General features: G+C 71.1%; 46 protein-coding genes, 2 tRNA genes and 1 pseudogene (1 of these 49 only partly in view). 14 read left to right on the forward strand and 35 right to left on the reverse strand.

The genetic code is table 11. The features are described 5' to 3' along the window. The 15 genes and pseudogenes from ACZ6I1_RS22905 to ACZ6I1_RS22975 form a co-directional block, all read right to left on the reverse strand. A pseudogene (locus ACZ6I1_RS22905) lies at positions 1-432 on the reverse strand (ribonuclease E/G); the annotation flags it as partial. A 235-nt stretch (positions 433-667) separates the two neighbouring features. Further along, positions 668-1,447: a TIGR03936 family radical SAM-associated protein gene (locus ACZ6I1_RS22910; RefSeq protein ID WP_469289943.1), complete on the reverse strand. Its 780-nt coding sequence runs from the start codon at positions 1,445-1,447 to the stop codon at positions 668-670. Positions 1,448-1,575: 128 nt separating this feature from the next. Further along, a complete protein-coding gene (locus ACZ6I1_RS22915) occupies positions 1,576-2,556 on the reverse strand; it encodes a hypothetical protein (protein WP_469289945.1) in 981 nt (326 codons plus the stop codon). A 220-nt stretch (positions 2,557-2,776) separates the two neighbouring features. After that, on the reverse strand, positions 2,777-4,702 hold the full coding sequence (locus tag ACZ6I1_RS22920; RefSeq protein WP_469289947.1) for a TIGR03960 family B12-binding radical SAM protein: 1,926 nt from the start codon (positions 4,700-4,702) through the stop codon (positions 2,777-2,779). A 72-nt stretch (positions 4,703-4,774) separates the two neighbouring features. After that, on the reverse strand, positions 4,775-6,292 hold the full coding sequence (locus tag ACZ6I1_RS22925; RefSeq protein ID WP_469289949.1) for a CYTH and CHAD domain-containing protein: 1,518 nt from the start codon (positions 6,290-6,292) through the stop codon (positions 4,775-4,777). A 49-nt stretch (positions 6,293-6,341) separates the two neighbouring features. Further along, entirely contained in the window at positions 6,342-7,541 is a 1,200-nt protein-coding gene (rodA, locus tag ACZ6I1_RS22930) for a rod shape-determining protein RodA (protein ID WP_469289950.1), read from the reverse strand. A gap of 15 nt (positions 7,542-7,556) precedes the next feature. Further along, positions 7,557-9,737 carry a penicillin-binding protein 2 gene (gene mrdA, locus ACZ6I1_RS22935; protein WP_469289952.1) on the reverse strand — a complete coding sequence of 727 codons (2,181 nt, stop codon included), beginning with the start codon at positions 9,735-9,737 and terminating at the stop codon, positions 7,557-7,559. Positions 9,738-9,750: 13 nt separating this feature from the next. Beyond that, complete coding sequence (mreD, locus tag ACZ6I1_RS22940; protein WP_469289954.1) at positions 9,751-10,455, reverse strand: rod shape-determining protein MreD; 705 nt, start codon at positions 10,453-10,455, stop codon at positions 9,751-9,753. Between the two features lie 13 nt (positions 10,456-10,468). Further along, positions 10,469-11,416: a rod shape-determining protein MreC gene (mreC, locus tag ACZ6I1_RS22945; RefSeq protein ID WP_469289956.1), complete on the reverse strand. Its 948-nt coding sequence runs from the start codon at positions 11,414-11,416 to the stop codon at positions 10,469-10,471. A gap of 134 nt (positions 11,417-11,550) precedes the next feature. Further along, positions 11,551-12,570 carry a rod shape-determining protein gene (locus tag ACZ6I1_RS22950; protein WP_008738981.1) on the reverse strand — a complete coding sequence of 340 codons (1,020 nt, stop codon included), beginning with the start codon at positions 12,568-12,570 and terminating at the stop codon, positions 11,551-11,553. Positions 12,571-12,858: 288 nt separating this feature from the next. Then, positions 12,859-13,269, reverse strand: coding sequence for a nucleoside-diphosphate kinase (gene ndk / locus ACZ6I1_RS22955; protein ID WP_469289958.1), 411 nt, complete (start codon positions 13,267-13,269; stop codon positions 12,859-12,861). Between the two features lie 64 nt (positions 13,270-13,333). Then, positions 13,334-13,705 carry a DUF4233 domain-containing protein gene (locus tag ACZ6I1_RS22960; protein WP_469289960.1) on the reverse strand — a complete coding sequence of 124 codons (372 nt, stop codon included), beginning with the start codon at positions 13,703-13,705 and terminating at the stop codon, positions 13,334-13,336. Positions 13,706-13,707: 2 nt separating this feature from the next. Beyond that, entirely contained in the window at positions 13,708-15,234 is a 1,527-nt protein-coding gene (gene folC, locus ACZ6I1_RS22965; RefSeq protein ID WP_469289962.1) for a bifunctional tetrahydrofolate synthase/dihydrofolate synthase, read from the reverse strand. Between the two features lie 85 nt (positions 15,235-15,319). Next, on the reverse strand, positions 15,320-16,471 hold the full coding sequence (locus tag ACZ6I1_RS22970) for a sensor histidine kinase (RefSeq protein ID WP_469289964.1): 1,152 nt from the start codon (positions 16,469-16,471) through the stop codon (positions 15,320-15,322). 200 nt (positions 16,472-16,671) lie between these two features. Continuing rightward, a complete protein-coding gene (locus ACZ6I1_RS22975; RefSeq protein ID WP_469289965.1) occupies positions 16,672-19,293 on the reverse strand; it encodes a valine--tRNA ligase in 2,622 nt (873 codons plus the stop codon). Positions 19,294-19,421: 128 nt separating this feature from the next. Between ACZ6I1_RS22975 and ACZ6I1_RS22980 the strand changes: the two genes are divergently transcribed. After that, positions 19,422-20,330, forward strand: a complete 909-nt coding sequence (locus ACZ6I1_RS22980; protein WP_469289967.1) for a hypothetical protein — start codon at positions 19,422-19,424, stop codon at positions 20,328-20,330. Positions 20,331-20,393: 63 nt separating this feature from the next. Here ACZ6I1_RS22980 and clpX read toward each other — a convergent pair whose 3' ends face one another. From clpX to ACZ6I1_RS23005, 5 genes are all read right to left on the reverse strand, one after another. Next, positions 20,394-21,680, reverse strand: a complete 1,287-nt coding sequence (clpX, locus tag ACZ6I1_RS22985) for an ATP-dependent Clp protease ATP-binding subunit ClpX (RefSeq protein ID WP_469289968.1) — start codon at positions 21,678-21,680, stop codon at positions 20,394-20,396. A 153-nt stretch (positions 21,681-21,833) separates the two neighbouring features. Continuing rightward, the gene (locus tag ACZ6I1_RS22990; RefSeq protein ID WP_469289969.1) at positions 21,834-22,508 is read right to left on the reverse strand and encodes an ATP-dependent Clp protease proteolytic subunit; all 675 of its coding nucleotides are present in this window, start codon (positions 22,506-22,508) and stop codon (positions 21,834-21,836) included. A 55-nt stretch (positions 22,509-22,563) separates the two neighbouring features. Continuing rightward, on the reverse strand, positions 22,564-23,181 hold the full coding sequence (locus tag ACZ6I1_RS22995; RefSeq protein ID WP_069920280.1) for an ATP-dependent Clp protease proteolytic subunit: 618 nt from the start codon (positions 23,179-23,181) through the stop codon (positions 22,564-22,566). 276 nt (positions 23,182-23,457) lie between these two features. Then, complete coding sequence (gene tig, locus ACZ6I1_RS23000; protein WP_469289971.1) at positions 23,458-24,846, reverse strand: trigger factor; 1,389 nt, start codon at positions 24,844-24,846, stop codon at positions 23,458-23,460. 185 nt (positions 24,847-25,031) lie between these two features. Continuing rightward, a tRNA-Pro gene (locus ACZ6I1_RS23005) sits at positions 25,032-25,108 on the reverse strand. A 181-nt stretch (positions 25,109-25,289) separates the two neighbouring features. Between ACZ6I1_RS23005 and ACZ6I1_RS23010 the strand changes: the two genes are divergently transcribed. Then, positions 25,290-25,360, forward strand: a tRNA-Gly gene (locus tag ACZ6I1_RS23010). Between the two features lie 126 nt (positions 25,361-25,486). Here the strand turns inward: ACZ6I1_RS23010 and ACZ6I1_RS23015 are convergent. The 4 genes from ACZ6I1_RS23015 to ACZ6I1_RS23030 form a co-directional block, all read right to left on the reverse strand. Then, positions 25,487-25,681, reverse strand: a complete 195-nt coding sequence (locus ACZ6I1_RS23015) for a hypothetical protein (protein WP_031145493.1) — start codon at positions 25,679-25,681, stop codon at positions 25,487-25,489. 91 nt (positions 25,682-25,772) lie between these two features. Beyond that, entirely contained in the window at positions 25,773-26,282 is a 510-nt protein-coding gene (locus ACZ6I1_RS23020) for an HD domain-containing protein (protein WP_469289973.1), read from the reverse strand. Further along, a complete protein-coding gene (locus ACZ6I1_RS23025) occupies positions 26,279-27,670 on the reverse strand; it encodes a pyridoxal phosphate-dependent decarboxylase family protein (RefSeq protein ID WP_469289975.1) in 1,392 nt (463 codons plus the stop codon). The genes ACZ6I1_RS23020 and ACZ6I1_RS23025 overlap by 4 nt, the downstream gene beginning before the upstream one ends. A 124-nt stretch (positions 27,671-27,794) precedes the next feature. Then, positions 27,795-28,937 (reverse strand): SpoIIE family protein phosphatase, encoded by a 1,143-nt coding sequence (locus tag ACZ6I1_RS23030; RefSeq protein WP_469289977.1) that lies wholly within the window; start codon positions 28,935-28,937, stop codon positions 27,795-27,797. A gap of 118 nt (positions 28,938-29,055) precedes the next feature. On the opposite strand from ACZ6I1_RS23030, the gene ACZ6I1_RS23035 reads away from it, so the two are divergent. Next, entirely contained in the window at positions 29,056-30,291 is a 1,236-nt protein-coding gene (locus tag ACZ6I1_RS23035; RefSeq protein WP_469289979.1) for a GNAT family N-acetyltransferase, read from the forward strand. Positions 30,292-30,333: 42 nt separating this feature from the next. On the opposite strand, the gene ACZ6I1_RS23040 is transcribed toward ACZ6I1_RS23035, so the two are convergent. Both ACZ6I1_RS23040 and ACZ6I1_RS23045 read right to left on the reverse strand, forming a co-directional pair. Beyond that, positions 30,334-31,140: an Fpg/Nei family DNA glycosylase gene (locus ACZ6I1_RS23040; protein ID WP_469289981.1), complete on the reverse strand. Its 807-nt coding sequence runs from the start codon at positions 31,138-31,140 to the stop codon at positions 30,334-30,336. Between the two features lie 71 nt (positions 31,141-31,211). Then, a complete protein-coding gene (locus ACZ6I1_RS23045) occupies positions 31,212-31,697 on the reverse strand; it encodes a ribose-5-phosphate isomerase (RefSeq protein ID WP_469289983.1) in 486 nt (161 codons plus the stop codon). Positions 31,698-31,917: 220 nt separating this feature from the next. Between ACZ6I1_RS23045 and ACZ6I1_RS23050 the strand changes: the two genes are divergently transcribed. Beyond that, a complete protein-coding gene (locus ACZ6I1_RS23050; protein ID WP_469289984.1) occupies positions 31,918-33,354 on the forward strand; it encodes an amino acid permease in 1,437 nt (478 codons plus the stop codon). Positions 33,355-33,425: 71 nt separating this feature from the next. Here ACZ6I1_RS23050 and ACZ6I1_RS23055 read toward each other — a convergent pair whose 3' ends face one another. Then, positions 33,426-34,010 (reverse strand): biotin transporter BioY, encoded by a 585-nt coding sequence (locus tag ACZ6I1_RS23055; protein ID WP_469289985.1) that lies wholly within the window; start codon positions 34,008-34,010, stop codon positions 33,426-33,428. A 283-nt stretch (positions 34,011-34,293) separates the two neighbouring features. Between ACZ6I1_RS23055 and ACZ6I1_RS23060 the strand changes: the two genes are divergently transcribed. The 3 genes from ACZ6I1_RS23060 to ACZ6I1_RS23070 all read left to right on the forward strand — a co-directional run bounded on the left by ACZ6I1_RS23060 (position 34,294) and on the right by ACZ6I1_RS23070 (position 38,075). Then, entirely contained in the window at positions 34,294-35,691 is a 1,398-nt protein-coding gene (locus tag ACZ6I1_RS23060) for an amino acid permease (RefSeq protein ID WP_469289987.1), read from the forward strand. Positions 35,692-35,836: 145 nt separating this feature from the next. Further along, positions 35,837-37,246 (forward strand): amino acid permease, encoded by a 1,410-nt coding sequence (locus ACZ6I1_RS23065; RefSeq protein ID WP_469289989.1) that lies wholly within the window; start codon positions 35,837-35,839, stop codon positions 37,244-37,246. Between the two features lie 172 nt (positions 37,247-37,418). Continuing rightward, positions 37,419-38,075, forward strand: coding sequence for a superoxide dismutase (locus tag ACZ6I1_RS23070; RefSeq protein WP_469289991.1), 657 nt, complete (start codon positions 37,419-37,421; stop codon positions 38,073-38,075). Between the two features lie 122 nt (positions 38,076-38,197). On the opposite strand, the gene ACZ6I1_RS23075 is transcribed toward ACZ6I1_RS23070, so the two are convergent. Continuing rightward, positions 38,198-38,845, reverse strand: a complete 648-nt coding sequence (locus ACZ6I1_RS23075; RefSeq protein WP_469289992.1) for a mycothiol-dependent nitroreductase Rv2466c family protein — start codon at positions 38,843-38,845, stop codon at positions 38,198-38,200. Between the two features lie 126 nt (positions 38,846-38,971). Here ACZ6I1_RS23075 and pepN (ACZ6I1_RS23080) point away from each other — a divergent pair, with 126 nt between their 5' ends. Then, entirely contained in the window at positions 38,972-41,530 is a 2,559-nt protein-coding gene (pepN, locus tag ACZ6I1_RS23080; RefSeq protein ID WP_469289995.1) for an aminopeptidase N, read from the forward strand. Between the two features lie 262 nt (positions 41,531-41,792). Beyond that, the gene (locus ACZ6I1_RS23085; RefSeq protein WP_469289997.1) at positions 41,793-42,755 is read left to right on the forward strand and encodes a hypothetical protein; all 963 of its coding nucleotides are present in this window, start codon (positions 41,793-41,795) and stop codon (positions 42,753-42,755) included. Here the strand turns inward: ACZ6I1_RS23085 and ACZ6I1_RS23090 are convergent. After that, entirely contained in the window at positions 42,731-43,621 is an 891-nt protein-coding gene (locus ACZ6I1_RS23090; RefSeq protein WP_469289999.1) for a pyridoxamine 5'-phosphate oxidase family protein, read from the reverse strand. The two genes, ACZ6I1_RS23085 and ACZ6I1_RS23090, sit on opposite strands and share 25 nt — an antisense overlap. Continuing rightward, positions 43,621-44,079, reverse strand: a complete 459-nt coding sequence (locus tag ACZ6I1_RS23095) for a VOC family protein (protein WP_469290001.1) — start codon at positions 44,077-44,079, stop codon at positions 43,621-43,623. Before ACZ6I1_RS23095 ends, ACZ6I1_RS23090 begins: the two co-directional genes overlap by 1 nt. Positions 44,080-44,204: 125 nt before the next feature. On the opposite strand from ACZ6I1_RS23095, the gene ACZ6I1_RS23100 reads away from it, so the two are divergent. The 3 genes from ACZ6I1_RS23100 (at position 44,205) to ACZ6I1_RS23110 (ending at position 49,604) form a co-directional block, all read left to right on the forward strand. Continuing rightward, positions 44,205-44,765 carry a CGNR zinc finger domain-containing protein gene (locus tag ACZ6I1_RS23100; RefSeq protein ID WP_469290003.1) on the forward strand — a complete coding sequence of 187 codons (561 nt, stop codon included), beginning with the start codon at positions 44,205-44,207 and terminating at the stop codon, positions 44,763-44,765. 273 nt (positions 44,766-45,038) lie between these two features. Next, entirely contained in the window at positions 45,039-48,362 is a 3,324-nt protein-coding gene (locus tag ACZ6I1_RS23105) for a S8 family serine peptidase (RefSeq protein ID WP_469290005.1), read from the forward strand. Positions 48,363-48,572: 210 nt separating this feature from the next. Further along, positions 48,573-49,604 (forward strand): aspartate-semialdehyde dehydrogenase, encoded by a 1,032-nt coding sequence (locus tag ACZ6I1_RS23110; RefSeq protein ID WP_469290006.1) that lies wholly within the window; start codon positions 48,573-48,575, stop codon positions 49,602-49,604. A 56-nt stretch (positions 49,605-49,660) separates the two neighbouring features. On the opposite strand, the gene ACZ6I1_RS23115 is transcribed toward ACZ6I1_RS23110, so the two are convergent. Continuing rightward, positions 49,661-50,008, reverse strand: a complete 348-nt coding sequence (locus ACZ6I1_RS23115) for a type II toxin-antitoxin system PemK/MazF family toxin (RefSeq protein ID WP_469290008.1) — start codon at positions 50,006-50,008, stop codon at positions 49,661-49,663. 248 nt (positions 50,009-50,256) lie between these two features. Here ACZ6I1_RS23115 and pepN (ACZ6I1_RS23120) point away from each other — a divergent pair, with 248 nt between their 5' ends. Continuing rightward, the gene (gene pepN / locus ACZ6I1_RS23120) at positions 50,257-52,836 is read left to right on the forward strand and encodes an aminopeptidase N (protein WP_469290010.1); all 2,580 of its coding nucleotides are present in this window, start codon (positions 50,257-50,259) and stop codon (positions 52,834-52,836) included. A gap of 98 nt (positions 52,837-52,934) precedes the next feature. Here pepN (ACZ6I1_RS23120) and ACZ6I1_RS23125 read toward each other — a convergent pair whose 3' ends face one another. The 4 genes from ACZ6I1_RS23125 to ACZ6I1_RS23140 are packed head-to-tail and all read right to left on the reverse strand — an operon-like array spanning position 52,935 to position 57,054. After that, on the reverse strand, positions 52,935-53,837 hold the full coding sequence (locus tag ACZ6I1_RS23125) for a LysR family transcriptional regulator (RefSeq protein WP_469290012.1): 903 nt from the start codon (positions 53,835-53,837) through the stop codon (positions 52,935-52,937). A gap of 10 nt (positions 53,838-53,847) precedes the next feature. Then, on the reverse strand, positions 53,848-54,765 hold the full coding sequence (locus ACZ6I1_RS23130; RefSeq protein ID WP_469290014.1) for a DMT family transporter: 918 nt from the start codon (positions 54,763-54,765) through the stop codon (positions 53,848-53,850). Positions 54,766-54,816: 51 nt separating this feature from the next. Continuing rightward, on the reverse strand, positions 54,817-55,749 hold the full coding sequence (locus ACZ6I1_RS23135) for an EamA family transporter (RefSeq protein ID WP_469290016.1): 933 nt from the start codon (positions 55,747-55,749) through the stop codon (positions 54,817-54,819). 30 nt (positions 55,750-55,779) lie between these two features. Then, positions 55,780-57,054: an MFS transporter gene (locus tag ACZ6I1_RS23140; RefSeq protein ID WP_469290018.1), complete on the reverse strand. Its 1,275-nt coding sequence runs from the start codon at positions 57,052-57,054 to the stop codon at positions 55,780-55,782. A 107-nt stretch (positions 57,055-57,161) separates the two neighbouring features. Here ACZ6I1_RS23140 and ACZ6I1_RS23145 point away from each other — a divergent pair, with 107 nt between their 5' ends. Continuing rightward, positions 57,162-57,671, forward strand: partial view of a MarR family winged helix-turn-helix transcriptional regulator gene (locus ACZ6I1_RS23145; RefSeq protein ID WP_469290020.1) — the 5' portion only. It continues 12 nt past the right edge of the window; 510 of the gene's 522 nt are visible here — the first part of the coding sequence; it begins with the start codon at positions 57,162-57,164; its stop codon lies beyond the right edge, outside the window.

The raw sequence follows: 57,671 nt of genomic DNA on the forward strand, positions 1-57,671 counted from the left end.
CACGGCGCGGGTCGCACGGCGGCGGGCACGCGGGGCCGGAGCGGCCGGAGCCTCCTCCTCCACCACGGCCGCGACCTCGGCGGCCGGAGCCTCCGGGGCGGCCACGGCGCGGGTCGCACGGCGGCGGGCGCGCGGGGCCGGAGCGGCGGGCTCCTCGGCCACGGGGGCGGGGGTCTCGACGACGACCTCGGCGGCCGGAGCCTCGGGGGCGGCCACGGCGCGGGTGGCGCGGCGGCGGGTACGGGCGGGGGCGGCGGCCGGAGCGGCCTCCGCCTCGGGGGCGGCCGGGGCGGCCTCGGTCACCGGGGTCGCCTCTGCGGCGGCGCCACCGGGCGGGCCCGCGGGCCGGGAAGCGGCGCGGCGGCGCCTGCGCGGGGGCAGGCTGTCACTCGGGCTGTTGTTTTCGGCGGTGTCGTTTTCGTTGTTGAGCATTGCGGGCGGTTCTCCCGTCACGCTCCCGGGCGCCGCGGCTGACTTCCGGTCCGGCACGGCTCCGCGCAATGAGCGCGGAACCGGCCTCCGGGGCGCGTTCGCCACACGGGAGCTGTAGTCCATGGCCGCCGGTTCCGTACGTGTTGTCCGTACGGCCTGGCGGAAGTCTTCAGGTCAGTGCGCGGCCCGACCCAGGTGGCTCCCGAGTGCCAGGGCTGCGCGACGACGACGATCCCTACGCGGCGGGACCTTCCGGCGCCTTCGCGTCGGCGGCTACGGCGGCCGTGGGTGGGGCGGCCGTGTCAGCCTCGCGGTCGGGCGCGAGCGGGTCGGTCACCGTGCCGGACTCCTCGTCGAAGAGCCCCTGCGCCAGCCTGGTCACCGCTGAGGGGACCGGCGGCGCCAGGTCGGCCACAGCTCGGAGACCGGACAGGACGTCGTCGGGTCGCACGGCAGGTGTCAGATGCCGAACAACCAGGCGCAGTATCGCACAGGCATTGTCCGGGGTCCTATCAGCCGGGGCAGGAACTGCCTCGAGGCTGACTACAGCGCCGCGCGTGTCGAAGGTTCGCATGCCGTTCTTGGTCCGTCGCTGCACCTCCACGGTCTCGGCGGCCAGGAAGGCCGTCACCGCGCGCTCGGCCTCGGCCAGTTCCACGCCGTCCAGGCGCAGCTCCCAGACGGAGGCCGTGAGCCGGTCCGCGAGGCCCGAGGTGCGGGCCTCCACGGCGTCGATGATGTCGAGCCCGGCCGGCATCGACTCGTCGAGCAGCTCGCGGAGCTTCTCGGGGTCGCGGGGCTCGGCGAGGGCGATCTCCAGGTACTCGGCCTCGCTGCCAGTCCCGGTCGGGGCGGCGTTCGCGTACGAGACGCGGGGGTGCGGGGTGAAGCCGGCCGAGTACGCCATCGGCACCTCGGCGCGGCGCAGGGCCCGCTCGAAGGCGCGCTGGAAGTCGCGGTGGCTGGTGAACCGGAGGCGGCCGCGCTTGGTGTAGCGCAGTCGGATGCGCTGCACCACCGGTGCGGGAGGCGGGCCTTCGGGCTGTCGCTTGCCCAGTGGTTCTTCTCCTTGTGCGGGGCTCCGCGGCTCGCGCGTCGCCCTGAGCGTCTGGGGGCCTGCGGGCCACGCCCTGCGCCTTCGGCTCACCCCTGCCGTTTGTGCAGGGGACTCGCCGGAATCGGGGCAGCGGGCGCGTTGCCTGCGGCTGTCGTACTACCCAGAGTACGCGCCCGTGACCTCGCCGGTTCCCGGGGAGGAGTACCGAAGAGCGCCTGTCGTACGGAGGCCCGCGCCTCCCGGACCGCTGCGCGGGCGCCGCGCCAGACCTCGCGGACGACATGCCCGGCGGGCGTGAGCACCTGCCGGCCGACCCAGGCGGCGGGCCGGGCCACGAGCCCCCTCCACAGCCACAGCAGCCCGCGCCCGAGGGCCCGGCTGACGCGCCCGGCGAGGTGCCAGACGGCGGCGATGAAGTGCCCGAGGGGGGTGAGGAGGTGGCGGTACGCCCCGCGCGCCAGCCATGCGGCGCCGTGCCCGAGCGGGGTCAGCAGGTAGCGGTACGTCCCGGCGGCGACGGGCACGACGAGGTGGCGCCACAGTGCGACCCACGGCCACACCAGGAGCGCCTTGGCCAGCAGGACGAGGCCCTTCCCGACGGGCACGAGCACGTACGCGTACAGGGCGCGGGCCAGCCAGGCGGCGGCGAGGGCCGGGGGCACCAGCAGGTAGCGGTACGCGGCGGCGCCCACCCACCCGAGCGCGGCGGCGGCCGGCAGCAGCACGTACCGGCCGAAGGCGAGCACCACCCAGGCGATCCCCGCGAAGACCGGCCGCAGCAGGTACCGGTACAGCGCGGCGGCGCAGGGCACGAGCACGTACCGCCACAGCGCGGCCCACGGCCAGTAGAGGAGGGCGCGGGCCAGCCAGGCCAGGGCGGTTCCGAGGGGCGCGAGGACGTACCGGTAGAGGCGGGCGCACAGCCAGGCCGCGGCGTCGCCTGCGGGGCGCAGGACGTGCCGGTGCGCGCCGCGCGCGGTGAGGACCAGCAGGTCCCAGACCACCCGCAGGGGCAGCACGATCAGGACGGCCACGATCCGCACCGGGATCCGGACCACCGCGAACACGCATCCCTGCCCTTCGGCTCGGGTTTCCCGCGGTTCGTGCGCCACTCGTTTTTCCAGGTCCATGCGGTGAACGACGCATTCGGGGCCCCCGCCGTTGCACGCGGGCCGCGCGTTCAGCCGATCGACCCGGCTCGGCCGCCCCCGCCCGCCTCGGCCCGTTCCATGGGCGTGCCCCCCACCCTTGCGGTGGGGGGCACGTCACAGCGGGTTCAGCGCGGGGTCACTTCACGACCGACAGGGGCAGCAGCTTCTTGCCCGTCGGGCCGATCTGGATGTGCGTGTCCATCTGCGGGCAGACGCCGCAGTCGAAGCACGGGGTCCAGCGGCAGTCCTCGACCTCGGTCTCGTCGAGGGCGTCCTGCCAGTCCTCCCAGAGCCAGTCCTTGTCGAGACCGGAGTCCAGGTGGTCCCAGGGCAGTACTTCCTCGTACGTGCGCTCGCGCGTCGTGTACCAGGCCACGTCCACGCCGTACGCGGGCAGCGTCTTCTCCGCCGCCTCCATCCAGCGGTCGTACGAGAAGTACTCGCGCCAGCCGTCGAAGCGGCCGCCCGACTCGTACACGGCGCGGATGACGTCGCCGATGCGGCGGTCACCGCGCGAGAGCAGGCCCTCGACGATGCCCGGCTTGCCGTCGTGGTAGCGGAAGCCGATGGAGCGGCCGTACTTCTTGTCGCCGCGGATCTTGTCCCGGAGCTTGCCCAGGCGGGCGTCGGTCTCCTCGGCCGACAGCTGCGGCGCCCACTGGAACGGGGTGTGCGGCTTCGGCACGAAACCGCCGATGGACACCGTGCAGCGGATGTCGTTCTGGCCGGAGACCTCGCGGCCCTTGGCGATGACGTTGACCGCCATGTCGCCGATCTGCAGGACGTCCTCGTCGGTCTCGGTCGGCAGGCCGCACATGAAGTACAGCTTCACCTGGCGCCAGCCGTTGCCGTACGCGGTGGCGACGGTCCGGATCAGGTCCTCTTCCGAGACCATCTTGTTGATGACCTTGCGCATGCGCTCGGAGCCGCCCTCGGGGGCGAAGGTGAGGCCGGACCGGCGGCCGTTGCGCGTCAGCTCGTTGGCCAGGTCCACGTTGAAGGCGTCCACGCGGGTCGACGGCAGGGACAGGCCCACCTTGTCGTCCGTGTAGCGGTCCGCGAGGCCCTTGGCGATGTCGGCGATCTCGCTGTGGTCCGCGGAGGACAGCGACAGGAGGCCGACCTCCTCGAAACCGGTCGCCTTGAGACCCTTCTCCACCATCTCGCCGATGCCGGTGATGCTTCGCTCCCGCACGGGGCGCGTGATCATGCCGGCCTGGCAGAAACGGCAGCCGCGGGTGCAGCCGCGGAAGATCTCGACGGACATCCGCTCGTGGACGGTCTCGGCGAGCGGGACCAGCGGCTGCTTGGGGTACGGCCACTCGTCGAGGTCCATGACCGTGTGCTTGGAGACCCGCCACGGCACGCCGGAGCGGTTGGGCACGACACGGCCGATGCGGCCGTCCGGCAGGTACTCGACGTCGTAGAAGCCCGGTACGTAGACGTTGCCGGTCTTCGCCAGGCGCAGCAGGACTTCCTCGCGCCCGCCCGGCCGCCCCTCGGCCTTCCAGGTGCGGATGATCTCGGTCATGTCGAGGACGGCCTGCTCGCCGTCGCCGATGACCGCGCAGTCGATGAACTCCGCGATCGGCTCGGGGTTGAAGGCCGCGTGGCCGCCCGCGAGGACGATCGGGTGGTCGACCGTGCGGTTCCTGGCCTCCAGCGGGATGCCCGCGAGGTCCAGGGCCGTGAGCATGTTCGTGTATCCCAGCTCCGTGGAGAAGGACAGGCCGAACACGTCGAAGGCCGAGACGGGGCGGTGGCTGTCCACGGTGAACTGGGGGACCTGGTGCTCGCGCATCAGGGCCTCGAGGTCCGGCCACACGCTGTACGTGCGCTCCGCGAGCACGCCCTCGCGCTCGTTGAGCACCTCGTACAGGATCATGACGCCCTGGTTGGGCAGCCCGACTTCGTACGCGTCCGGGTACATGAGCGCCCAGCGGACGTCGCAGCTCTCCCACTCCTTGACCGTGGAGTTGAGCTCACCGCCGACGTACTGGATGGGCTTCTGCACATGCGGAAGCAGGGCCTCAAGCTGAGGGAAGACCGACTCGGTCATCACGCGACTTTCGTGAAGCGGGCAGGGGGCAGCTCTCAAGCGTACCTCCAGGCCCGGCCGCCCCCACCCACATGATCATTTCAGTCCGGCCCGCAGCGCGGGGTCGGAGGCTTTCTTCCAGATGCCCGGAAGTTCCCGTTCGTGCCGTTCGGCCAGGGCTTCCTCGCGGCCGTGGAGCACGCCCCAGGTGAAGGCCGGCTCCCCCGCGTCCGTCGCCTGGACGGCGATGCCGCGCAGGGCGGTGCGGGCCACCACGCTGTCCTGGTGGTCGCCGAGCAGGGACTGCACCTTCTTGACCTTCTTGGCCAGGCGCTTGGCCGGCTTGCCGAGCGCCGGTGTCGCCGCCTCCGCCGCGTACCGGGCGCGCTTGGCCGCCTTGCGGGCCTCGTGGAGGGCCACGTCGCGCTCGTGGCCCTCTTCGAGGCCGAGTGCCGTGTCGATCCGGCCGGCGAGGCGCTCGTAGTCGTGCAGCACGGCCTTCGGCAGGACGCTCTCGGCGGGCCGGGCGGCCGCCTTGCGCAGCGGGGGGTCGGCCAGCAGGGCGTCGAGGGCGTCCAGGAGGGCGAGGTGGCGCTCGCTGTCGAGCGCGGCCAGGGCCTGCTCCCGCGCCGCGGTGCGGCGGGCGGTGTCCCAGCTGTGCAGACGGCCGGAGAGCGGGCCCAGGAGCAGGGTCTCGGGGAGTTCGCCGAGATGCTCCCCGATCCGTTCCCGCAGGACCTCCTGGTCGCGGTACACCCCGAGTTCGCCGGCCAGCCAGCGCAGCTCCTCGCCGAGCGGGTCGGTGGCCTCCCGGTCGAGCACCTTGCGGTACGTCTTGAGGGCGCTGCGCAGCCGGCGGCCGGCGACCCGCATCTGGTGGACGGAGTCGGGCAGGTCCCGTCGTACGGCCGGGTCCTGGGCGACGAGGGCGTCACGCTGTTCGCGCAGGTACGCCAGGACGTAGGCGCCGGCCGTGCCCTCGGGGGCGCCGAGCGGGCGGGGCTCGGGCTCCGCGCCGGTCTCGGCCAGGGCCCGGGCGAGCTTGGAGGGGGCGTCGCAGACGCGGAGCCCGGCCTTGCGGAAGGTCTTCTCGACGGCGTCCAGCAGTTCGGGGTCGGTGCCGTCGGCGAGTTCCACCTCGACCTCGGTCCATCCGACGGTGGCCTCGCCGCGTTCGGCCAGGACCTCGTCGGTGCTCAGTTCTGCGAGCAGGACCCCTTCGGCGTCGAGCAGGTGGCCGACCCGGCGCGAGGAGACAAGCCGGACCTGCGGCCGGAGCTCGGCGTCGCGCACGCGCGAGCGGACGAGGGCCGCGAGGGCGGGCGGGACGGTGTCGCTGAGCGCGGCTCCGACCTCGTCGCGGACCCCGGGGGCGATCGGCAGCTTGAGGTGCCAGCCGGCGTCCGCGCCGCCGGTTCTGCGCCGCAGGGTGAGACCGCCGGCGGCGAGCCGCTGGTCGGGGGTGTCGTAGTAGACGGCGTCCAGGTCGACGGTGCCCTGGTCGGAGACGGCCGCGATCGCGGCCGTCCCGGTCAGGTCCGGCACCCCTCGCCGGGCAGCCGATGCCTCAGTGAACTCGAATTTCCGCTCGATCTCGCGCTTCGTGTCCGCCATAGACCGAACTTAGTCCCGTACGGAGCGCGTCGGCACGGCGAACGGAACATCAGGCTGACAAGGGCCGCTGCACCTTGATCGACTGGAGGAGTCCGATGGCCACCCACACCGCGAACATCGACGATCCGCCGTACGAGACGAAGGGCAGCGGGAGCCCGGCCACCGGCATGATCCCGAGGGTCATCCCGATGTTCTCGAAGGACTGGAAGGCGAACCAGGCGATGATCCCGGCGCAGACGATCGTCCCGTAGAGCTCGGTGGTCTCACGGGCGATCATGCAGGCCCGCCACAGCACCACGCCGAGGAGCAGCAGGATCAGCCCGGCTCCGACGAAGCCGAGCTCCTCCCCCGCCACCGTGAACACGAAGTCGGTCTGCTGCTCCGGCACGAACTGGCCGGTGGTCTGCGAGCCCTTGAAGAGACCGGAGCCGGTCAGCCCGCCGGAGCCGATCGCGATGCGTGCCTGGTTGGTGTTGTAGCCGACGCCTGCGGGGTCGAGTTCGGGGTTGGCGAAGGCCGCGAAGCGGTTGATCTGGTACTCGTCGAGGACGCCGAGCTGCCAGACCAGGACGGCTCCGGCCGCGCCCGAGCCGATCAGGCCCAGCACCCAGCGGTTGGAGGCGCCGGAGGCCAGCAGCACGCCGAGCACGATGACGACCATGACCATGACGGAGCCGAGGTCGGGCATCAGCATGACGATGCCCATGGGGGCGGCGGCCAGGCACAGCGCCTTGACGACCGTGCGGTGGTCGGGATGGGTGAGGTCGCCCGCGTCCACCCGGGCCGCCAGCAGCATCGCCATGACCAGGATGATCGTGACCTTCACGAACTCCGAGGGCTGGAGGGAGAATCCGCCGCCGAGCACGATCCACGCGTGGGCGCCGTTGATGGTGGCGCCGAGCGGGGTGAGGACGGCGAGGATCATCAGGAGCGAGATCCCGTAGAGGACCGGCACCGCGCCGCGCAGGGTGCGGTGGCCGAGCCAGATGGTGCCGATCATCAGCACGAGCCCGATGCCGGTGTTCAGGGCGTGCCGGGCGAGGAAGTAGTACGGGTCGCCCTGGTTGAGCGAGGTCCGGTTGCGCGTCGCCGACCACACCAGCAGGGCGCCGATGAAGGACAGCGCCAGCGAGGAGAGGAGTATCGGCCAGTCGAGCCGGCGCACCACCGAGTCGCGGGCGGTGAGCCTGGCCATCGCCCCGCGCTGGGGCGCGTACCGGGAGACGGAGAACTTGTTGGCGGTCTGCATGTCTGTTTTCGGTCCTCAGTCGTGCCACACGGGGCGCGCGGCGGGCGGGCCGGCGAGCGCGGGCGGCACCAGCTCCTCCGGGGACGGCGGCACGTACGGCCGGATGTCCGGGGAGTCGATGGAGCCGTCGGGGCGGATCCTGGGCAGTTTCGTCTCGGGCCCCAGCAGCAGGGCCTTCTTGACGTCCTGCTTGCCGGCCATGTCGAGGCCGTAGATGGCGTTGTAGATGTTGCGGACCGCGGGACCGGAGGCCCCGGAGCCGGTGCCGCCCTGGGAGATCGTCATGACGATGGTGAAGTCGTCGGTGTAGGTCGCCAGCCAGGAGGTGGTCTGCTTGCCGTAGACCTGGGCGGTGCCGGTCTTGGCCCGCATCGGGATCTTGTCCAGCGGCCAGCCGCCGAACCGCCAGGCGGCGGTGCCGCCGGGCTCGACGACCATGCGCAGGCCCTTGTCGAGGTCCCGGACCGTCTGGGCGTCGATGGGCAGCCTGCCGTGCGCCCTCGGCTTGATCATCTGGACGTGCTTGCCGTCGGGGCTGATCACGGCCTTGCCGACCGTGGGGTCGAAGAGGGTGCCGCCGTTGCTGATGGCGGAATAGGCCGTGGCCATCTGGATGGGGGTGACCAGTACGTCGCCCTGCCCGATGGCGAAGTTGATGCTGTCGAACGCCTTCAGCTGATTGCCCTCGAGGCAGCTCTCGTAGGCGATCTGCTCGACGTAGGTGCCGCCCTTCTTGCCCTGCTTGCACCAGGAGTCCTTGTTGGCCGTCCAGAAGCTCTTCTTCCACCCGCGGTCGGGGATGCGCCCGGTGACCTCGTTCGGCAGGTCGATCCCGGTCTCCGAGCCGAGTCCGAACTCACGGGCGGTCCGGTAGAACCAGTCGTGGGCGTCCTTCTTGGGCTTGAGGCCGCCGTCGCGCTGCCACTCCTTGTGCCCGAGGGCGTAGAAGACGGTGTTGCAGGAGAACTTGAGGGCCTCGCCGAGGGTGATGGGGCCGTGCCCCTTGGACTCGAAGTTCGCGAAGCTCCGGCCGCCCATGTTGTAGGAGGCGCTGCAGTTGTACTTGTCGTCGAAGGCGTAGCCGGCCCGGACGGCCGCGCTCGCCGACACCACCTTGAAGATGGACCCTGCGGGGGCCTGGCCCTGGATGGCCCGGTTGAGCAGCGGGTAGTTGGAGTTCTTGCTGGTGAGCCGGGCGTAGTCCTTGGCGGAGATGCCGCCGACCCAGGCGTTGGGGTCGTAGTCGGGCTGGGAGGCCATCGCGACGATGCGGCCGGTCTTGGTCTCCATGACGACGACGGCGCCCGAGTCGGCCTCGTACTTGCGGCCGGTGATCTTGTCGGTCTCCTGGCGGACCGTCTTCATCGCCTGCTGGAGCTCGTACTCGGCAACAGCCTGGACCCGGGCGTCGATGCTGGTGACGAGGGTGGAGCCGGGCACGCCCGGGTCGGACTCGGTCTGGTGCATGACCCGGCCGAGGTTGTCGACCTCGTAGGAGGTGACCATGGCCTTGCCGCGCAGCTGCTTGTCGTAGGTGCGCTCGATGCCGGAGCGGCCGACCTGGTCGGAGCGCAGGTGCGGCGAGTCGGTGTCCTTGGCCTTCTGGATCTCCTCGTCCGTGACGGGCGAGAGGTAGCCGAGCACCTGCGCGGTACGGGCCCCGCCGGGGGCCGGGTAGCGGCGGACGGCCGTGGGCTCCGCGGTGATGCCGGGGAACTCCTCGGGGCGTTCGCGCAGCTGCAGCGCCTGCTGCGTGCTCGCTTCGAGGGTGATCGGGATCGGCTGGTACGGGGAGCCGTTCCAGCAGGGCTTGGGGGTCTGGGAGTCGCAGAGCCGGACCTTGTCCATGACCTCCTTGGGGGTCATGCCCAGGACGTCGGCGAGGCGGGTCATGACGCCCTTGCCCCGGTCCTTCATCTTCATCAGCGCCGTGCGGCTGGCGGAGACGACCAGCCGGGTCTCGTTGTCGGCGAGCGGGACGCCGCGGGCGTCGAGGACCGACCCGCGCACGGCCGGCCGGACGACCCGCTGCACGTGGTTGCTCTTCGCCTCGTGGTAGTACTCCTGCCCGTTGCGGATCTGGAGGTACCACAGGCGGCCCCCGAGGGTCACCAGCATCGAGAGGACCAGCACCTGCATGATGACGAGCCGGATCTGCACCCGGGAGGTGCGGCCGGTCTCCGGAACGTTGGTCACGTCGGCTCCTCCCTCACAGCTTTTTGACGCTCTTCACGCCCTTGACGGCCTTGACGCCCTTTATGCGGACGGCCTTGTTGGCGCGGGAGCGCGCGGTCTTCAGGCGCAGGCCGCCGCGCTGGCTGCCGATGCTCAGGCCGGTGCCGCCGGCCAGCCAGCCGGAGGACACGTCCTTGCCCTGCGGCGGCCCGCCGCCCGCCTCGACGGCCATCGGGTCGTTCTCGGCGCGGCGGGCCAGCGCCATGATGAACGGCACGGTGAACGGCGCGAGCAGCAGGTCGTAGAGGGTGGCCGTGAACAGCAGCCCCGTCAGGCCCACATGGCGCGCGGCCGTGTCGCCGACGAGGGCGCCCACGCTCGCGTAGAGCAGGGTGGAGCCGATCGCGGCGGCGACGACGGTGAGCATCGGGCCCCAGGCCGAGCGGAACCGGCCGTTGTCGGGGCGGACCAGGCCCGCCACGTAGCCGATGACGCACAGGACGAGCGCGTACCGGCCGGCGGCGTGGTCGGCGGGCGGCGCCAGGTCGGCGAGGAGGCCCGCGGCGAAGCCGATGAGGGCGCCGCTGACGTGCCCGTACACGAGTGCGAGGGCGACGACGGTGAGCAGCAGCAGGTCCGGTACGGCGCCGGGCAGTTGGAGCCGGCCCAGGATGGTGACCTGCACGACGAGGGCGACCACGACGAGCGTGGACGAGAGCAGGATCCGGTTGAAGCGCATGGTCGGTCTGCTCCTACTCGTCGGCCGGCGTGCCGGGCACGCTGGCGGACCCGGACGGGGTGACCGTGACGGTGACCGTCGGGGTGGGCTTGGGGGCCTCGGGCTTGGGCGGCAGGACCATGTCGCGCGGGTCCTCGCGCGGCGGCATCACCACGACACCGACGATGTCCAGACGCGAGAAGCCGACGAACGGCTGCACCCAGACGGTGCGGGTCAGGTCGCCGCGGGCCGGGTCCACCTTGACGACCTCGCCGATCGGCACGCCGGGCACGAAGGGCTTGTTGCCGTGCGAGCCGAAGGTGACGAGGCGGTCCCCGGGGCTGATCTTGGCCTTGCCGTTGAGCATCTGGACGGACAGGGCGCGGTCGCCCTGGCCGGTGGCGAAACCGAGCTCGCCCGTCTTCTCCAGGCGGGTGCCGACGGTGAAATCGGGGTCGTTGGCCAGCACCACGGTGGCGGTGTCGGGGCCGACGGTGGTGACGCGGCCGACGAGTCCGTCCCCGTTGAGGACGGTCATGTCGCGCTCGATGCCGTCCTTGCTGCCGGCGTCGATGGTGACGGTCCAGGAGAAGCCCTGGGCCGCTCCTATGGCGATGACCTCCGCGCCCTTGATGCCGTACTGTCCGGCGCCGGCCCGCTTGAGCATCTCGTCGAGCTCGCGGATGCGGCTGCGGGTCTGGTCCTCGCTGCCCAGCTTGGCCTTCAGGGCAGCGTTCTGCTGCTCCAGCACGGCGATGCGGTTGTGGCGCTCACCGGAGTCCCGCACCGCCCCTATGGCGTTGGCGACCGGGTCGACGGCGGTGGCCACGCCCTTCTCGACCGGGCCGAAGACCGCTGCGGCGGCCTGCCGGGCACCGTCGACCGGCGACTCCTCGCCTGCCCTGATGTCCACCGTGATCAATGCGAACGCGATGGCGATCAGAAGCACCAGGAGCAGCCGGCTTTCTCGTGTGTCCCTCACGTGCGGCGGCCGTGCCTTCCTCGTCGGAATGTTGTTTTGCCTGTATATCAACGATCCGCCGCACGGGCTCGGTAGCACCCGTACGGCGGATCCTTGTGTGTTCCGCATGATCCCTCCGGCGCGGAGGGGTGATGTCAGCGACGGGGCTGGGCGTCCAGGACCTGCTGCAGGGCCTCGAACTCCTCGACGCACTTGCCGGATCCGAGCGCGACGGAGTCGAGCGGGTCTTCCGCGATGTGGATCGGCATGCCGGTCTCGCGCCGCAGCCGCTCGTCGAGGCCGCGCAGCAGGGCGCCGCCACCGGTCAGCACGATGCCGCGGTCCATGATGTCGCCGGAGAGCTCCGGCGGGCACTTGTCGAGGGTGGTCTTGACGGCGTCGACGATGGCGTTGACGGGCTCCTCGATGGCCTTGCGGACCTCCGCGGCCGAGATGACGACCGTCTTGGGCAGCCCGGAGACCAGGTCACGGCCGCGGATCTCGGTGTGCTCGTCCTTGTCGAGGTCGTACGCCGACCCGATGGTGATCTTGATCTGCTCGGCGGTGCGCTCGCCGAGGAGGAGCGAGTACTCCTTCTTGATGTGCTGGATGATCGCGTTGTCGAGCTCGTCGCCGGCCACCCTGATGGACTGCGCCGTGACGATTCCGCCGAGGGAGATGACGGCGACCTCGGTGGTCCCGCCGCCGATGTCCACGACCATGTTCCCGGTGGCCTCGTGGACGGGCAGGCCCGAGCCGATGGCGGCGGCCATGGGCTCCTCGATGATGTGCACCTGGCGGGCGCCGGCCTGCGTGGACGCCTCGATGACGGCGCGCCGCTCCACTCCGGTGATGCCGGAGGGCACGCACACCACGACGCGCGGACGGGCCAGGTAACGGCGCTTGTGGATCTTGAGGATGAAGTACCGGAGCATACGCTCGGTGATCTCGAAGTCGGCGATGACGCCGTCCTTGAGGGGCCTTACGGCGACGATGTTGCCGGGCGTGCGCCCGATCATCTTCTTCGCCTCGGAGCCGACCGCCAGAATGCCGCCGGTGTTCGTGTTGATGGCGACCACGGACGGCTCGTTCAGGACGATCCCCCGGCCCCTCACGTACACCAGCGTGTTGGCGGTCCCGAGGTCGATCGCCATGTCACGGCCGATGAACGACATGTTGTTCCCCTTGTTCCCCATGAGGAGCGTCTGGCCTTCCAGTTGATAGCGGCTGCTGTCAGGTCGGCGAGTGGGTGTGTGGGTGGAGGCCCCATCGTAGTGCCGCGAGTGCGGACACCGCGCGACGGGACTCCGGCAATCGCGCCGGAATGGATACCCGCCCCCGTGAGTGGTGACGACGTGTTCTGCCCAGGCGTTCCCGCTCCTGCCCGGAAATACCGAAGGGCGACCGAAATTACTTCGGTCGCCCCAGGTCATGAGCGCTATTTGGCTGATGTCACGTCAGGCTCAGAGCGCCGGGAAGAAGAGCTTCAGCTCGCGCTCCGCGGACTCCTCGGAGTCCGAGGCGTGGATCAGGTTCTCCCGGACGATGGTGCCGAAGTCTCCCCGGATGGAGCCGGGCGCCGCGGCGATCGGGTCGGTGGGACCGGCCAGCTGGCGGACGCCCTCGATCACGCGTTCCCCTTCGACGACCAGCGCCACGATCGGACCACTGGCCATGAAGCCCATCAGCGGCTCGTAGAACGGCTTGCCCTTGTGCTCGCCGTAGTGCGCCTCGAGCGTCTCCTGGTCCAGCGTGCGCATCTCCAGCGCGGGGATGGACCAGCCGGCCTTCCGCTCGATACGGCCGATGATCTCGCCCACCAGACCGCGACGGACGGCGTCGGGCTTCAGCAGGACGAGGGTGCGCTGGGTCATGTTGCGGCTCCTTGCGGCATACGGGTGCGGTAGGACGAATCTACAGGGCCGTTCGGACCGGCTGTCACACAGCGTCAGGCGTTCCGGGGGCCGTCGGCGACGCCTCCGCCGAGGCCGCCCAGCGGGCCTTGATCGTGTCGATCTTGCGGCCGTAGTGCACCGAGCACCACCACAGCCCCGCGAACACCGCGCCGAGGAAGAACATCGTCGGGACGACGAACCCGCTCGCGATCAGGCCGATCTGCAGGGCCCAGCCCAGCTGGACCGCCCCGGGACGCGAGAGCATCCCGCACAGCAGCACCGACAGCAGCATCGTGACCCCGCACACCGTCCACACCTCGGCCTGGGTCAGACCGGGGTTCTTCATGGCCACCAGGCCCGCGAACCCGATCACGAAGAACTCGCCGATCAGCGTGCTCGCACACAGCGTGCGCATCCTCAGCCCCTCTTCAGCAGCAGGCGGGCCTCGCCCACCGTGATCACGGAACCGGTCACCAGCACCCCGGCCCCTCCGTACTCGGCCTCTTCCTCCGCCAGGGTGATCGCCGCCTCCAGGGCGTCGTCCAGCCGCGGCTCCACCTGCACCCGGTCCTGGCCGAAGACCTCGACCGCGACCGCCGCCAGCTCGTCCGCGCCCATCGACCGGTGGCTGGAGTTCTCCGTCACCACCACCTCCGCGAAGATCGGCTCGAAGGCCTCGAGGACCCCGCGCACGTCCTTGCCCTCGCTCGCGGCCACGACGCCGATCAGCCGGCTGAAGCCGAAGGACTCGGTGATCGCCTCCGCGGTGACCGCGGCCCCCGACGGGTTGTGCGCCGCGTCCAGCACCACCGTCGGGCTGCGCCGCACGACCTCCATGCGGCCCGGCGAGGTCACCGAGGCGAAGGCCTTGCGCACGGTGTCCGCGTCCAGCACCCGCGCGTGCTCCTCGCCGCCGGTCCCGACCCCGAAGAACGCCTCGACCGCCGCCAGCGCCACCGCCGCGTTGTGCGCCATGTGCGCCCCGTGCAGCGGCAGGAAGATGCCGTCGTACTCCCCGCCGACCCCGCGCAGCGTCAGCTGCTGCCCGCCGACCGCGACCTCGCGCGAGACCACGCCGAACTCCATGCCCTCACGGGCCACCGTCGCGTCCACCTCGACGGCCTTCTTCAGCAGCGCCTGCGCCGCGTCCACCGGCTGCTGCGCCAGGATCACCGTGGCGCCCTGCTTGATGATGCCGCCCTTCTCCAGGGCGATCTCGCCGGGCGTGGCGCCGAGCCGGTCGGTGTGGTCCAGGCTGATCGGGGTGACCACGGCGACCGAGCCGTCGATGACGTTGGTCGCGTCCCAGGTGCCGCCCATGCCGACCTCGACCACGGCGGCGTCCACCGGGGCGTCCGCGAACGCCGCGTACGCCATCCCGGTGAGCACCTCGAAGAACGACAGCCGGTACTCCTGGGCGGCGTCGACCATCTCCACGTACGGCTTGATGTCGTGGTACGTCTCGACGAACCGCTCGGCGCTGATCGGCGCCCCGTCGAGGCTGATCCGCTCGGTGACCGACTGCACGTGCGGGCTGGTGTAGCGGCCGGTGCGCAGTTCGAAGGCGTTCAGCAGGGCCTCGATCATGCGGGCCGTGCTGGTCTTGCCGTTGGTGCCGGTGACGTGGATGGAGGGGTACGCGCGCTGCGGCTCGCCCAGGACGTCCATCAGCGCGGCGATCCGCGTCACCGACGGCTCCAGCTTGGTCTCGCCCCAGCGGCCGGCCAGCTCCTGCTCCACCTCCAGCAGCGCCTTGGCGACCTCCGGGTCGACGGGCCGTGCGGGCACCGGATCGCCCTGGGGCGGTCCGGCCTGGGCGCGCAGGGTGCGGCTGCCGGCCTCGATCACCGCCAGGTCGGGGTCGCGGTCGGACTCTTCCGCCACGATCTGGTCGAACTCGTCGAAGTCGCTGTCGCGGTCATTCTCGGGCTGCTGGTCACTCACGGAGCCCAGTCTACGGACGAGGATCCCCAGCTCCTGCGACCTGGGGTTCACGAGACCTCCGGCGAACGGGCGCCGAAGAGACGGCCTAGCCGCGCGGCAGGGTGGCCACGACCTCGTAGGCATCCTCCGTGCGCCTCGCCGTCAGGTCACCGCCCAGGCTGCGCACGCGCTCGGACATGCTCGCCGTGCCCGAACCCGCCGAGACGGGCGCCCGGCCCGGGGTCCTGGCCGGCAGCGGGTTGCTGACGGCGATCCGCAGCCGCGGACCGTCCGCCGCGATCGACACCTCGATCGTCTCGCCGTGCGCGTGCTTGGCGGCATTGGTCAGGCACTCCTGGACCACCCGGTAGACCGCCGCCTGCCGCAGCGGCGACAGCGCGTGCGCGTCCGGGTCCATCACGAGCCGTACGGGCGAACCGGCCCGCCCGCTCTCCTGCGCCAGCGCCGCCAGCCCGTCCACCCCCGGCGTCGAGGCGCGCTCCCCGCGCTGCACGATGATGTCGTTGAGCACCAGATGGGCCCTGCGCGCGGTGTCGGCCAGTTCCTCGAAGTCCTTGGCGTACGCGGTCTGGCGGGCCCTCGCCGACAGCACCTCGGAGCGCACCGTCAGCAGGGTCAGCTCCCGCCCGACGAAGTCGTGGACGTCACGGGCGACCGAGGTGCGCTCCTGCTGCACCGCCTGGAGCACGGCGGACTCGGCCCGCCGGGCGGTGAGCTCCGCCACCAGGTCGTGCCGGTAGGCGGCGATGCCGACGGCCGAGGCGAGCACCCCGATGGGCACGACCACGCTGAGGAAGCCGCTGAAGGTCTCGGCCCAGGCCGCGGGCCAGCCCGGCACCCCGTAGAACAGGACCAGCGCGAAGGCCACGTACCCGAGCGTGGCGAGGATCCCGGCCCGGCGCCCGCGGTAGCGGCCGACCGAGTACAGGGCGAACTGGATCAGGGTCAGCTCGTGCAGCCAGCCGAGCAGGAGCAGCGCGGCGAGGTACGGGAGCCAGGGCATCCGGCGCCGCACCAGCAGGCTGGAGCAGCCGGCGGCGAGCACGGCGGCCGCGAGCGGCCCGCTGAGCGAATTGTCGGCGGCGGCGAGGCCGGGGAGGTCCAGGGCCATCAGGGCGAGGCAGCCGAGCGCCGTCAGCACGTCCAGCGCCCGCGGTGAACCGGACCAGCCCTCGGCGAGCCGGCGGCCGGAGGCCGCGACACGGTGGAGCGCCGAGGCGGCGGGCTTGACGTGCATGCCCTCCATCATCCGTCGTCGCCGTCCCGGATCGGGATCCGCCCGGACCGGACGGCGAGTGATATGGGGCACTTCGGACAGGCCGGAGGTCCCTTGGTGACGTCGGCCCCCGCGCGGGGAAGCATGCGGGGAAGGCACAAGGGGAAGGCCCCCGCGCCGACCGACGGCGTGGGGGCCTTCTCCTGCTCTCGCTTACGTGCTCACGCGGCGGGCAGCCCGTCCAGCTGGGCCTGGATCCGGGCGATGTCCGCCTCGGCCTTGGCCAGCCGGCCCTTGATCTTGTCCACGACGTTGTCGGGAGCCTTGGCGAGGAAGGCCTCGTTCCCGAGCTTGCCCTCGGCCTGCTGCTTCTCCTTCTCGGCGGCGGCCAGGTCCTTGCTCAGCCGCTTGCGCTCGGCGGCCACGTCGATGGTGCCCGACAGGTCGAGCGCGACGGTGGCGCCGGCGACCGGGAGGGTCGCGGTGGCGGCGAAGGAGTCGCCCTCCGGCTGCAGGCGCAGCAGCTGCCGGATGGCGCCTTCGTGCGCGGCCAGCGGCGTACCGCTGAGGTCGAGGCGGGCCGGGACCTTCTGGCCCGGCTGCAGGCCCTGGTCGGCGCGGAACCGGCGGACCTCGGTGACCACGGCCTGGAGGTTCTCGATCTCGGCCTCGGCGGCCTCGTCGCGGAAACCGCTGTCCTTGGGCCAGTCGGCGACGACGAGGGACTCCCCGCCGGTCAGCGTGGTCCACAGGGTCTCGGTGACGAACGGGACCACGGGGTGCAGCAGGCGCAGCATCGTGTCCAGGACCTCGCCGAGGACCCGGCCGGAGACCTTGGCGCCTTCGCCGCCCGCGAAGAAGGTCGTCTTCGACAGCTCGACGTACCAGTCGAAGACCTCGTCCCACGCGAAGTGGTAGAGGGCCTCGCTGAGCTTCGCGAACTGGAAGTCCTCGTAGTACGCGTCCACCTGGGCGATGGTCTTGTTCAGGCGGGACAGGATCCAGCGGTCGGTCGCCGACATCTGCTCGACCGGCGGCAGCTCGCCCTCGATCGTCGCGCCGTTCATCAGCGCGAAGCGCGTGGCGTTCCAGATCTTGTTGGCGAAGTTGCGCGACGCCTGGACCCAGTCCTCGCCGATCGGCACGTCGGTGCCGGGGTTGGCGCCCTTGGCCAGGGTGAAGCGGACGGCGTCGGAGCCGTACTTGTCCATCCAGTCCAGCGGGTCGACCACGTTGCCGAAGGACTTCGACATCTTCTTGCCGCGCTCGTCGCGGACCAGGCCGGTCAGCGCGATCGTCTTGAAGGGGGCCTCGCCGTCCATGGCGTACAGGCCAAACATCATCATCCGGGCGACCCAGAAGAAGATGATGTCGTGCCCGGTGACCAGGACGTCCGTGGAGTAGAACTTCTTCAGGTCCGGGGTCTGCTCCGGCCAGCCGAGCGTGGAGAACGGCCACAGGCCGGACGAGAACCAGGTGTCGAGGACGTCGGTGTCCTGGACCCAGCCCTCCCCCGTCGGCGCCTCGTCGTCCGGTCCGACGCAGACGACCTCGCCGTCCGGGCCGTACCAGACCGGGATGCGGTGGCCCCACCACAGCTGGCGCGAGATGCACCAGTCGTTGAGGTTGTCGACCCAGTCGAAGTAGCGCTTCGACATGTCCTCGGGGTGGATCGACACCCGGCCGTCGCGGACCGCGTCACCGGCGGCCTTGGCCAGCGTCTCGACCTTGACCCACCACTGGAGGGACAGGCGGGGCTCGACGGTCGTGCGGCAGCGCGAGCAGTGCCCGACGGAGTGCAGGTACGGGCGCTTCTCGGCGACGATGCGGCCCTGCTCGCGCAGGGCGCCGACGACCGCGGAACGCGCCTCGTAGCGGTCCAGGCCGAGGAACGGGCCGTGGACGGTGATGACACCATGCTCGTCCATGATCGTCAGGTTGGGCAGGCCGTGGCGCTGCCCGATGGCGAAGTCGTTCGGGTCGTGCGCCGGGGTCACCTTGACGGCGCCGGTGCCGAACTCCGGGTCGACGTGCGTGTCGGCGACGACCGGGATGGTCCGGTCGGTCAGCGGCAGCTTGATCTGCTTGCCGACGAGGTGCGCGTACCGCTCGTCGTCCGGGTGGACGGCGACGGCCGTGTCACCGAGCATCGTCTCGGCGCGGGTGGTCGCGACGACCAGGGTGTCCTCACCCTCGCCGTACGTGATCGAGACGAGCTCGCCCGCGTCCTCCTGGTACTCCACCTCGATGTCGGAGATGGCCGTCAGACAGCGGGGGCACCAGTTGATGATGCGCTCGGCCCGGTAGATCAGCCCGTCGTCGAACAGCTTCTTGAAGATCGTCTGGACGGCCTTGGACAGGCCCTCGTCCATGGTGAACCGCTCGCGGCTCCAGTCGACACCGTCACCCAGCCGCCGCATCTGGCCGAGGATCTTGCCGCCGTACTCTTCCTTCCACTGCCAGACGCGCTCGACGAACTCCTCGCGGCCCAGGTCGTGGCGGGACTTGCCCTCCTCGGCGAGCTGCTGCTCGACCTTGTTCTGGGTGGCGATACCGGCGTGGTCCATGCCGGGCAGCCACAGCGACTCGTACCCCTGCATCCGCTTGCGACGGGTCAGCGCGTCCATGAGCGTGTGCTGGAAGGCGTGCCCCAGGTGCAGGGAGCCGGTGACGTTCGGCGGCGGAATGACGATGGTGTACGCGGGCTTCTCGCTCGCGGGATCGGCCGTGAAGTACCCCCGCTCTACCCAGCGCTCGTAGAGCTTCCCCTCTACCTCGGCCGGCGCGTACTGGGTCGGCAGTTGGGAGTTGGGGCTGCTGGGTGTCTGCGTGTTCTCGGTCACGAGCCACAGTTTAGAGGCGTAACAGTCCAGTCATGAAACCGGTAATCAGGGACCCCCGGAGCCCTGCCCGCCCCCGGCTTCCGACAGGATGTGTGGAACGTATAAGCAACCTCATTGGGGGACGCGGGATGAGCTACAACCAGCCGGGACCTTACGGACAGCAGCCGCAGCAGCCCGGACCGTACGGGCAGCAGCCCCCGCCGCCGCCCGGGCCCTACGGCCAGCCCGCGCCCCAGCCTGGTTACGGCTACCCGCAGCAGCCGGGCGTCCCGCCGCAGGGCTACCCGCAGCAGCCCCAGCAGCCGGGCTACGGCTACCAGCAGCCCCCGTACGGCGGGATGCCCCCGCAGCAGCCGAAGAAGTCCAAGGCGGGCGTGATCATCGGCGTGGTCGTCGCGGTCGCGGTCATCGCGGGCGGCGGCTGGTACTTCCTGGGCGGCGGCGCCGGCGGCGCCATTTCCGCCGACACCAAGGGCTACAAGCTGGTGGCCCCGGAGTCGGTGGACGACTTCAAGAAGGACCCGAAGTACAACGAGAAGCCGTTCACCGACAAGGACAAGAAGGAAGCCGAGGGGGTGGGTGTCAAGAACCCCACCCAGGTGGGCATGAACTACCAGTCCGGCGACCCGAAGAACCCGCTGTCGGCCAAGGGCCTCAACTTCCAGGGCGTCTACGGAGACATCGCGGACCCGGAGAAGGCCGTGGACGCGTACTTCGCCATGGCCAAGCTGAACGCCGCCAAGAGTGACAGCAAGACGGAGGTCGAGCTGGTCGGGAGCCCCAAGGCGATGACTCCTGCCGGTTTCAAGGGCGCCGTGATGAAGTGCCAGGAGGCCAAGTTCACCTCCAAGGACACGACCACGAAGGGGCCCAAGGAGTTCACGATCCCCATCTGCATCTGGGGCGACTACAGCACCCTGAGCACGGTCTCCGCCAGCGACGTGGCCTCCCTGCTCGCCGGGAAGCCGGGCTACACCCTGGAGCAGACCGCGGACCTGACCGCGAAGCTCTACAACACCGCCCGCGTCAAGCAGTAGCGGCTCGCAGGGCACGCGAAAGGGGCGCCCCCGTCGGGGGCGCCCCTTTCGCGTGTCGAAGAGCTACGCCGACTTCTCGTGCGGGCCCTGGTCCTTCGGGACGATGCGGGGGACCAGGGTCGGGTTGACGTTGGAGCGGACGACCTCGGCCGTGATGACCACGCGGGCCACGTCCTTGCGGGACGGGACCTCGTACATCACCGACATCAGGACCTCCTCCATGATGGCGCGCAGGCCGCGCGCGCCCGTCTGGCGGAGGATCGCCTGGTCGGCGATCGCCTCGAGGGCCTCGCGCTCGAAGTCCAGTTCCACACCGTCGAGTTCGAACAGCCGCTGGTACTGCTTCACCAGGGCGTTGCGCGGCTCGATGAGGATCTGGAGCAGGGCCTCGCGGTCCAGGTTGTGCACGGAGGTCAGTACGGGGAGGCGGCCGATGAACTCGGGGATCATCCCGAACTTCACCAGGTCCTCCGGCATGACCTCCTGGAACTGGTCACTCGCCTCGATCTCGCGCTTCGAGCGGATCGTCGCCCCGAAGCCGATGCCCTTGGCGCCCGCGCGCGACTCGATGATCTTCTCGAGGCCGGCGAAGGCGCCGCCCACGATGAAGAGCACGTTCGTCGTGTCGATCTGGATGAACTCCTGGTGCGGGTGCTTGCGCCCGCCCTGCGGGGGGACGGACGCCGTCGTGCCCTCGAGGATCTTCAGGAGGGCCTGCTGGACGCCCTCGCCCGAGACGTCGCGCGTGATCGACGGGTTCTCGCTCTTGCGGGCGACCTTGTCGATCTCGTCGATGTAGATGATCCCGGTCTCGGCCTTCTTGACGTCGTAGTCGGCGGCCTGGATCAGCTTGAGCAGGATGTTCTCGACGTCCTCGCCGACGTACCCCGCCTCCGTCAGCGCCGTCGCGTCGGCGATGGCGAACGGGACGTTCAGCATGCGCGCGAGCGTCTGGGCGAGGAGGGTCTTGCCGGAGCCCGTGGGGCCCAGCAGCAGGATGTTCGACTTCGCGAGCTCGATCGCGTCCTCGCGGCCCTGCGCGCCGCCGTTCTCGCCGGCCTGGACCCGCTTGTAGTGGTTGTACACCGCGACGGAGAGCGCCTTCTTCGCCGGCTCCTGGCCGACGACGTAGCTCTCCAGGAACTCGTAGATCTCGCGGGGCTTGGGGAGTTCCTCCCACCGGACCTCGGAGGTCTCCGCGAGCTCCTCTTCGATGATCTCGTTGCAGAGGTCGATGCACTCGTCGCAGATGTACACACCGGGTCCTGCGATGAGCTTCTTCACCTGCTTCTGGCTCTTTCCGCAGAACGAGCACTTGAGCAGATCGCCGCCGTCACCGATGCGTGCCACGAGGTGCTTCCCCTTCGCCTGGGAGACGCCTGGTTCAGCGCTCCTGGTGCCTCATATCCGACGGTACCTTGCCGGGGGCCCCGAACGGGGCCCCCTTGACGTGGTTCACACCGCCGGATCCGGCGGCGTGCACCCGTCAACTGGCGGCAAGGATCAGCTCTTGCTGCTCTTGCGGGTGGAGATGATCTGGTCGATCAGTCCGTACGCGAGAGCGTCCTCGGCAGTGAGGATCTTGTCGCGCTCGATGTCGTCGCGGATCTTCTCGATCGGCGTCGTCGAGTGCTTGGCCAGCATGGTCTCCAGCTGGTCGCGCATGCGCAGGATCTCGTTGGCCGCGATCTCCAGGTCGGAGAGCTGCTCACGGCCGGTGCCGCCGGACGGCTGGTGGATCAGCACGCGGGCGTTCGGCAGGGCCATGCGCTTGCCCGGGGTGCCGGCGGCGAGCAGGACCGCGGCGGCGGAGGCCGCCTGGCCCATGCAGACCGTCTGGATGTCGGGCTTCACGAACTGCATCGTGTCGTAGATCGCCGTCAGCGCGGTGAAGGAGCCGCCGGGGCTGTTGATGTAGATCGAGATGTCCCGGTCGGGGTCCATCGACTCCAGGCACAGCAGCTGCGCCATGACGTCGTTGGCGGAGGCGTCGTCGATCTGCACGCCGAGGAAGATCACGCGCTCCTCGAACAGCTTCGCGTACGGGTCGTACTCGCGCACGCCCTGCGAGGTGCGCTCGACGAAGCGCGGGATGACGTAGCGGTTGTCCACCTGCGGGCCGGTGTAGAGGCCGTTGGCGCTGGCGGAGAAGTTGTTCTGCATCTGGGTGTTCACCATCCTGGTGGCGTTCTGCGGGCTGTCGGCTGCTCGGTACTGGCGCGTGGGGCCGGGATCAGGCCCCGGTGCCGCCGCCGCCCGGCACGTTGGACGCGGCCGAGATGATCTCGTCGATGAGGCCGTACTCCTTGGCCTCCACGGCGGTGAACCAGCGGTCGCGGTCGCCGTCGCGGATGATCGCCTCGACGGTCTGGCCCGAGTGGAACGCGGTGATCTCGGCCATGCGCTGCTTCGTGCGCAGCAGGTACTGGGCCTGGATCTTGATGTCGGACGCGGTGCCGCCGATGCCGGCGGAACCCTGGTGCATCAGGATGTCGGTGTTCGGCAGGGCGAAGCGCTTGCCCTTGGCGCCACCGGTGAGCAGGAACTGGCCCATGGAGGCCGCCATGCCCATGCCGATGGTGACGACGTCGTTCGGGATGTACTGCATGGTGTCGTACACCGCCATGCCCGCCGTCACGGAGCCGCCGGGGCTGTTGATGTACAGGTAGATGTCCTTCTCGGGCTCGGCCGCGAGGAGGAGGAGCTGCGCAGTGATCTTGTTGGCGATCTCGTCGTCGACCTGCTGGCCGAGGAAGATGATGCGCTCGCCGAGCAGCCGGTTGTAGACATGGTCGCCGAGGCCGCCACCGATGGACGGCTCACCCGCGGCGTAAGGCATCAGATTCGTCACGTATCCACCTGCTCGTCTCCGACGGCCATGTGCCGTCTCAGCGTCTCGTTCTGGGGCGCGGTCCGGCCGGTGCGGACGAGTCCGCCGGCATCCGGGTACTCACGTGCCCTCGTATTCATGGACCCTAACGCGCAGGTCGGACAACGCCATCCCGCTTCCCGAACTGTTCGCTCGGAGCGCAAGGTCCCGGGGCCTTCCGGGGCCTGTGCCGAAGGGCCCGGACGCGGCTGCGTCCGGGCCCTTCGGGGCACTGCTCAGCGGGCTTCGCCCGGGGTGTTACTTGGCCTCGTCGGCCTGGACCTCGGTGTCGCCCTCGACGGCCGCCTCGACCGTCTCGACGACCTGCTCCTCGTCCTCGTCGGTGAGGTCGACGACCTCGCCGTTGGTGTCGACGACCTTGGCGGCCTCGACGACGACCGCGAGGGCCTTGCCGCGGGCGACCTCGCCGACCAGCATCGGGACCTGGCCGCCCTCGACGACGGCCTGGGCGAACTGGTCGGGGGACATGCCGGAGGAGGCGGCGCGGCGCATGAGGTGCTCGGTGAGCTCCTCCTGGTTGACGCCCAGCTTCTCCTTGTTGACCAGCGCGTCGAGGACGAACTGGGTCTTGATGCCCTTGATCGCCTGCTCGGAGGTCTCGGCGTCGAACTCCTCGACCGTCTTGCCCTGGAACTCCAGGTACTTCTCGATGGTCAGACCCATCTGGCCGAGCTGGTGGTGCTCCAGGTTGTGCTTGCGGGTCTGGACCTCGTCCGCGAGGAGCTTCTCGGGGATCGGGACCTCGACGAGCTCCAGCAGCTTCTCCAGGACGCGCTCCTGGGCCTGCGTGGCCTGGTCGTACTGCTTCATGTTCTCGAGGCGCTTGCGGCTGTCGGCCTTGAGCTCCTCGAGGGTGTCGAACTCGCTGGCCATCTGGGCGAACTCGTCGTCCAGCTCCGGGAGCTCCTTGGCGGAGACCTTGGTGACCTTGACGGTGACCTCGGCGTCCTTGCCCTCGGCGGAGCCGCCCTTCAGCTGCGAGGTGAAGGTGGCCTCGCCGCCGGCCTCGAGGCCGGTGACGGCCTCGTCGATGCCCTCGAGCAGCTCGCCCGAGCCGATGGTGTACGAGACGTCGGAGGCGACGCCGTCGGGCAGCACCTCGCCGTCGACCTTGGCCTCGAGGTCGATGGTGACGACGTCGCCCTCGGCGGCGGCGCGCTCGACGTCCTTGGTGGACGCGAAGCGGCCGCGCAGCTGCTCGACGGACTTCTCGACGTCCTCGTCGGAGACCTCGATGGCGTCGACCTCGACCTCGATGCCGGAGTAGTCCGGGATCTCGATCTCGGGGCGCACGTCGACCTCGGCGGTGAAGGCCAGCAGCTCGCCGTCCTTCAGCTCCGTGATGTCGACCTCGGGCTGGCCCAGCGGGTTCAGGTCGGCCTCGTTGACCGCCTCGGTGTAGAACTTCGGGAGGGCGTCGTTGACGGCCTCCTCCAGCACCGCACCGCGGCCGAAGCGCTGGTCGATGACGCGGGCCGGGATCTTGCCCTTGCGGAAGCCCTTCACCGTGACCTGCTGGTTGATCTTCTTGTACGCCGCGTCGAGGCTGTCCTTGAGCTCCTCGAAGGGCACCTCAACAGTGAGCCGAACCCGAGTCGGGTTCAGGGTCTCCACGGCGCTCTTCACGGTTCGGTCTCCTTGTGGCTGACTGCTGGGGATTCTGCCGTCACGCTGCGGTTCAGCGGTTCAGCGGACTTCGGCCCGGTACATCAGACACACGGGCACGCAGCTTGCATAGTAACGGCAAGCGGCAATCAGCCCACAACGCGATCTTGTGGTGGCCCCCGATGGCTCGAAGGAGACACTGCTGGTGGTCGGGGTGGCCGGATTCGAACCGACGACCTTCCGCTCCCAAAGCGGACGCGCTACCAAGCTGCGCCACACCCCGTCGGTGCGACACGTAGGGTACATGCCCGGAGACCCTCCGATGCGCGGGGTTTCCGGAGTTTCCGGGCCGGCGTCCCGGCAGGCGCTCGCGGCGGGCTCGAATGTGGTGTGCAAGCCCCCGGCGCGACCCGCTAGGATGCTGTTCGTGCCGCGGTCCCCGGGACCTGTGCGGCGCGCGCGTTGCGGGCGTAGCTCAATGGTAGAGCACTAGTCTTCCAAACTAGCTACGCGGGTTCGATTCCCGTCGCCCGCTCTGAGCACCAGGGCCAGGCCGGAGGGCGTTTCCTCCGCCTGGCCCTGAGTCTTTTCCCGGGCCGTCCCCCAGGTCCGGCCAACGGGCCCTGGTGGACGGCGGGTTGGCTCCGTGGCGGCGGAGCGCCTAGAGCTTGATGTTCGCGATCATCGTCGCGAGGGAGTTGAGGAAACGGTTCACGTCGTCCGCGATCGAGCTGGACGCCAGGAAGAACCCGAACAGGGCCGCGACGATCGCGGGGCCCGCCTTGATGTGGTTGCCGCGGATCAGCACCACCAGGATGACCCCCAACAGAACCACCACTGACAGCGAAATGGCCACAACTGATCACACCTTCGGTCGTCCCCTGGTCGGCCCGGGGCGTGCGGCCGCGCACACCCACATGGACCATCCTCCCACCAACGGGCCCCGCCTATCCGTCCCGTGACGAATCGCCATGGTTCCGCTTGTGCCGGTCTTCCGGGGGGCGGGGCTGGGTGAGGCCGAGGAGCGAGCGGACATACGCGTACTTCGCGGACAGCCGCTCCCGTGTGGGGCCGTCCAGTACGGAGAGGCGCGCGGGGTCGGCGTTGTGCGCGAGGTCGGCCTCCTTGACCAGCAGGGCGCCCGGAGTGGCGAGGATCCGGGCCGCGTACTGCTCGACCGGTTCGCCGGGCCGCTTGGTGACGGCGAGGACCATGTCCTTCACGGACTGGGGCAGGGCGGCGGAATCCAGCCAGGTGAGGCTCAGCGCCTCGTCCTCGATGGCGTCGTGGAGCCAGGCCGCCGCCTGCTGTTCGCAGGAGCCGCCGCGCAGGCGGACGCCTTCGGCGACGGCCGCGAGGTGCTCGGCGTACGGCCGGCCGGCCTTGTCGGTCTGGCCCTCGTGCGCGGCGCGGGCCAGGGCCTCGACCTCGATGAGGGTCAGGGGGCTGCTCGTCATGCGATCTCCCTTGCCGCTGTCCGCAGGGCCCGCGCGGCCCGGTCCACATCCGCCTGCGTGGTACGCCAGTTGGAGAACGCGGCGCGCAGGGCGGGGGTTCCCCGGTAGACGGTCGGGGTGACGAACACCTCGGCGGCGGCCGCCTCGCGCAGGGCGGTCAGGCGGGCCGGGGTGGGGTCGGCGGCGAGGGTGAAGCAGACGACGTTGAGGCGGACCGGGGCGAGCAGGGTGAAGGCGGGGTCCCCGGAGAGCCGCTCGCCCAGCGCGCGGGCGCAGGCGATGTCGCGTTCGACGATCTCCCGGTGGCCCTGGCGGCCGTACGCGCGCAGCGTGAACCAGGCGGCGAGGGCGCGCAGCCGGTGGGAGTTCTCCGGGGTGAGGTGGACCAGGTCGGGGTGGTCGCCGAGGGGGCCGAGGTAGGCGGCGGAGTTTCGGAAGACGCGGGCCTGCAGGTCGGGCCGGCGGGTGAACTGGACGGCGCTGTCGTAGGGGACGTTGAGCCATTTGTGCAGGTCGACGCAGAGGGAGTCGGAGGCGTCGAGTCCGGCGGCGAGGTGGGCGTGGTCCGGGGAGAGGGCGGCGAAGGCGCCGAAGGCGGCGTCGGTGTGCAGCCAGAAGTCGTGGCGTTCCTTGAGTGCGGCAACGGCCCGGAGGTCGTCGAAGTCGACGGTGTTGACGGTGCCGGCGTTGGCGACGACGACGGCGGGGCCCGGGGTGTCGGCCAGGGCCCGGTCCAGGGCGGCCGGGTCCACGGCCTCGCGGCCGGGAAGGGTGGGGACCGGGACGAGGCCGGCCCGTCCCAGGCCGAGGACGGACAGGGCCTTGGCGATGGAGGAGTGGGGGGCGCCGGAGAGCACGCGGACGGCGCCGAGTGCGGCGACGCCGTCCTCGGCCGGGGCGACGCCGAGGCGTTCGCCGAGCCATTCGCGGGCGATGGCGAGACCGGTGGTGTTGGACATGGTGGCGCCGCTGACGAAGGTGCCGCTGTGGGCGTCGGAGAGGTGGAACAGCGCGCGGAGCCAGCCGACGGTTTCGCGTTCGAGGTCCTGGCCGGCGCCGTCGAGGGCGGAGTTGGAGTTCTGGTCGTGGGCGGCGGTGAGCCAGTCCCCGGCGAGGGCGGCGGGGGTGGCGCCGCCGGTGACGAAGCCGAGGTAGCGGGGGCCGGCCGAGGCGGACAGCCGCGGCTCCCAGCGTTCCCGGAAGGCGGCGAGGGCGGCTTCGGCGCCCGCACCGTGTTCCGGGAGCGGCTCGGGCGCGTCGTCGGGCTTCACGGCGGGCGGTACGACGGGACGCGCGTCGAGGGCTGCGAGGGCGTCGGCGGCGGCGCGGCGGGTGGCGTCGAGGAGGACGGGGAGCCGGGCGAGGTCGGCGGCGAGCGTACGGTCCATGGGGGCACGGTAGGCGCCGCCGGTGCGGCGGGGGCGGGCCAATCCGGGGCGAGTGGCCCGCCCCCGCCGGCTGCCGCTTGCCGGCTGCCGGCTGCCGCCTGCCGGGCCGGCGGCCGCTGCCGGGTCAGGGCGAGCGGCGGATGAGGAGCAGGGCGCGGTCGTCGTTGACGTCCTTGGCGACCTTTTCGATGAGGTGCCACGCGGCGCCCTCCCAGCCGGCGGCGACGTAGCGGTCGGCCTCGCCCGTGAGCCGGTCGATGCCCTCGCTGATCTCGCGGTCGGCCGTCTCGACCAGGCCGTCCGTGAAGAGCATCAGGACGTCGCCGCGGCGCAGGTTCCCGCGGGCGGGGGTGAACTCGGCGCCGTCGTAGACGCCGAGCAGCGGGCCCTCGCCGCTCTTCTCCTGCCAGCGTCCGGTGCCCGCGGAGAGCTGGAGGGCGGGGAGGTGGCCGGCGGAGAGGAGTTCGTAGTCGCCGGTCTCCAGGTCCAGGACGAGGTGGATGGAGGTGGCGAAGCCCTCGTCCCAGTCCTGGCGGAGCAGGTAGCCGTTGGCGGCGGGCAGGAAGCCGTGCGGCGGCAGCGCTCCGAGCAGGCCGCCGAAGGCGCCGGAGAGCAGCAGGGCCCGGGAGCCCGCTTCCATGCCCTTGCCGGAGACGTCGGTCAGGACGATCTCCAGGGTCCGGCCGCCGTTGGTGCGGGCGGCGACGACGAAGTCGCCGGAGAAGGACTGTCCGCCGGCCGGGCGCAGGGCCATCTCGCGGTGCCAGCCGCGGGGCAGCGCGGGCAGCTTGCTCTGGACCCGGATCCGTTCGCGGAGGTCGAAGAGCATGGTGCCGCCGCGCCGCCAGGGCACGCCGACGCGGCTGCGGAACTGGGCGATGACCAGTCCGAAGAAGCCGCAGGCCGCGACGACCAGGACGGTGCCGGGGGTGACTCGCGCCGGTCCCTGTGTGTAGGGGCCGAGTACGAGGGCCTCGACGATCAGTGCGCCCGCTGAGGCGGCGTACAGGGCGAGGAGGCTGGCGGGGCGCAGCAGCAGGCCGCCGGCCACGATCGGCAGGACGAGCGCCGAGGGCGAGAACCAGACGGGCAGCATGATCGTCCCGCAGGCGATGGCGGGGATGGTGAGGAGCAGTCCGGCGAAGGCGAGCCAATCGGAGGCGTCCCCGCGGAAGTAGTCGACGGCGGATTTGCGCAGGGAGGTGCGGGCCCGGTGCGACAGCATGCGCATCCGGGCCATGAGCGTTTCCACACGTGCTCCGGCCATTGCTTCGGGACCCTATCCATCCCGGCTGTGGCTGCGCAGGGGTACCCCTCGTCCTGGGGTCGCACGGCACCCGAAAACTCTTCGACGGGGATCGAACGCCCTTGATAGGGATGGCCTTATGGCACTTGAGATGCGCGTGTTGCAGCGGGATGAGTGGGACGTCTGGTTCGATCAGCTGGAACTGGCGTTCGGCGGGGTGTCCGAGTCCGCGCAGGGCCGGGAGCTCTACCGGTCCTTGACCGAACCCGAACGCTCGCTCGGCGTCTGGGACGGCGAGGACTGCGTCGGCTCGGCCTCCGCGTTCAGCTTCCGCGTCTCGGTGCCGGGCGGGGCGCTGGTGCCCGCGGCCGGGGTCACGATGGTGGGCGTGTCCCCCACGCACCGGCGGCGCGGGGTGCTCCGCTCGATGATGCGGCGCCTGCTGGACGACGTACGGGCGGCCGGTGAGCCGCTCGCCGTGCTGACGGCCTCGGATCCGGCGATCTACGGCCGTTTCGGCTACGGCACGGCGACGTACTGCCTGGACCTGGAGATCGACACGACCCGGGTACGGCTCTCCGTGCCGCCGGGGACGGACGGGGTGCGGGTGCGGCGCGTCGACGCGGAGAAGTCGCTGGCCGACTGCGAGCGGGTGTACGCGGAGCTGGTCGCCCGGCGGCCCGGCGTGCCGGCCCGGCAGCCCGGCTGGGAGCGGTATCAGCTCCTGGATCCGCCGGAGGACCGGGGCGGCGCTTCGCCGCTGCAGTGCGTGGTGGCCGAGGGACCGGACGGTGAGGTGGCCGGCTACGTCCGCTACCGGGTCAGGCCCGAGTGGGAGTACTCCGGCTCGAAGGGCACGGTCGAGGTCGTGGCCCTCGACGCGCTCGATCCGGCGGCGACGGCGGCGCTGTGGCGCTACCTGTTCGGGATCGACCTGACCTGGACGGTGCGGGCTGCCAAGCGGCCGGTGGACGATCCGGTGCTGCACCTGGTCAGTGACGTCCGGCGGTCGAAGCCGGGCCTGCGCGACTCGCTGCACGTACGGCTGGTGGACGTGGCGGCGGCGCTCGGGGCGCGGACGTACGGGGCCGCGGTGGACGTGGTGCTGGAGGTCGAGGACGCGTTCTGCCCGTGGAACGCGGGCCGGTGGCGCCTGGTGGCCGACGGGGCGGGCTCCGCCTCCTGCACGCGGACCGGGGAGCCGGCGGACCTGGCGCTGTCGGTCCGGGACCTGGGCTCGGCGTACCTGGGCGGGATCGCGCTGACCTCGCTGGCGGCGGCCGGGCGGGTGCGCGAGCTGCGCCCGGGCACCCTGGCCCGGGCCTCGCGCGCCTTCGCCGGGGATGTGGCGCCCTGGCTGCCGCACGGCTTCTGACGGCGCGCGGGCGTGCGTGCGGGCGCGCGGGCGTGCGGCGGACTAGCGCTGCTGGCAGCCGGGGCACCAGAAGAGGTTGCGGGCGGCGAGGTCGGCGGTGCGGATCTCGCCCCCGCAGATGTGGCAGGGCAGATGGGCCCTCCGGTAGACGTACACCTCACCGCCGTGGTCGTCCACGCGCGGCGGCCGGCCCATCGCCTCGGGCAGGTGCTCGTCGCGGACCGTGTCGATCCGGTTGTTCCGTACGCCTTCGCGCATCAGCGCGGCCAGGTCGGCCCACAGGGCGTCCCACTCGGCTCGGGTGAGGTCCTTGCCCAGCCGGTACGGGTCGATGCCGTGCCGGAAGAGGACCTCGGCCCGGTAGACGTTGCCCACGCCCGCGACGACCTTCTGGTCCATGAGCAGGGCGGCGACGGTGGTGCGGGAGCGTGAGATCCGCTTCCAGGCCCGGTCGGGGTCGTCGTCCGGGCGCAGCGGGTCGGGGCCGAGCCGGTCGTGTATCGCCTTCTTCTCGCCCTCGCCGATCAGCGCGCAGGCGGTGGGCCCGCGCAGGTCGGCGTAGTGCTCCGCGTTCCTCAGCCGCAGCCGGACCGTGTCGGTCGCGGGCGGCGCCGGGGCGGGGCCGAAGCCGAGCTTGCCGAAGAGGCCGAGGTGGATGTGGATCCAGGCGTCGCCGAGCTCCAGGAAGAGGTGCTTGCCGTGCGCCTCGGCGCTCTCCAGCTCGCGCCCGTCGAGCAGGGCGGCGCTCTCCGCGAAGCGGCCCTGGGGGCTGCTGACCCGGACCGGGCGGGCGGCGAACCGCTCGGTGTGGTCCTGGGCGAGGCGGTGGATCGTATGCCCCTCGGGCACGGCGGAACTCCTCGGCAAAGAGAAACCGGCCGTGCCGCCCCCGCACGGGAGCGGCACGGCCGGAAGCGGAATCAGCCCTGGGGGTGGTGGGCCGGGATCGGGGGCAGCTCGCCGGTCTGCTCGTACGCGGAGAGCATCTCGATGCGGCGCGTGTGGCGCTCCTCGTCGGAGTACGGGGTCGCGAGGAAGGCCTCGATGAAGCTGACGGCCTCGTCCTGGGAGTGCATGCGGCCGCCGACGGAGATCACGTTGGCGTTGTTGTGCTCACGGCCGAGCTTCGCGGTCTCCACGCTCCAGGCGAGGATGGCGCGGACGCCCTTGACCTTGTTCGCGGCGATCTGCTCTCCGTTGCCGGAGCCGCCGATCACGATGCCGAGGCTGTCGGCGTCCGCGGCGGTCTTCTCCGCGGCGCGCAGGCAGAACGGCGGGTAGTCGTCCACCGCGTCGTAGATGTGGGGCCCACAGTCGACGGGCTCGTGGCCGTTGTTCTTGAGCCAGTCCACCAGGTGGTTCTTGAGCTCAAAGCCGGCATGGTCGGATCCGAGGTACACGCGCATGGGTCGAGTGTGGCACGAGGGGGCCCGGCAGCCCGCAACGGGGTGTCGCGTAAGTCACTTCTAAAGCTCAAGTAAACCCAAAGAACGCAGATGGGACGGGTCGGGACCAAGGTCCCGGACGTTCGTCCCTGCGCAACGATCCGGATTGGGGTCTTCCGCCCTGCGTTCATCTCAGGTTTGAATGCCGGGGCTCGCAACCCGAGAACCTAAGGATCCGTCCATGAGCTCCACGACGACCCTTCAGAAGGAAGGCAACCCCACCGGAAACCCCGGTGACGGTCAGCCCTCCGACGGTCTGAAGGCCGGTCTCAAGAACCGCCACCTGTCCATGATCGCCATCGGCGGTGTCATCGGCGCCGGTCTCTTCGTCGGCTCCGGTGGCGGCATCGCCAAGGCCGGCCCCGCCATCCTGATCTCCTACGCGCTCGTCGGCGCGATGGTCGTCTTCGTGATGCGGATGCTCGGCGAGATGGCCGCCGCCAGCCCGAACTCGGGCTCTTTCTCCGCTTACGCCGACCGCGCGCTCGGCCGCTGGGCCGGCTTCTCGATCGGCTGGCTGTACTGGTTCTTCTGGGTCGTCGTGCTCGCCGTGGAAGCCACCGCCGGTGCCGCCATCCTGGAGAACTGGATCCCGGCCGTCCCGCAGTGGGCCTGGGCACTGATCGTGATGGCGGTGCTGACCGTCACGAACCTCGGCTCGGTCGCCTCCTACGGTGAGTTCGAGTTCTGGTTCGCGGGCATCAAGGTCGTCGCCATCGGCGCGTTCGTCGTCGTCGGCATGCTGGCCGTCTTCGGCCTGCTGCCGGGCTCGGACAACCCGGGTGCGGGCTTCGCGCACCTGACCGACACCGGAGGCTTCTTCCCCAACGGGTACGGCGCCGTCCTGACCGGTGTGCTGATGGTCGTCTTCTCCTTCATGGGCAGCGAGATCGTCACCCTCGCCGCCGGCGAGTCGGAGAACCCCCGCAAGGCGGTCACCCAGGCCACCAACTCCGTCATCTGGCGGATCGGCGTCTTCTACCTGGGCTCGATCTTCATCGTGCTGACGCTGCTCCCGTGGAACGACAAGTCGATCACCGAGAAGGGCTCGTACGTCGCCGCCCTGGACTCGATCGGCATCGCGCACGCCGGCACGATCATGGAGGTCATCGTCCTGACCGCCGTGCTGTCCTGCCTGAACTCGGGCCTCTACACCGCCTCCCGCATGGCCTTCTCGCTCGGTGAGCGCGGCGACGCCCCGAAGGCGTTCGCCAAGGTCAACGCCAAGGGCGTGCCGGTCGCCGCGATCCTGGGCTCCACGGTCTTCGGTTTCGTCGCCGTCTACTTCAACTACGCCTTCAAGGACACGGTCTTCAACTTCCTGCTGAACTCCTCGGGTGCCATCGCGCTCTTCGTCTGGCTGGTGATCTGCTTCACCCAGCTGAAGATGCGCGGGATCCTGGTCCGCGAGGCCCCGGAGAAGCTGACCGTCAAGATGTGGCTCTTCCCGTGGCTGACCTGGGCCACCGCCGCACTGATCATGTTCGTGATCGGCTACATGTTCGTGGACGACGCGAACCGCGAGGTGGTCACCCTGTCCACCCTGGTCGCCGGCCTCGTCGTGGCCGTCGGCGTGGTGCTGGACTTCCGCCGCAAGCGGGCCGCGCTGCAGGGCTGAGCCCTTCCGCGTACGCACGACAGAGCCCGGCCCGCCGTCACCAGCGGGCCGGGCTCCGGCGTAGCAGGGGCTCAGCCGCGGCGGCCGGCCAGCTTCCACGCGGCCGGCAGGGCGCCCATCGCGAGGGCGGCCTTGAGCGCGTCGCCGAGCAGGAACGGGGTCAGGCCCGCGGCGACGGCGGCGCTCAGGGACATGCCGGTGGCGGCCATCAGGTAGGGCACGCCCACGGCGTAGATCACCGCGGAGCCGAGCACCATCGTGCCCGCCGTCCGCAGGACCGAGCGGTCGGCGCCGCGCTGCGCGAGGGCGCCGGCCACGGTGGCGGCGAGCAGCATGCCCAGTACGTAGCCGAAGGAGGCGCCGCTCGCTCCGGAGGTGCCGTTCGCGAACCAGGGCATCCCGGCCGCGCCGAGGACGGCGTACAGCGCCAGGGCCAGGAACCCGCGGCGGGCGCCGAAGGCGGTGCCGACGAGCAGCGCCGCGAAGGTCTGGCCCGTGACGGGAACCGGGGAGCCGGGCACGGGGACGGCTATCTGCGCGGCCACTCCGGTGAGCGCGGCTCCGCCGACGACGAGCGCGATGTCGCGGACGCGGCTCGCGGGCAGCAGATCGGCGAGGACGGCGCCGGGCCGGAAGGAGACGGAGGCGGTGCTCATGGAGGGCTCCGGAAGGTCGGGGTGACAGGACGATCACCGACGTTAGTCCGCGGCCCGCGGCGCCCCCACCGCCACCCGGCACAAAGGCATACTCCTCGGTTTCGTGGAGACCGCACAAAGACCCTGACCCACACCCGTGTTCGCGTGATCCGCGTCACGGGGAAGATCCGACAACACTTCCGTTTTGCACACCAGGCCGCCGCTCAGTGAGACTGTAGGGTCCCGCCAATCCGGATGCGGAGCCCTACCGCCGCTGGGCCGAACGAGAGTACGAGCACCCCTCATGCGCGACCGCTTGCCCGAAGCTCCTCCGATGACGGGCGACCTGCCCGCGGAACCCCTCAGCCACAGCCTCAAGCAGCGCCACCTGACCATGCTGGGCCTCGGCGGCGTCATCGGCGCCGGGCTCTTCGTCGGATCCGGCGCCGGGATCGGCATCGCCGGACCGGCGATCATCTGCTCCTACCTGCTCGCGGGCGTGCTCGCGATGCTGGTGATGCGGGCGCTCGGCGAGATGTCCGCGGCGATGCCCGCCTCCGGCTCCTTCTCGGTCTACGCGGAGAAGGCCCTGGGCCGCTGGGCCGGCTTCTCGGCGGGCTGGCTGTACTGGTTCCTGCTGGTCGTGGTGCTCGCGGTCGAGGCCACCGGCGCGGCGAAGATCGCCAACGGCTGGGTGCCCTCGATCGACCAGTGGGTCTGGGTGCTGCTCTTCATGGTGGTCTTCACCGTGAGCAACCTGGCCGCCGTACGGAACTTCGGCGAGTTCGAGTTCTGGTTCGCCGCCCTGAAGGTCGGCGCGATCGTGCTGTTCCTGATCCTGGGCACCCTCGCGGTCTTCGGCCTGCTCCCCGACACCGACCCGGTGGGCATGGCCAACCTGACCGGCCAGGGCGGCTTCTTCCCGGCCGGCATGGGCGGGGTCGTCGCGGGCATGCTCGCGGTCGTCTTCGCCTTCGGCGGCCTGGAGGTCGTCACGATCGCGGCCGCAGAATCGGACGACCCGGCCCGTTCCGTGTCCCGTGCGGTGCGCAGCGCGGTGTGGCGCATCCTCTTCTTCTACGTCGGCTCGATGCTGGTCATCGTGACGCTGCTGCCGTGGGACTCGCTGGAGCCGGGCCAGAGCCCGTACGTGGCCGTCCTCGACTCCATCGGCATCCCGGCGGCCGGCCAGATCATGGACATCGTGATCTTCGTGGCGCTGCTGTCGGCGCTGAACGCCAACCTGTACGGGTCCTCGCGCATGGTGTTCTCGCTGGCCGAGCGGGGCGAGGCGCCGAAGGCGCTGCTGAAGGTCTCGGGCGGCGGGGTGCCGCGGCGCGCGGTGTTCGCCTCGGTGGCCTTCGGTTTCGTTTCGGTGGTGCTGAACCTGCTGTGGCCGGACACGATCTTCCTCTACATGCTCAACGCGGTCGGCGCGGTGCTGCTGTTCGTGTGGGTGCTGATCGCGGTCTCGCAGCTGAGGCTGCGCCGGATCATCGAGCGGGACATGCCGGAGCGGCTGACCCTGCCGATGTGGTTCTTCCCGTACGCCACGTGGGCGGCGCTGCTGGGCATGGCGGCGGTGCTCGTCCTGATGCTCTTCGACGACTCGGCCCGGCCGCAGCTGCTGTGGTCCAGCGGGGCCGCCGCCGCCGTGCTGGTGGTGGCGTGGGTGCGGGAGGTCCGGGCCGATCGGCCCTGACACTCCGTGACCTGTGCGTCAGGGCCCGGGACTCAGGTCCCGGGCCCTGCCCGTTCCGCGGGCGGACGATCACGTCCCGTGAGGCAACCGTCCGGATGACGGACACCAAGAGTCCGATTATCGGACGGTCGGCAGACTGCCTCCCATGAGCCAGAGCACCACCGCACCCCCCGCGCAGCAGGCCCCGCCGCAGGCGGACGCCGGATCACCCCTCGGCAACGGACTGAAGCAGCGCCACCTCTCGATGATCGCCCTCGGCGGCGTCATCGGCGCCGGACTCTTCGTCGGATCCGGCGCGGGCATCGCCGCCGCGGGCCCCTCGATCGTGCTCGCGTACGCCGCGTCCGGGATCCTGGTGATGTTCGTGATGCGGATGCTCGGCGAGATGTCCGCCGCGCACCCCGCCTCCGGCTCCTTCTCCGTCCACGCCGAGCGGGCCATCGGCCCCTGGGCCGGATTCACCGCCGGCTGGATGTTCTGGACGCTGCTGTGCGTGGGCGTGGCCATCGAGGCCATCGGCGCGGCGCACATCATGACCGGCTGGTTCCCGGGCACCCCCTCCTGGATGTGGGTGCTGGTGTTCATGGCGGTCTTCTGCGGGTCCAACCTGGCCGCCGTCTCGAACTTCGGCGAGTTCGAGTTCTGGTTCGCCGCCCTCAAGATCGGCGCCATCGGGCTGTTCCTGGGCCTGGGCGTGCTGGCCGTCCTGGGCGTGCTGCCCGGCACGGACTCCCCCGGCGCCGCCAACCTGCTGCACGACGGCGGCTTCCTGCCCAACGGGGTGGAAGGGCTGCTGGTCGGCCTGCTGGCCTCGGTCGTCGCGTACGGCGGGCTGGAGACGGTGACCATCGCGGCCGCCGAGTCCGAGAACCCGGTCGAGGGCGTGGCCAAGGCCGTGAAGACGACCATGTGGCGGATCGCGATCGTCTACGTCGGCTCCATGCTGGTGATCGTGACCCTGCTGCCGTGGAACGACCCGGCGGTCACGGCGGACGGCCCGTACGCCGCGACCCTGGACCACCTGGGCATCCCGGCCGCCGGCCAGATCATGAACGTGGTCATCCTGATCGCCCTGCTGTCGGCGATGAACGCGAACATCTACGGCTCCTCGCGCATGGCGTACTCCCTCGTGGCCCGCGGCCAGGGCCCGAAGGCGCTGGGCAAGGTCGCCGGACGCGTGCCGCGCCGCGCGGTGCTCGCCTCGTCCGGCTTCGGCTTCGTCACCGTGCTGCTGTCGTACTGGTACCCGGACACCCTGTTCGCCTGGCTGCTGAACATGGTCGGCGGGGTCATCCTCATCGTCTGGGGCTTCATCGCCGTCTCGCAGTTCGTGCTGCGCCGCCGGCTGGAGCGGGAGGCGCCGGGGAAGCTCGTCGTGCGGATGTGGGGGTTCCCGTACCTGACCTGGGTGGCCCTGGCGGGCGTGGCCGGGGTGCTGGTCCTGATGGCCATGGGTGAGGACACCCGGGTCCAGGTGATCTTCACCGGTGGCCTGACCGCCGCCCTCGCGGCGACCGGCTGGGTGCTCCAGAAGCGGGCCGCCGCCCGCGCCTGACGGTCCGACGGCCATCCGAGGCGGGCCCCGTGCACCGGCACGGGGCCCGCCTTTTCCGTGCGCCCCGCACTCAGGTAACCCTTACGTGTGAGCTGGAATAGATACTGCTAGCGTGCAGTTGCGCATTGATTGCAATAAGCAGTTGGCACGCTGAGGGGACCGGATAACACGCATGGCCATCTACACGCTTCCTGAGCTTCCGTACGACTACGCGGCGCTGGAGCCGGTGATCAACCCGCAGATCATCGAGCTGCACCACGACAAGCACCACGCGGCCTATGTGACGGGCGCCAACAACACGCTGGAGCAGCTGGCGGAGGCGCGCGACAAGGAGAACTGGGGCGCCCTCAACGGCCTCGAGAAGAACCTCGCGTTCCACCTCTCCGGCCACATCCTGCACAGCATCTACTGGCACAACATGGCCAGCCCGAAGACCGGTGAGGGCGGCGGCGAGCCCACCGCGGCCGACGGCCTGGGCGACCTGGCCGACGCGATCACCGAATCCTTCGGCTCCTTCGCGAAGTTCAAGAAGCAGCTGACCTTCGCCTCCTCCGCCACCCAGGGCTCCGGCTGGGGCGTCCTCGCGTACGAGCCCGTCAGCGGCCGCCTGGTCGTCGAGCAGGTCTACGACCACCAGGGCAACGTGGGCGTGGCCAGCACCCCGATCCTGGTCTTCGACGCCTGGGAGCACGCCTTCTACCTGCAGTACAAGAACCAGAAGGTGGACTTCATCGAGGCGATGTGGAACGTCGTCAACTGGCAGGACGTGTCCAAGCGCTACGCCGACGCCAAGGCGAACACCCCGCTGCTGATCCCCACCAAGGGCTGATCGCACCTCCGAGCCCGTCCGCCTCGTGATCGTCTTCTCACCCTTCACCGGCGGGCGTGTCCAGCGGAAGACCCCCGTGAGAACGTGACTCACGGGGGTCTTCTGTGTGCGCGGGTACGGGCCTACTCGAAGACGGGGCCCTGGGTGCGGGTGCGCTTGATCTCGAAGAAGCCCGGGGTGGAGGCGACGAGCAGGGTGCCGTCCCACAGCCGGGCCGCGGCCTCGCCGCGCGGGGCCGGGGTGACGACCGGGCCGAAGAACGCCACGTCCCGGCCGTCGGCGCCGGGCACCGAGATCACCGGGGTGCCGACCTCCTGGCCGACCCGGTCGATGCCGTCGTTGTGCGAGGCGCGCAGCACCTCGTCGTACTCGTCGGAGTCGGCGTACGCGAGCAGCTCGGCCGGCAGGCCGAGGGCGGCCAGCGCCTCGGCGATCACCTCGCGGGTCGCGCCCTTGTCCTCGTTGTGGATGCGGGTGCCGAGCTCGGTGTACAGCTTGCCGGTGATCTCGTCGCCGAACTTCTGCTGGGCCGCGACGACCACGCGCACCGGCGCCCAGCCCTTGGGGCCGAGCAGCTCGCGGTAGCGCTCGGGCAGTTCGTCGAGCTTGTTCTCGTTCAGGACGGCCAGGCTCATCACGTGCCAGCGGACCTCGACGTCGCGGACCTTCTCGACCTCCAGCATCCAGCGGGAGGTCATCCAGGCCCAGGGGCAGAGCGGGTCGAACCAGAAGTCGACCGGGGTCTTCTCGCGCGCCTGGGTGTCGGTCATGTCTCTCCTCGGATCGCTCACGGCGTCGTTCACGGTGTCCCCCTCCCCAACCGGCACGCGTTCGCACGCATTCCCCCCATGGGAGGATTCGATCGAAGGAACCCGACCACGCACGAAGGAGTGCAGGTGCCCGGAGAGAATCTGTCCCGCGACGAGGCCCGCGAGAGGGCCGAGCTGCTGTCCGTCGACGGGTACGAGGTGGTCCTCGACGTCAGGTCCGCGGTGGACGAGGCCGAACCGGCCGAGGGCCCCCGGACCTTCCGCTCGGTGACCACGATCCGCTTCCGGGCCGCGGCCTCCGGCACCGCCACCTTCGCGGACCTGATCGCCCCCTCCGTGAACTCCGTGACCCTCAACGGGCGCGCGCTGGACGTGGCCGCCGCCTTCGACGGGGCGCGGATCGCCCTGGACGGGCTGGAGACCGAGAACGTCCTGGTGGTGGACGCGAACTGCGCGTACAGCCGCACCGGCGAGGGCCTGCACCGCTTCGTGGACCCGGAGGACGGCGAGGTCTACCTCTACACCCAGTACGAGCCGGCGGACGCCCGGCGGGTGTACGCCAACTTCGAGCAGCCGGACCTCAAGGCCCCGTACCGCTTCGAGGTGACGGCCCCCGAGGGCTGGCAGGTGTGGAGCAACGGCGCGGAGGAGTCCCGCGAGGGCGGGGTCTGGCGGTTCGCCGAGACCGCGCCGATCTCCACGTACATCACCTGTGTGGTCGCGGGCCCCTACCACTACGTGACGGACTCCTACACCCGCGGGGACCTGACGATCCCGCTCGGCGCGATGTGCCGCAAGGGGCTCGCCAAGCACTTCGACGCGGACGACGTCTTCCTGGTCACCAAGCAGGGCTTCGACCTCTTCCACGAGATCTTCGACTACCCGTACCCCTTCGGGAAGTACGACCAGGCCTTCGTGCCGGAGTACAACCTGGGCGCGATGGAGAACCCGGGGATGGTGACGTTCCGCGAGGAGTACATCTACCGCGGCAAGGTCACGCAGGCCTCGTACGAGCGGCGCTCGAACACGATCCTGCACGAGATGGCGCACATGTGGTTCGGCGACCTGGTCACCATGAAGTGGTGGGACGACCTGTGGCTGAAGGAGTCCTTCGCCGACTTCATGGGCTCCTTCGCGCTGGTCGAGGCCACCCGCTTCGACCAGGCGTGGGTCACCTTCGCCAACAGCCGCAAGGCGTGGGCCTACCGCGCCGACCAGCTTCCGTCCACGCACCCGATCACGGCCGACATCCGTGACCTGGAGGACGCGAAGCTGAACTTCGACGGGATCACCTACGCCAAGGGCGCGGCGGTGCTCAAGCAGCTGGTCGCCTACGTGGGGCGCGAGGCGTTCCTGGACGGCGCGCGGCGCTACTTCAAGGCGCACGCGTACGGGAACACCACGCTGGACGACCTGCTGTCGGTGCTCGCGGAGGTCTCCGGCCGGGACATGGCCGAGTGGTCGCGGGCCTGGCTGCAGACGGCCGGGGTGAACGCGCTGACGCCGGTGGTGACCTGCGACGCGGGCGGACGGGTGACCGAGCTGGCGGTGGTGCAGGAGGGCGACGAGCTGCGGCCGCACCGGGTCGCGGTCGGCCTGTACCGGCTGGAGTCCGACGGCACCCTGGTCCGCTACGCGCGGGCCGCGACCGACGTGTCGGGCGCGCGGACCGTGGTCACGGAGCTGGCGGGCCGGGAGCGGCCCGACCTGGTACTGGTCAACGACGAGGACCTCACCTACTGCAAGATCCGCTTCGACGAGCGCTCGCTGGCCACGCTGCGGGCGCACCTGGGCGACCTGACGGACCCCCTCGCCCGGGCGCTGAGCTGGTCGGCGCTGTGGAACCTGACCCGGGACGGGCTGATGCCCGCGCGGGACTTCATCTCGCTCGTCCTGGCGCACGCGGGCCGGGAGACGGACGTCGGCGTGCTGCAGATGCTGCACGCGCAGGCGCTGACCGCGATCACCCACTACACGGCGCCGGGCCGGCGCGAGCAGGGCGGCCGGGAGCTGGCGGCGGGCGCGCTGCACGAACTGCGGCTGGCGGAGCCGGGGTCGGAGCACCAGCTGACCTGGGCCCGCTTCTTCGCGGCGAGCGCGGCGACCGAGGGCGACTTCCAGCTGCTGCTGGGGCTGCTGGAGGGGCACGCGCGGATCGACGGGCTGGAGGTGGACCAGGAGCTGCGCTGGGACTTCCTGCTGCCGCTGGCCGCGCACGGGGCGGTGGACGAGGGCGTGCTCGGCGCGGAGCTTTCGCGGGACGACACGGCGTCGGGCAAGCGGCACCAGGTGCGGTGCCTGGCGGCGCGGCCCTCGGCGGCGGTGAAGGACCAGGCGTGGGCGGCGGTGGTCGAATCCGACACGCTGTCGAACGCGCTGGTGGAGGCGACGATCGCCGGTATGCAGCAGCCCTCGCAGCGGGGCCTGCTGGCGGCCTACGCGGAGCCGTACTTCGAGGTGATCGAGCGGGTGTGGGCGGACCGGTCGATCCAGATCGGCATGGACGTGGTCAGGGGCCTCTACCCGTCGCTCCAGGACCCGGAGCCGACGCTGGCGGCCACGGACGCCTGGCTGTCGTCGCACGAGGCGGCTCCGCCGGCGCTGCGCCGCCTGGTTTTCGAGTCCCGCGACGACCTGTCCCGCGCGTTGGTCGCGCAGCGCTGCGACGAGGCGGCCGGCAACTAGCCCGCGGCTCCGCTGCTGGGGCTCCGCCCCAGACCCCGCGCCTCAAACGCCGGCGGGGCTGGCATTGCCCTTCGGGCAATCCAGCCCCGCCGGCGCAGGGTTGCGCGGCGCGCGTGCAAGCGGGCGGAGGCGCATCCGGCCTGGTCACCGGCGGAGCCCATCGGCAGTCGAACGCCCGTACTTTAGCCCCGGCTTGTCCCGATTTGCCGACGGGCATGTAACAGGGGTTAGCAAGGCCATGGCCTGAGGGAATCACCGCGTCATGAACCACAACGCACCCCTCCCCCTCGCCCACCTCACCGGCAGCCGCCCCCGCGTGCTGACCCTGGCCCAGCTGCGCGAGCACGGCGTCACCGCCTCCGACGCCGCCGCGCGGCCCTGGCAGCAGATCCTGCCCGGGGTGTTCCTGCTGCACTCCGGCCCCGCGACCAGCGAGGAGCGGCTGCACGCCGCGCTGCTGTACGCGGGCCGGCGCGGCAGTGGCGAGGCCATGATCACCGGGCTGGCGGCGCTCGCCCTGTACCGGTTCACCTCCGTGCCCGCGCTGCTCGCCCTCTCCCACATCGACGTGCTCGTCCCCGGCACCCGGCGGCTGCGCTCCACCGGTGACGTGCGGATCGTGCGCTCCCACACCCCGCCCCGCCCCCAGGAGGTGACCGGGCTGCCGGTGGCGCCCGTCGCGCGCGCCGTCGCCGACGCCGTCGGCCTGCTCGACGACGCCGGCACCGTACGCCGCCTGCTCAGCGAGGCCGTCCGCAGCGGGCACTGCGAACCGGCCGCCGTCGTCCGCGAGTTGACGGTGGCCCGGCTGCTGAACCGCCCGCACGTGATCGACGCCGTCGAATCGCTGCTCGCCGAGGGCCGCGCCATCGCCGAGGACCGCCTCTACCACCTCGTACGGGGCTACGACCTGCCCGAGCCCGTGTGGAACGTGGACCTGCGGCTGCCCGGCGGCCCGCACCTCGGCGGGGTCGACGCGTTCTGGCCCGAGCACTCCGTCGCCGTGGAGATCGACACCCGCGCCCCGCGCCAGGGCGAGGACGAGCAGTGGTCCGAGTGCGTCCGCAAGCGCGAGACCCTGGAGCGGCTCGGGGTGACCGTCATCCACATCACTCCGCGCAAGCTCCGCGACTGGCCCGAGCAGCAGGCCGCGGTCGTCCGGACCGCCCTGACGGCGTGCGGCGACCGCGAGCCCGCCTCCTATCTGGTGGTGCTGCCCAGGTGAGGCGAGTACTCCGGGGCGCTCCACCGCAGCCGCCCCGGATGCGCACTCTCCACCACCGATTCCACGTGGAAGCGGACGCGCCGCTCCCCGTCGGCCCCGAACTCGGTTTCCGCCCGGCCGCTGAGCTGGAGCAGCGCCCCGCTCTCCCAGTCCGGGAAGAGCAGCCCGGCCCGCGGATCGGCCGCCAGGTTCCCCAGGGTGAGGAACATGGCGTTGCCCGCGTAGTCCGGCCAGGTCAGCTCTCCCGGCGAGGACACTTCCACGAAGCCCGGCAGCCCGCCCCGGTGGCTGGCGTCGGCCCCGTCCGCCTCCGCCGTGGTGGCGACGAAGAAGGTGTCGGCGGCCCGGACGGCCCGCTCCTGGCCGGGGGTCAGCACGTCGCCGCGCCGCACGACACCGGCTCCCTCGGCGACCGGCTCCAGCGGCTGCCGCTTCTGCAGGTACTTCGGGCAGTTGGAGAACACCTGCTCGGCACGGACGGCGAACCCGCGACCGGTCACCTCGAGGGTTCCGTTCAGCCTCATCCGGCGCCGGGTGCGCGGGTCGAGCGCGAGGGTGCCGACCCGGGTCCCGGCGGTGGCCAGCGCCTCCTCGAGCGGGTCCCCCGCCGGCAGGCCCCCGGCGACCGTGATCCGGTCCGGCCCGGTGGCCCGTACGAAACCGGGCGTCCCGGTGAGCAGCGAGGCCCACATCCGGCCCGCGCCGTCGGCGGCGCCGACGACCAGGTGCGGCTGGAGGGCGAGGAACGCCGCGGCGACGTCCCGGATGCCCGTGCCGATCGAGCGGCCGACGTGCTCGGCCTGCTCGCGTACGCCGACCCGTTCCTGCACGGCCAGCGGGCCCTCGTGGTACGCGCCGCTGCTCATTAGAAGAATCCGCAGGTCGGAGCCCCTGCGACAGGGGCGGACGAGCCTTCGGCTCCGGTCGGTACGGAGATTTCCAGGCGGGTGCCGTCGGGGTCGTGGAAGAAGATGCCACCGGAGGCAGCCCCCTCGCCGTGGGCGACGACGCCCTCGTACGCGAACTCCACGCCCAGCGAGCGCAGTCGCTCCTCGTACTCCCGCACCTCCTCGATCTCGGCGGCCGCGAGCGCCAGGTGGTGCAGTCCCGCCGAGGCCGGCGCGAAGGCACCGTCGGCCTGTTGCCACAGGGTGAGGACCAGCTCGCCGTCCTGGCCGAGCAGGGCGAAGCGGCGGCCCTCCTCCTTGCCCTCGACCAGCGCCTGGAAGCCGAGGGCGTCCCGGTAGAAGGCGAGCGAGCGGTCCAGGTCGGTGACGTTCAAACCGACGTGGCCGGTGCGGAGCTTGCTGATGACGCGCGTCATGGTAGTACCTTCCCCAGAGGAATTCTCTAACCTTCTAAATCGAATTTAGTGGTTAGAGGGGAGGGCGTCAACCGGTCACGTACTCTTGAGGGGTTAGCGGCGCGGCAGCGGGAAGGTGCGGAGACATGACGGCGGCGGACCCTCGACCCCTGACCGGGGAGCCGGTCGCCCTCGACCTGCTGAACACCCGCTGGGTCGGCGACGGCGGACCGCTCGACCTCTTCGCGGGCGCCGCCGGACTGTCCCGGATCGAAGGGCTCGCGGTGTGGCTGGAGAGCACCGGCCTGGCCGGCCGCTTCCGCGCGGACGCCCCGACCCTCGTCCACCTGCTGACCGCCCGCGAGGCCCTGGCCCGGGCGGTGGCCGACCCGGCCGACGAGAGCGCGCGGGCCCTGGTCGACGCGGTGCTGGAGCACGGCCGGATCCGGCCCACCCTGACCGCCGAAGGCATCGGCGAGCGCACCGAGTTCGACGACCGGACCTGGGGTCCGGCCTGGACGGCCGCCCGGAACTACCTGGAACTGCTGGGGTCCGCGCCCGACCGGATCCGCAAGTGCGCCTCCGAGACCTGCGTCCTGCACTTCCACGACGTCTCGCGCAACGGCACCCGGCGCTGGTGCTCGATGGCCGCCTGCGGGAACCGGGCGAAAGCCTCTCGCCATTACGCGCGCACGCGCGAGCGCTGAGCGCGCGGAATCTGTCACACCATCACCGGGACGCGAGCGCGTTCCGGTGCTGACGCATGGCCACCAAGTCGACAAGTCAACTCTTCAGCCCCTGTGGTTCGCACCACTGTGCCCCGGTATGGCCGCGATGGCGTATGTCCCGCGCTGGCGAGTCTCCGCCATGGCAGGTCTCGGTCAATGACAACCGTTCCCAAACAGCTGTCACGTACGACAGGCTGACCGGTCATCCGGCACCGAAATGCGGACCGTTTCTTTCACTTACCAGGGATGCTGATGACCCTCGAATCCCCCAGCTCCATACCCGGGGCCAGACGCGTCGCGCGCGTCGCGGCCGCGGCAGGCCTGGTGGCCGCCCTCGCGGCCACCGGCTCCGCGCCCGTCTTCGCCGCGACCGGAGCCGACGACCCGGGAACCAAGCCGGCCGTCAAGTCGGCTGACCAGAAGCTCGGTTCGGCCGACGTCGAGCTGCTCCAGGAGGCCAAGGCCAAGGGTGACGCGAACGTCACCGTCATGGTCGCGACCGCCCCCGGCCAGACCAAGCAGGTCGCCGACCAGCTGGGCGCCGTCCAGGGCGCCTCCGTGGGCCGGACGTACGACAAGCTCGGCTACGTGCGCGCCACCCTGCCCACCGGCAAGGCGGACGCCGCGCTGAAGGCGGCCGTCAAGCTGTCCTCGGTGCACGGCATCGACCTGCGCCACGAGATCCAGCGCCCCGACCCGCGCCCCGACGCCGACCGCGAGACCGGCACGGTCAAGCGGACCGCGGGCGAGGCCTACGCCGCGCCGGACAAGAACACCCCCGCGAAGAACCCGTACAACCCGTCCTTCGAGACCGGTGCCGTCGACTTCGTGGAGCAGCACCCGCAGGCCGACGGCCGCGGCGTGACCATCGGCATCATGGACTCGGGCGTCGACCTCGGCCACCCGGCCCTGCAGAAGACCACCACCGGCGAGCGCAAGATCGTCGACTGGGTGACGGCGACCGACCCGATCACCGACAGCGACGGCACCTGGCGCGCCCAGATCACCCCGGTCACCGCCGCCGGCGGCACCTTCACCGCGGGCGGCCAGAGCTGGAAGGCCCCGGAGGGCAGCTTCCAGTGGAGCCGCTTCAGCGAGTCGATCACCGCCAACGGTGACATGAAGGGCGACGTCAACCGGGACGGGGACACCACCGACCGGTTCGGCATGCTCTACGACGCCGCCGCCGGCACGGTCCGCGTGGACACCGACCAGGACGGCGACTTCACGAACAACGAGCCGATGAAGCCGTACAAGGACGGCTACCAGATCGGCTACTTCGGCACGGACAACCCGGCGACCGAGGTCGCCGAGCGCATCCCGTTCGTGATCGAGATCCGCAAGGACGTCCCGATGGACCCGCTGGGCGGTGACTGGATCGGCAAGAAGGCCGACTTCGTCAACGTCGGCATCATCGAGTCCGAGCACGGCACGCACGTCGCCGGCATCACCGCCGCCAACAGCCTGTTCGGCGGCAAGATGAACGGTGCGGCGCCCGGCGCCAAGCTCGTCTCCTCGCGCGCCTGCTCCTGGTCCGGCGGCTGCACCAACGTCGCACTGACCGAGGGCATGATCGACCTCGTCGTCAACCGCGGTGTGGACATCGTCAACATGTCCATCGGCGGCCTCCCGGCGCTGAACGACGGCAACAACGCGCGCGCCGAGCTCTACAGGAACCTCATCGACACCTACGGCGTCCAGCTGGTCATCTCGGCCGGCAACTCGGGCCCGGGCGTCAACACCATCGGCGACCCCTCCCTCGCGGACAAGGTCATCTCCGTGGGCGCCGCGGTCTCCAAGGAGACCTGGGCCGCCAACTACGGCTCCGGCGTGGCCGTGAAGTACAACATGTTCCCGTTCTCCTCGCGCGGTCCGCGTGAGGACGGCGGCTTCACGCCGACCATCACCGCCCCCGGCGCGTCGATCAACACCATCCAGACCTGGCTGCCCGGTCAGCCCGTGAAGGAGGCCGGCTACAGCCTGCCGGCCGGTTACGGCATGCTCCAGGGCACCTCGATGTCCTCGCCGCAGGCGGCGGGCACCAGCGCCCTGCTGATCTCGGCGGCGAAGCAGCAGAACATCAAGCTGACGCCGGCCGCCCTGCGCATCGCGCTCACCAGCACCGCGAAGAAGATCGACAACGTCCCGGCGCACGCCCAGGGTGCGGGTCTGATCGACGTCGCCGGCGCCTGGGAGTCCATCCAGCGCGACGCGAAGGCCAACGAGTTCACCGTCAAGGCGCCGGTCGACACCGCGATCGACCAGTTCCTGAAGACCCCGGGCTTCGGCACCGGCCTCTACGACCGCGAGGGCGGCCTCAAGGTCGGCCAGAAGAAGGTCTACAACGTCGTCGTCACCCGCACCACGGGCGTCAAGTACGGCACCCGGCACGACCTGACCTGGCGCAACAACGACGGCACCTTCAAGGTCCTCGGCGGCTACGACTACGTCACCCTGCCGCTGAACAAGCCCGTCACGATCAAGGTCGAGGCCAACGCCAAGACGGCCGGCGTCCACAGCGGCATCCTGCAGCTGGACGACGAGACCACCGAGGGCATCGACAAGCAGATCCTGACGACCGTCGTCGCCGCGGCCCCGCTGGCGTCGCCGTCCTTCACGCTGTCGGAGGCCTCCTCCGTGCAGCGCAACAGCCACAAGTCGTACTTCGTGACCGTCCCGCAGGGCGCGAAGAGCCTCGAGGTCGCCCTCAGCGGTCTCGCGGCGGGCAGCCAGACCCGCTTCATCTCGATCCACCCGTACGGCACGCCGGTCGACCCGACGTCCACGGTCAACTGCTACCCGAACTACGACAACCCGGCCAACACCTGCCGCCCCGACGTGCGCTCGTACCCCGAGCCGCAGCCGGGCGTCTGGGAGATCGAGGTCGAGTCGCGCCGTACGTCGCCGCTGCTCGACAACCCGTTCAAGCTGGACGTCTCCGTGCTCGGCGCGGCCTTCGACCCCGCGGTCAAGGTCCTGCCCGAGGTGAAGCAGGGCACCCCGGCGCCGGTCCAGTGGACCGTCAAGAACGACGCCGCGGCCATCACCGGCGGCAAGCTCCAGGGCGGTCCGCTCGGTTCCGCGAAGGTCGCCAAGCCGACCATCGCGAACGGTGAGACCCACACGACCGAGGTCACCGTCGCCGAGGGCACCTCGCGCCTCGACGTCGCCATCGGCAAGGTGTCCGACACCGCCGCCGACCTCGACCTCGAGGTCTACAAGGACGGCATCAAGGTCGGCTCCGCCGCCGACGGCGACTCCGAGGAGGCCGTGAGCCTGGTGAACCCGGCCGCGGGCACCTACACCGTCAAGGTGATCGGCTACGCGGTCCCGTCCGGCTCCACCACGTACGACTACCGCGACGTGTTCTTCTCGGCCGCCCTGGGCTCCGTCCAGGTCGACGAGGGCGCCGCGGTGAACCTCGCCAACGGCGCCTCCACGACGATCTCCGCGAACGTCCTGGTCAGCGCCGCGGCCCCCGAGGGCCGGCAGTTCTTCGGCCAGGTCCAGCTGCTGAACGCCCGCGGCACCGCCGCCGGCACCGGCAGCGTGCAGATCGAGAAGGTCCTGCCGTAACGGTGTGACCCCTCGCGGAGGGGCCGGTGCTCGGTGCGAGCACCGGCCCCTTCGCGTTGCCCCGACCGCCCCACCCCCTCCGACCAGGCAAAACGTGCTTCGCTCCGAGGACACCGTCCGTTCCTCGGACAATGGATTGGACAAGGCTCGTGGGGTCGAACGCATGATGGCTTCACGCGCGCCCGCGTCGTACGTACTGAAGGAGTCACCGTGAGGGTCGGAATCGTCGGAGCCACCGGACAGGTCGGCGGAGTCATGCGCGGCATCCTCGCCGAGCGGAAGTTCCCGGTGGACGAGCTGCGGCTGTTCGCCTCGGCCCGTTCGGCGGGCACGACCCTCGAGTGGGAGGGCCGGGAGATCACCATCGAGGACGCCTCCACGGCCGACTACTCCGGCCTGGACATCGTGCTCTTCTCCGCCGGCGGCGCCACCTCCAAGGCCCTCGCTGAGAAGGTCGCCTCCCAGGGCGCCGTCGTGATCGACAACTCCTCCGCCTGGCGCAAGGACCCCGAGGTCCCGCTGGTCGTCTCCGAGGTCAACCCGCACGCGATCAAGAACCGCCCCAAGGGCATCATCGCGAACCCGAACTGCACCACCATGGCCGCGATGCCGGTGCTGCGCCCGCTGCACGAAGAGGCCGGCCTGTCCGCGCTGGTCGCCACCACCTACCAGGCCGTGTCCGGCTCGGGCCTGGCCGGTGTCGCCGAGCTCAAGGGCCAGGCCTGCGCGGTCTCCGAGGCCGCCGACCAGCTGACCTTCGACGGCGGCGCGGTGGACTTCCCCGAGCCGGCCGTCTACAAGCGGCCGATCGCGTACAACGTGGTGCCGCTCGCGGGCTCCATCGTGGAGGACGGCTCCTTCGAGACCGACGAGGAGCAGAAGCTCCGCAACGAGTCCCGCAAGATCCTGGAGATCCCGGAGCTCAAGGTCTCCGGCACCTGCGTGCGCGTGCCGGTCTTCTCCGGCCACTCCCTCCAGATCAACGCCCGCTTCGACCGCCCGATCAGCGTCGAGCGCGCGTACGAGCTGCTGAAGGACGCCCCGGGCGTCGAGCTGTCGGAGATCCCGACCCCCCTCCAGGCCGCGGGCCGCGACGCCTCGTACGTGGGCCGCATCCGCGCCGACGAGACCGTCGACAACGGCCTCGCGCTGTTCCTGTCGAGCGACAACCTGCGCAAGGGCGCGGCCCTGAACGCGGTCCAGATCGCCGAGCTCGTCGCCGAAGAGCTGCGCCAGGGCTGACCCGGCGGGCGTACGGCCGGGGGGCGGCACCGTGACGGTGCCGCCCCTCAGGTGTTTCAGAGCGCCAACTGCTGCCGCAGCGCCCGGTCGATCTCCTTGAGCGCCTGTACCGGCACAGTGCCGATCCGCCGCCCGAATCTGGAGAAGTCCAGCGCCCGGATCTGCTCGCACTGAGCCTTGGAGTCCAGGTTCAGGCCACATTCCTCGGCAGACAGAAGCACCTGGAACGTACGGACATGCGTGACGTTCGAGGTCACCGGGACCACGGCCAGAACACCCCGTCCGGCGCGGTCCGCCATCCGGTTCGCGGCGTCGTTCGTCACCAGGACGGCAGGTCGTGCCTTGTTCGCCTCGCTGCCGGCGGTGGGCTCCAGGTCGACCAGGCAGATGTCACCGCGCCTCATCAACCATCCCGTCCCCCGCCGTGCGGTCCCACAGCTCCGCGTCCTCGCTCTCGTACCACTCATCCCAGGCCGCCAGGTATTCCTTCTCCAGAGCGGACTCGCGCAGCAGCTGGATCGCAGCCTGTATGACGGCGGATCTGGGTCGTGCGACCGGCCAACGGTCCGTTCGCCCGTGGATTACTCCGGCCCGGTGGCCCGGCCCGCGTGGAAGGATGGCGGGCAACGTCACCATCGAAGGAGATGACCGCGTGCCAGGCACGAACCTCACCCGTGAAGAGGCTCAGCAGCGGGCAAAGCTGCTCACCGTCGACTCGTACGAGATCGAGCTCGATCTCAGCGGCGCGCAGGAGGGCGGCACCTATCCCTCCGTGACCACCGTGCGCTTCCGGTCGGCCGAGGCCGGGGCCGAGACCTTCATCGACCTGGTCGCCCCGGCCGTGCACGAGGTCGTCCTGAACGGCAAGGCGCTGGACGTCGCCGCCGTATTCCGGGACTCGCGCATCGCCCTGAAGCACCTGGCGGCCGGGGCCAACGAGCTCCGGGTCGTCGCGGACTGCGCGTACACCAACACCGGTGAGGGCCTGCACCGCTTCGTCGACCCGGTCGACCAGCAGGCCTACCTGTACACCCAGTTCGAGGTGCCGGACGCGCGGCGGGTCTTCGCCAGCTTCGAGCAGCCCGATCTGAAGGCGACGTTCCAGTTCACCGTGACGGCCCCCGAGGGCTGGACGGTCATCTCGAACTCCCCGACCCCGGAGCCCAAGGACCGGGTGTGGGTGTTCGAGCCGACCCCGCGCATCTCCTCGTACATCACCGCCCTGATCGTCGGCCCGTACCACGCGGTGCACTCGTCCTACGAGGGCAAGGACGGGCAGTCCGTGCCGCTCGGCATCTACTGCCGGCCCTCGCTGGCCGAGTTCCTCGACGCCGACGCGATCTTCGACGTGACCCGGCAGGGCTTCGACTGGTTCCAGGAGAAGTTCGCCTACGACTACCCCTTCGCCAAGTACGACCAGCTCTTCGTCCCGGAGTTCAACGCGGGCGCCATGGAGAACGCGGGCGCGGTGACCATCCGCGACCAGTACGTCTTCCGCTCGAAGGTGACGGACGCGGCGTACGAGACCCGCGCCGAGACGATCCTGCACGAGCTCGCGCACATGTGGTTCGGCGACCTGGTCACCATGGAGTGGTGGAACGACCTGTGGCTGAACGAGTCGTTCGCCACCTACACCTCGATCGCCTGCCAGGCCTACGCGGAGGGCTCGAAGTGGCCGCACGCGTGGACCACCTTCGCCAACTCCATGAAGACCTGGGCGTACCGGCAGGACCAGCTGCCGTCCACGCACCCGATCATGGCGGACATCCGTGACCTGGACGACGTCCTGGTCAACTTCGACGGGATCACGTACGCCAAGGGCGCCTCGGTGCTCAAGCAGCTCGTCGCCTACGTCGGCATGGACCCCTTCTTCAAGGGCGTGCAGGCCTACTTCAAGGCGCACGCCTTCGGGAACACGCGCCTGTCCGACCTGCTGGGCGCCCTGGAGGAGACCTCGGGCCGCGACCTGACCTCCTGGTCGAAGGCGTGGCTGGAGACCGCGGGCATCAACATCCTGCGTCCGGAGATCGAGACCGGTGCGGACGGCGCGATCACCGCCTTCGCGGTCCGCCAGGAGGCCCCGGCCCTCCCGGCGGGCGCCAAGGGCGAGCCGGTCCTGCGCCCGCACCGCATCGCGGTCGGCCTGTACGAGCTCCGGGACGGCAGCCTCGTGCGGACCGACCGCATCGAGCTGGACATCGACGGCGCGCTGACGGCGGTGCCGGAGCTGGTGGGCCGCGCCCGCCCGGCCGTCGTGCTGCTGAACGACGACGACCTCTCGTACGCGAAGGTCCGTCTGGACGAGGTGTCGCTGGCCAATGTCACCGCGCACCTGGGCGACTTCACCGAGTCCCTGCCGCGCGCGCTGTGCTGGGCCTCCGCCTGGGACATGACGCGGGACGGCGAGCTGGCCACCCGCGACTACCTCGCGCTGGTCCTCTCCGGCATCGGCAAGGAGTCCGACATCGGCGTCGTCCAGACGCTGCAGCGCCAGGTGAAGCTGGCCCTCGACCTGTACGCCGACCCGGCGTGGCGCGAGGAGGGCCTGGCGATCTGGACCGCGGCCACGCTGGAGCACCTGCGGGGGGCGGAGCCGGGCAGCGACCACCAGCTGGCGTGGGCGCGCGCGTTCGCGGCCACGGCCCGTACCGAGGACCAGCTGACCTACCTGTCGGCGCTGCTGGACGGCTCGGCCGTGATCGAGGGCCTGGCCGTCGACACGGAGCTGCGGTGGACGTTCCTGGAGCGCCTGGCGGCCACGGGTGTCGCCGGCGAGCCGGCCATCGCGGCGGAGCTGGAGCGGGACGCCACGGCCGCGGGCGAGCGCCACGCGGCGACCGCGCGGGCCGCGCGTCCGACGGCCGAGGCCAAGGCCGAGGCGTGGGCCTCGGTGGTGGAGTCCGCCGACCTGCCGAACGCGGTGCAGGAGGCGGTGATCGGCGGCTTCGTCCAGGCCGACCAGCGCGAGCTGCTGGCCCCGTACACCGCGAAGTACTTCGCGGCGGTCAAGCAGGTCTGGGACACCCGCAGCCACGAGATCGCCCAGCAGATCGCGGTGGGCCTGTACCCGGCGCTCGCGGTCTCGGAGGAGACCCTGGCCGCGACGGACGCCTGGCTGGCCTCGGCCGACCCGAACGCGGCCCTGCGCCGCCTGGTCTCGGAGTCCCGCGCGGGCGTCGAGCGCGCGCTGCGCGCCCAGGCGGCCGACGCCGCCGCTGCCGCTCGGGCCTGAGGGGCTTGCCCGGCGCCTCAAACGCCGGCGGGGCTGATGTCAGCCCGCCGGCGTTTGAGGACCGGGTCCGGGCAGGGCCCGGCGGCTCCGCGCAGCGGTCACCGCTGGGCCCCGGCCACGGCGCGCAGGGCCGACAGCGCGTGCGCCAGCGCCGGGCCGGCCTCGGCGCCCCGGCGGACGGCCGCGATCACGTGCCGGGTGGGCCGGTCGTGGGTGAGGACCCGGACCGCCACCCCGGAGGCCCGGCTCGAGACCATGCGGGGGACGAGCGCCACCCCCATCCCCGCCTCCACCATGGCCAGGATCGCGGTCCAGCCGGACGCCGAGTGCGCCTGCTCCGGCACGAACCCCGCAGCCTCGCACGCGCCCACGGCGATCTCCGACCAGGGCCCGCTGCCGCCGTAGATCCACGGATCGCCGGAGAGGTCCGCGAGCCGCAGGTCCGGCGCGGCCGCCAGGGCGTGGCCGGGCGGCAGGGCCACGTCCAGCGGGTCCTCCATGAGCGTCACCCGGGTGAACCGGCGGTCGCGCGCGGTCGGCGCGTGCGCCGCCAGCGACAGGGCGAGGTCCACGCCGCCGGCCGACAGCAGCTCGTACGACTCCGCCGCCTCGGTCTCACGGACCCGGACCTCCACCCCCGGGTGGGACCGCCGCAGCGCCGCCACCGCCGGGACCACGAGCGCCGGCACGGCGGTGGAGAAGGCGCCGATCCGCACCTCCCCCGCGTCCCCGGCCAGATAGCCGGCCAGCTCCGCGTCGGCCCGCTCCAGCTCCGCGAACACGGCCTCCGCGTGCCGCAGTACGAGGTGCGCCGCGTCGGTGAGCCGGACCCGGCGGCCCTGTGCCTCCAGCAGCGTCACCCCCAGCTGCCGGGCGAGGTTCGTCAGCTGCTGCGAAACGGCCGAGGGCGTCATGTGCAGCGCCTCGGCCGCGCTGGTCACGGTCCCCTGTTCGGCGAGGGTCCGCAGGATCCGCAGCTTCTTGATGTCCCACTCGGTCATGGGACCGAACCTACCGGCGGGCACCCAGGGCCACGCCGCCGAGGATCAGCGCCATGCAGAGCAGCTGCGCCGGCCCGGTCGCCTCGCCGAGGAGCAGGAAGCCGAGGACCGCCACGCAGACCGGCTGGAGGTAGTAGACGACTCCGGCACGGGCCGCCCCGATGGTCGAGACGGCCTTGTTCCAGGCGAAGAAGGCGACCGCCGAGGAGAACACGCCGACGTACAGCAGGGGTCCGGCCGTGCCGGCGGTGACCTCGAAGCCGCCCTGGACGGAGAGGGAGACGGCGTAGGCGGGGGCCAGCATGAGCGCGCCGAGGACGAAGGTGGTGATCAGGAAGGCCAGGCCGCCGAGTTCGGCGGGCTTGCGCTTGAGCAGGGCGCTGTAGGTGGCGAAGGAGAGGGCCGCGCCGAACATCCACAGGTCGCCGGCGCCGAAGTCGAAGCCGAGCGAGCCGTCGCCGACGAGCAGCAGCACTCCGAAGGCGGCCAGCAGCAGGCCGAAGGTCCGCCGGGCGCCGAGCCGTTCGCCGCCGAGCCGGGCGTAGAGCGCCATGACGACGGGCGAAGCGGCCATGATCATGCCCATGTTGGAGGCGGAGGTGGTCAGTCCGGCCTGGTGCACGAGGGTGTTGTAGAGGGCGACGCCGAACAGCGTGGCGAGGGCGACGAAGCCGAGGTGCTTGCGGATCAGGGCCCGCTGCTGCCAGGCCTGGCGGGCGGCGAAGGGGGCGACCGCCAGGGTGGCGATGATCCAGCGCCAGAAGACGGCCTGGACGGGCGGAACGCTGTCGGCCATGTCCCGGGTGGCGACGAAGCTTCCGGACCAGACGACCGTCGCGAGCAGGGCGAGGAGTACGCCGAGTCCGGCGGCCCCCTTCTTGCCCGGGGCGGCGGGCTTGCCGTGCGAAACGGTGCGGACGCGGTCCATGACGGCCACTGTGTGTCTCCCCCTCGGGGTCGGGTCTCCAGGTCGAGGGGACTACCGTCGCACCCGCCCATCGCTCAGGTCCATCGAAATGTTTTGATCGGTCTGTTCAGCCGAACTGAACGGTTGAGGGGTCCGGGCCACCGCGAGCTGGCCGGCGACGGTGGCTGCGAAGGCGATCGCCATGCCGACGAGCTGGACGGAGGTCAGCGCCTGCCCGAGCGAGGCCCAGCCGATGACGGCGGCGGTGAGCGGCGACAGCGGTCCGAGCAGGGTGACGGAGGTGGCGGAGAGCCGGCCGATCCCGCGGAACCAGAGCCAGTACGCGATACCGGTGTTGATCAGCATCATGTAGCCGTAGCCGAGGAGGGCCCTGCCGTCGAGCGCGGGCGGCGCCCCCTCGACGAGCGCGGCGACGGGGATGATGACCAGCCCGCCCGCGGTGAGCTGCCATCCGGTCACGGCCAGCGGGCCGACGCCCTCGGGGCGGCCCCAGCGCTTGGTCATCACGGTGCCCGCGGCCATGGAGGCGGAGGAGACCACCCCGGCGGCGATGCCGACGAGGTCGAGCTGCGCCTGGGCGGTGAGGACGACCATGCTCACGCCGAACGCGCCGGCGACGGCGGCGAGCACGGTGCGCAGGTGCGCCCGCTCTCCGAGGACCAGGGCGGCGAGTCCCACGACGAACAGCGGTCCGGCGGAGCCCAGTACGGCCGCGACACCGCCCGGCAGCCGGTAGGCGGAGAGGAACAGCAGGGGGAAGAAGGCGCCGATGTTGAGGGTGCCGAGGACGGCGGACTTCCACCACCACGCGCCCGTGGGCAGCGTACGGGCGAGGGCGGTCAGCAGCAGGCCCGCGGGCAGGGCCCGCATCACCCCGGTGAACAGCGGCCGGTCCGGGGGCAGCAGTTCCGTGGCGACGGCGTAGGTCGAGCCCCAGGAGACGGGGGCGAGGGCGGTCAGGGCGACGGTGGCGAAGCGCTTCATGGCAGGTGGCTCCACAGGAGGGGGAGGGGCTCAGGCGGCGGTCGGCGCGAGCGGGCGCGGCGGCGCGGCCGGCGGCTCGGCGTGTACGGCCGCCGCGGGCAGGTGCCGCTCCAGCCGGAGCAGGGCGAGGGCGGCGCCCACCGCGGCGGCGGTCAGCACGGCCCAGGGCAGCCGCCCGTCGACGGAGAGCAGGGCGGTGAACAGAGCCGGGGCCAGGGCCGTGGCAAGCGAGTAGGAGAGCTGGTAGGTGGCCAGGTAGCGGCCGCGGACGGCTTCGGGTGCGGCCGAGACCGACAGGGCGCCCCCGGACGGGCTGTGCACCAGTTCGCCGAGGGTGTAGACGACGACGATGGCCAGCAGGGCGACGAGGGTGGCGGTCTGTCCGGGGCGCAGGGTCCCGAGCACGATCTGCCCGGCGAAGGCGGCGGCGAAGAGCAGTGCGCCGAGGGCCGCGGAGCGGGTGCGGCGGGCGCCGGAGCGGCGGACCCGGCTCGCGATCAGGACGCCGGCGCCGGCGCAGAGGGCGGTGTTGAGGGTGAAGGCGGCTCCGGTGAGGGAGTCGGGGGCCGCCAGCCAGGTGGAGAGGTAGAGGGGGAAGAGCACGGAGAGGGCGGCGTAGCCGAGGGCGGTGAGGAAGTTGGCGGCGGTGAGGCCGAGGAAGGGCCGGTCCCGCAGGACGGTCCGGTAGCCGGCGGGGGCACGGCGGGCCTGCTCCGCGACGAGCGGTCCGGGGGCGCCCGGGATCGGGCGCACCCGGCTGACGAGCAGTCCGGCGAGGGCGAAGGCCAGCGCGTTGCCCCAGGCGGTGTAGGTGAATCCGCCCGTCCCCCACAGCCCGAGCACCCCGGAGACGAGCAGGGCGCCCGCGCCCATCCCGGCGTTCTGCAGGGCCCGGGTGGAGGCCTGGAGCCGGTCGCGGGCGGAGCCCTGGGCGACCTCCCCGATCAGGGACTGCTGGACGACGCCGAAGGACCGGTCCGCGAGGGCGGTGACGAGGGCGACCGCGGCGAAGGCGGGCAGGGAGCCGGCGAAGGGGTAGAGGGCGAAGCCGGCCGCCCGTATCCCGTAGAGCACCAGGTTGACCTTCTTGGCGCCGAACCGGTCGACGGCCGTGCCCGCCAGCGGCATGAAGACCAGTCCGGCCACCCCGGTGACGGTCAGGACCAGGCCGACCAGGGGGAAGGAGAGACCCGTGACGTGGTGGAAGAAGACGAGCGAGAACGGTACGTACATGCCGATCCCGACCGCGCTGATCCCGATGCCGAGGAGCAGGGACCGCTCCCCCTCCACCCGTACGTCCTTCATGACGCCCTCCCCCGAGAAGTTGCTTGCTTGGAAGTAGCTTAGCTCTAAGCTACTTTCCGTCAAGCATCTTTCTTGCGAACGACCGACCGGAGTCCGATACTCCAGCCATGACGGACGAAAAGAAGGTCGAAGCGGCGGAAAAGGTCGAGAAGGACGCCGTCGACGCCATCATCGACCAGTGGTACGCGGTGCGCCCCGAGCTGGACACGGTCCCGATGGCCGTCTTCGGACGCATCTACCGGATCACCAGGGCCATGGGCGACGCGATGGAGCAGGCCTACTCCCGCTTCGGCATCTCGCGCGGGGAGTTCGACGTCGTGGCCACCCTGCGCCGCTCGGGCCCCCCGTACACCCTCTCGCCGCGGCAGCTGTCGGCCACGCTCATGCTCACCACCGGCGGCATGACGGGCCGGCTGGACAAGCTGGAGAAGGCCGGACTGCTGTGCCGCAAGCCCGACCCGCACGACCGGCGCGGCCTCCAGGTCACGATCACCGAGCGGGGGCTCGCGCTCATCGACGAGGCCGTCACCGCCGGCCTGGAGGTGCAGCGCGCCGCGCTGCGGGGGCTGGACGACGAGGAGACCGCGCTCCTGACCGGCCTCCTGCGCAAGCTGCTG

It is taken from the genome of Streptomyces sp. NPDC046303, from assembly GCF_055588085.1.

Coding starts and splice junctions, on each gene's coding strand:
- ACZ6I1_RS23065 (WP_469289989.1), top strand. CDS start 35,837: ATGAGCCAGAGCACCACCGCACCCCCCGCGCAGCAGGCCCCGCCGCAG.
- ACZ6I1_RS22990 (WP_469289969.1), bottom strand. CDS start 22,508: ATGGTGAACACCCAGATGCAGAACAACTTCTCCGCCAGCGCCAACGGC.
- ACZ6I1_RS23115 (WP_469290008.1), bottom strand. CDS start 50,008: ATGAGGCGCGGTGACATCTGCCTGGTCGACCTGGAGCCCACCGCCGGC.
- ACZ6I1_RS23055 (WP_469289985.1), bottom strand. CDS start 34,010: ATGAGCACCGCCTCCGTCTCCTTCCGGCCCGGCGCCGTCCTCGCCGAT.
- ACZ6I1_RS23030 (WP_469289977.1), bottom strand. CDS start 28,937: ATGGCCGGAGCACGTGTGGAAACGCTCATGGCCCGGATGCGCATGCTG.
- ACZ6I1_RS22950 (WP_008738981.1), bottom strand. CDS start 12,570: ATGTCGTTCATCGGCCGTGACATGGCGATCGACCTCGGGACCGCCAAC.
- ACZ6I1_RS23140 (WP_469290018.1), bottom strand. CDS start 57,054: ATGAAGGACGTACGGGTGGAGGGGGAGCGGTCCCTGCTCCTCGGCATC.
- mreD (WP_469289954.1), bottom strand. CDS start 10,455: ATGCGCTTCAACCGGATCCTGCTCTCGTCCACGCTCGTCGTGGTCGCC.
- ACZ6I1_RS23070 (WP_469289991.1), top strand. CDS start 37,419: ATGGCCATCTACACGCTTCCTGAGCTTCCGTACGACTACGCGGCGCTG.
- ndk (WP_469289958.1), bottom strand. CDS start 13,269: ATGACCCAGCGCACCCTCGTCCTGCTGAAGCCCGACGCCGTCCGTCGC.
- ACZ6I1_RS22925 (WP_469289949.1), bottom strand. CDS start 6,292: ATGGCGGACACGAAGCGCGAGATCGAGCGGAAATTCGAGTTCACTGAG.
- ACZ6I1_RS23090 (WP_469289999.1), bottom strand. CDS start 43,621: ATGAGCAGCGGCGCGTACCACGAGGGCCCGCTGGCCGTGCAGGAACGG.
- ACZ6I1_RS23045 (WP_469289983.1), bottom strand. CDS start 31,697: ATGCGCGTGTACCTCGGATCCGACCATGCCGGCTTTGAGCTCAAGAAC.
- ACZ6I1_RS23125 (WP_469290012.1), bottom strand. CDS start 53,837: ATGACCGAGTGGGACATCAAGAAGCTGCGGATCCTGCGGACCCTCGCC.
- ACZ6I1_RS22960 (WP_469289960.1), bottom strand. CDS start 13,705: ATGCGCACGCTGTGTGCGAGCACGCTGATCGGCGAGTTCTTCGTGATC.
- ACZ6I1_RS23035 (WP_469289979.1), top strand. CDS start 29,056: ATGGCACTTGAGATGCGCGTGTTGCAGCGGGATGAGTGGGACGTCTGG.
- ACZ6I1_RS23025 (WP_469289975.1), bottom strand. CDS start 27,670: ATGGACCGTACGCTCGCCGCCGACCTCGCCCGGCTCCCCGTCCTCCTC.
- ACZ6I1_RS23020 (WP_469289973.1), bottom strand. CDS start 26,282: ATGACGAGCAGCCCCCTGACCCTCATCGAGGTCGAGGCCCTGGCCCGC.
- ACZ6I1_RS23075 (WP_469289992.1), bottom strand. CDS start 38,845: ATGACCGACACCCAGGCGCGCGAGAAGACCCCGGTCGACTTCTGGTTC.
- ACZ6I1_RS23085 (WP_469289997.1), top strand. CDS start 41,793: ATGAACCACAACGCACCCCTCCCCCTCGCCCACCTCACCGGCAGCCGC.
- ACZ6I1_RS22970 (WP_469289964.1), bottom strand. CDS start 16,471: ATGCACGTCAAGCCCGCCGCCTCGGCGCTCCACCGTGTCGCGGCCTCC.
- rodA (WP_469289950.1), bottom strand. CDS start 7,541: ATGCAGACCGCCAACAAGTTCTCCGTCTCCCGGTACGCGCCCCAGCGC.
- ACZ6I1_RS23135 (WP_469290016.1), bottom strand. CDS start 55,749: ATGAAGCGCTTCGCCACCGTCGCCCTGACCGCCCTCGCCCCCGTCTCC.
- ACZ6I1_RS23060 (WP_469289987.1), top strand. CDS start 34,294: ATGCGCGACCGCTTGCCCGAAGCTCCTCCGATGACGGGCGACCTGCCC.
- ACZ6I1_RS23095 (WP_469290001.1), bottom strand. CDS start 44,079: ATGACGCGCGTCATCAGCAAGCTCCGCACCGGCCACGTCGGTTTGAAC.
- ACZ6I1_RS23130 (WP_469290014.1), bottom strand. CDS start 54,765: ATGGACCGCGTCCGCACCGTTTCGCACGGCAAGCCCGCCGCCCCGGGC.
- ACZ6I1_RS23100 (WP_469290003.1), top strand. CDS start 44,205: ATGACGGCGGCGGACCCTCGACCCCTGACCGGGGAGCCGGTCGCCCTC.
- ACZ6I1_RS23050 (WP_469289984.1), top strand. CDS start 31,918: ATGAGCTCCACGACGACCCTTCAGAAGGAAGGCAACCCCACCGGAAAC.
- ACZ6I1_RS22980 (WP_469289967.1), top strand. CDS start 19,422: ATGAGCTACAACCAGCCGGGACCTTACGGACAGCAGCCGCAGCAGCCC.
- ACZ6I1_RS23105 (WP_469290005.1), top strand. CDS start 45,039: ATGACCCTCGAATCCCCCAGCTCCATACCCGGGGCCAGACGCGTCGCG.